56 protein-coding genes and 2 pseudogenes are annotated in these 56,225 nt (G+C 69.2%); 15 read left to right on the forward strand and 43 right to left on the reverse strand.

The window, feature by feature from the left end; genetic code table 11:
* Positions 1 to 197: 197 nt before the first annotated feature.
* The 5 genes and pseudogenes from CHB84_RS15730 to CHB84_RS15745 form a co-directional block, all read right to left on the reverse strand.
* A complete protein-coding gene (locus tag CHB84_RS15730; RefSeq protein WP_245818781.1) occupies positions 198 to 1,445 on the reverse strand; it encodes an IS256 family transposase in 1,248 nt (415 codons plus the stop codon).
* An 88-nt stretch (positions 1,446 to 1,533) separates the two neighbouring features.
* Positions 1,534 to 1,752: pseudogene (locus CHB84_RS15735) on the reverse strand (transposase); the annotation flags it as partial.
* 119 nt (positions 1,753 to 1,871) lie between these two features.
* Positions 1,872 to 2,146, reverse strand: a pseudogene (locus tag CHB84_RS23590) (leucine zipper domain-containing protein); the annotation flags it as partial.
* Between the two features lie 22 nt (positions 2,147 to 2,168).
* Positions 2,169 to 3,458 (reverse strand): ATP-grasp domain-containing protein, encoded by a 1,290-nt coding sequence (locus tag CHB84_RS15740; protein WP_089302383.1) that lies wholly within the window; start codon positions 3,456 to 3,458, stop codon positions 2,169 to 2,171.
* Positions 3,459 to 3,704: 246 nt separating this feature from the next.
* Positions 3,705 to 5,159 (reverse strand): PhoX family protein, encoded by a 1,455-nt coding sequence (locus CHB84_RS15745; protein WP_089302384.1) that lies wholly within the window; start codon positions 5,157 to 5,159, stop codon positions 3,705 to 3,707.
* A gap of 355 nt (positions 5,160 to 5,514) precedes the next feature.
* On the opposite strand from CHB84_RS15745, the gene CHB84_RS15750 reads away from it, so the two are divergent.
* On the forward strand, positions 5,515 to 6,624 hold the full coding sequence (locus CHB84_RS15750; RefSeq protein WP_176439988.1) for a sugar-binding transcriptional regulator: 1,110 nt from the start codon (positions 5,515 to 5,517) through the stop codon (positions 6,622 to 6,624).
* A 70-nt stretch (positions 6,625 to 6,694) separates the two neighbouring features.
* Here CHB84_RS15750 and CHB84_RS15755 read toward each other — a convergent pair whose 3' ends face one another.
* Together CHB84_RS15755 and CHB84_RS15760 are read right to left on the reverse strand one after the other, a co-directional pair.
* Positions 6,695 to 7,210, reverse strand: coding sequence for a VOC family protein (locus tag CHB84_RS15755; protein WP_089302470.1), 516 nt, complete (start codon positions 7,208 to 7,210; stop codon positions 6,695 to 6,697).
* Between the two features lie 113 nt (positions 7,211 to 7,323).
* On the reverse strand, positions 7,324 to 7,668 hold the full coding sequence (locus tag CHB84_RS15760) for a hypothetical protein (protein ID WP_089302386.1): 345 nt from the start codon (positions 7,666 to 7,668) through the stop codon (positions 7,324 to 7,326).
* 242 nt (positions 7,669 to 7,910) lie between these two features.
* Between CHB84_RS15760 and CHB84_RS15765 the strand changes: the two genes are divergently transcribed.
* Positions 7,911 to 9,899 (forward strand): Stk1 family PASTA domain-containing Ser/Thr kinase, encoded by a 1,989-nt coding sequence (locus CHB84_RS15765; RefSeq protein WP_089302387.1) that lies wholly within the window; start codon positions 7,911 to 7,913, stop codon positions 9,897 to 9,899.
* Positions 9,900 to 9,967: 68 nt separating this feature from the next.
* On the forward strand, positions 9,968 to 10,855 hold the full coding sequence (locus tag CHB84_RS15770; protein WP_217898581.1) for a lytic transglycosylase domain-containing protein: 888 nt from the start codon (positions 9,968 to 9,970) through the stop codon (positions 10,853 to 10,855).
* Positions 10,856 to 10,895: 40 nt separating this feature from the next.
* Here the strand turns inward: CHB84_RS15770 and CHB84_RS15775 are convergent, their stop codons facing one another.
* The 4 genes from CHB84_RS15775 to CHB84_RS15790 form a co-directional block, all read right to left on the reverse strand.
* Entirely contained in the window at positions 10,896 to 12,050 is a 1,155-nt protein-coding gene (locus tag CHB84_RS15775; protein WP_089302388.1) for a sulfotransferase family protein, read from the reverse strand.
* A gap of 21 nt (positions 12,051 to 12,071) precedes the next feature.
* Positions 12,072 to 12,848 (reverse strand): SDR family oxidoreductase, encoded by a 777-nt coding sequence (locus CHB84_RS15780; RefSeq protein ID WP_089302389.1) that lies wholly within the window; start codon positions 12,846 to 12,848, stop codon positions 12,072 to 12,074.
* A 6-nt stretch (positions 12,849 to 12,854) separates the two neighbouring features.
* On the reverse strand, positions 12,855 to 14,036 hold the full coding sequence (locus CHB84_RS15785) for a DUF1214 domain-containing protein (RefSeq protein ID WP_089302390.1): 1,182 nt from the start codon (positions 14,034 to 14,036) through the stop codon (positions 12,855 to 12,857).
* A 68-nt stretch (positions 14,037 to 14,104) separates the two neighbouring features.
* Positions 14,105 to 14,584, reverse strand: coding sequence for a nuclear transport factor 2 family protein (locus CHB84_RS15790; protein WP_089302391.1), 480 nt, complete (start codon positions 14,582 to 14,584; stop codon positions 14,105 to 14,107).
* A 137-nt stretch (positions 14,585 to 14,721) separates the two neighbouring features.
* On the opposite strand from CHB84_RS15790, the gene cysD reads away from it, so the two are divergent.
* The 3 genes from cysD to CHB84_RS15805 are packed head-to-tail and all read left to right on the forward strand — an operon-like array spanning position 14,722 to position 18,193.
* Positions 14,722 to 15,636, forward strand: coding sequence for a sulfate adenylyltransferase subunit CysD (cysD, locus tag CHB84_RS15795; RefSeq protein WP_217898583.1), 915 nt, complete (start codon positions 14,722 to 14,724; stop codon positions 15,634 to 15,636).
* Positions 15,636 to 17,459: an adenylyl-sulfate kinase gene (gene cysC / locus CHB84_RS15800; RefSeq protein WP_089302392.1), complete on the forward strand. Its 1,824-nt coding sequence runs from the start codon at positions 15,636 to 15,638 to the stop codon at positions 17,457 to 17,459. The genes cysD and cysC overlap by 1 nt, the downstream gene beginning before the upstream one ends.
* Positions 17,456 to 18,193 carry a 3'(2'),5'-bisphosphate nucleotidase CysQ gene (locus tag CHB84_RS15805; RefSeq protein ID WP_089302393.1) on the forward strand — a complete coding sequence of 246 codons (738 nt, stop codon included), beginning with the start codon at positions 17,456 to 17,458 and terminating at the stop codon, positions 18,191 to 18,193. Before cysC ends, CHB84_RS15805 begins: the two co-directional genes overlap by 4 nt.
* A gap of 52 nt (positions 18,194 to 18,245) precedes the next feature.
* On the opposite strand, the gene CHB84_RS15810 is transcribed toward CHB84_RS15805, so the two are convergent.
* Positions 18,246 to 18,743 (reverse strand): COG4315 family predicted lipoprotein, encoded by a 498-nt coding sequence (locus CHB84_RS15810; RefSeq protein ID WP_089302394.1) that lies wholly within the window; start codon positions 18,741 to 18,743, stop codon positions 18,246 to 18,248.
* 166 nt (positions 18,744 to 18,909) lie between these two features.
* Positions 18,910 to 21,651, reverse strand: a complete 2,742-nt coding sequence (gene aceE, locus CHB84_RS15815) for a pyruvate dehydrogenase (acetyl-transferring), homodimeric type (protein WP_245818775.1) — start codon at positions 21,649 to 21,651, stop codon at positions 18,910 to 18,912.
* A 155-nt stretch (positions 21,652 to 21,806) separates the two neighbouring features.
* Here aceE and CHB84_RS15820 point away from each other — a divergent pair, with 155 nt between their 5' ends.
* From CHB84_RS15820 to CHB84_RS15835, 6 genes are all read left to right on the forward strand, one after another.
* Positions 21,807 to 22,316, forward strand: coding sequence for a mycothiol transferase (locus CHB84_RS15820; protein ID WP_089302396.1), 510 nt, complete (start codon positions 21,807 to 21,809; stop codon positions 22,314 to 22,316).
* 78 nt (positions 22,317 to 22,394) lie between these two features.
* Positions 22,395 to 22,553, forward strand: a complete 159-nt coding sequence (locus CHB84_RS22990) for a hypothetical protein (RefSeq protein WP_176439989.1) — start codon at positions 22,395 to 22,397, stop codon at positions 22,551 to 22,553.
* Positions 22,554 to 22,663: 110 nt separating this feature from the next.
* On the forward strand, positions 22,664 to 22,837 hold the full coding sequence (locus CHB84_RS22995) for a hypothetical protein (RefSeq protein ID WP_176439990.1): 174 nt from the start codon (positions 22,664 to 22,666) through the stop codon (positions 22,835 to 22,837).
* A gap of 77 nt (positions 22,838 to 22,914) precedes the next feature.
* Positions 22,915 to 24,087 carry an NAD(P)/FAD-dependent oxidoreductase gene (locus tag CHB84_RS15825; protein WP_089302397.1) on the forward strand — a complete coding sequence of 391 codons (1,173 nt, stop codon included), beginning with the start codon at positions 22,915 to 22,917 and terminating at the stop codon, positions 24,085 to 24,087.
* Between the two features lie 123 nt (positions 24,088 to 24,210).
* Positions 24,211 to 24,645 carry a DUF6319 family protein gene (locus CHB84_RS15830; RefSeq protein WP_089302398.1) on the forward strand — a complete coding sequence of 145 codons (435 nt, stop codon included), beginning with the start codon at positions 24,211 to 24,213 and terminating at the stop codon, positions 24,643 to 24,645.
* A gap of 156 nt (positions 24,646 to 24,801) precedes the next feature.
* Positions 24,802 to 26,199: a mycothione reductase gene (locus tag CHB84_RS15835; protein ID WP_089302399.1), complete on the forward strand. Its 1,398-nt coding sequence runs from the start codon at positions 24,802 to 24,804 to the stop codon at positions 26,197 to 26,199.
* 42 nt (positions 26,200 to 26,241) lie between these two features.
* On the opposite strand, the gene map is transcribed toward CHB84_RS15835, so the two are convergent.
* The 8 genes from map to dxr form a co-directional block, all read right to left on the reverse strand.
* Positions 26,242 to 27,099, reverse strand: a complete 858-nt coding sequence (gene map / locus CHB84_RS15840; RefSeq protein WP_089302400.1) for a type I methionyl aminopeptidase — start codon at positions 27,097 to 27,099, stop codon at positions 26,242 to 26,244.
* A 66-nt stretch (positions 27,100 to 27,165) separates the two neighbouring features.
* Positions 27,166 to 28,980 carry a penicillin-binding transpeptidase domain-containing protein gene (locus tag CHB84_RS15845; RefSeq protein ID WP_089302401.1) on the reverse strand — a complete coding sequence of 605 codons (1,815 nt, stop codon included), beginning with the start codon at positions 28,978 to 28,980 and terminating at the stop codon, positions 27,166 to 27,168.
* A gap of 73 nt (positions 28,981 to 29,053) precedes the next feature.
* Positions 29,054 to 29,908 (reverse strand): GNAT family N-acetyltransferase, encoded by an 855-nt coding sequence (locus tag CHB84_RS15850; protein WP_176439991.1) that lies wholly within the window; start codon positions 29,906 to 29,908, stop codon positions 29,054 to 29,056.
* A gap of 113 nt (positions 29,909 to 30,021) precedes the next feature.
* A complete protein-coding gene (locus tag CHB84_RS15855) occupies positions 30,022 to 30,441 on the reverse strand; it encodes a VOC family protein (RefSeq protein WP_089302402.1) in 420 nt (139 codons plus the stop codon).
* Between the two features lie 2 nt (positions 30,442 to 30,443).
* Positions 30,444 to 31,280, reverse strand: a complete 837-nt coding sequence (locus CHB84_RS15860; protein WP_089302403.1) for an AraC family transcriptional regulator — start codon at positions 31,278 to 31,280, stop codon at positions 30,444 to 30,446.
* Between the two features lie 123 nt (positions 31,281 to 31,403).
* Entirely contained in the window at positions 31,404 to 32,558 is a 1,155-nt protein-coding gene (gene ispG / locus CHB84_RS15865; protein WP_089302404.1) for a flavodoxin-dependent (E)-4-hydroxy-3-methylbut-2-enyl-diphosphate synthase, read from the reverse strand.
* 200 nt (positions 32,559 to 32,758) lie between these two features.
* On the reverse strand, positions 32,759 to 33,997 hold the full coding sequence (locus tag CHB84_RS15870; RefSeq protein ID WP_089302405.1) for a M50 family metallopeptidase: 1,239 nt from the start codon (positions 33,995 to 33,997) through the stop codon (positions 32,759 to 32,761).
* Positions 33,998 to 33,999: 2 nt separating this feature from the next.
* Positions 34,000 to 35,238 carry a 1-deoxy-D-xylulose-5-phosphate reductoisomerase gene (dxr, locus tag CHB84_RS15875; protein WP_089302406.1) on the reverse strand — a complete coding sequence of 413 codons (1,239 nt, stop codon included), beginning with the start codon at positions 35,236 to 35,238 and terminating at the stop codon, positions 34,000 to 34,002.
* 109 nt (positions 35,239 to 35,347) lie between these two features.
* On the opposite strand from dxr, the gene CHB84_RS15880 reads away from it, so the two are divergent.
* A complete protein-coding gene (locus CHB84_RS15880; protein WP_245818776.1) occupies positions 35,348 to 35,617 on the forward strand; it encodes a DUF2631 domain-containing protein in 270 nt (89 codons plus the stop codon).
* Between the two features lie 58 nt (positions 35,618 to 35,675).
* Here the strand turns inward: CHB84_RS15880 and CHB84_RS23000 are convergent, their stop codons facing one another.
* From CHB84_RS23000 to rpsB, 7 genes are all read right to left on the reverse strand, one after another.
* On the reverse strand, positions 35,676 to 35,834 hold the full coding sequence (locus tag CHB84_RS23000) for a hypothetical protein (RefSeq protein WP_176439993.1): 159 nt from the start codon (positions 35,832 to 35,834) through the stop codon (positions 35,676 to 35,678).
* A 70-nt stretch (positions 35,835 to 35,904) separates the two neighbouring features.
* Complete coding sequence (rlmN, locus tag CHB84_RS15885) at positions 35,905 to 37,029, reverse strand: dual-specificity RNA methyltransferase RlmN (protein WP_089302474.1); 1,125 nt, start codon at positions 37,027 to 37,029, stop codon at positions 35,905 to 35,907.
* Between the two features lie 33 nt (positions 37,030 to 37,062).
* Complete coding sequence (locus CHB84_RS15890; RefSeq protein ID WP_245818777.1) at positions 37,063 to 37,902, reverse strand: phosphatidate cytidylyltransferase; 840 nt, start codon at positions 37,900 to 37,902, stop codon at positions 37,063 to 37,065.
* A 49-nt stretch (positions 37,903 to 37,951) separates the two neighbouring features.
* Positions 37,952 to 38,509, reverse strand: a complete 558-nt coding sequence (gene frr / locus CHB84_RS15895; protein ID WP_089302409.1) for a ribosome recycling factor — start codon at positions 38,507 to 38,509, stop codon at positions 37,952 to 37,954.
* 68 nt (positions 38,510 to 38,577) lie between these two features.
* The gene (gene pyrH / locus CHB84_RS15900; protein WP_089302410.1) at positions 38,578 to 39,324 is read right to left on the reverse strand and encodes a UMP kinase; all 747 of its coding nucleotides are present in this window, start codon (positions 39,322 to 39,324) and stop codon (positions 38,578 to 38,580) included.
* A 197-nt stretch (positions 39,325 to 39,521) separates the two neighbouring features.
* The gene (tsf, locus tag CHB84_RS15905) at positions 39,522 to 40,346 is read right to left on the reverse strand and encodes a translation elongation factor Ts (protein ID WP_089302411.1); all 825 of its coding nucleotides are present in this window, start codon (positions 40,344 to 40,346) and stop codon (positions 39,522 to 39,524) included.
* A 94-nt stretch (positions 40,347 to 40,440) separates the two neighbouring features.
* Complete coding sequence (rpsB, locus tag CHB84_RS15910; protein ID WP_089302412.1) at positions 40,441 to 41,322, reverse strand: 30S ribosomal protein S2; 882 nt, start codon at positions 41,320 to 41,322, stop codon at positions 40,441 to 40,443.
* Positions 41,323 to 41,823: 501 nt separating this feature from the next.
* Between rpsB and CHB84_RS15915 the strand changes: the two genes are divergently transcribed.
* Positions 41,824 to 42,486 carry a M23 family metallopeptidase gene (locus CHB84_RS15915; RefSeq protein ID WP_217898584.1) on the forward strand — a complete coding sequence of 221 codons (663 nt, stop codon included), beginning with the start codon at positions 41,824 to 41,826 and terminating at the stop codon, positions 42,484 to 42,486.
* Here CHB84_RS15915 and CHB84_RS15920 read toward each other — a convergent pair.
* From CHB84_RS15920 to CHB84_RS15935, 4 genes are all read right to left on the reverse strand, one after another.
* Positions 42,467 to 45,154, reverse strand: a complete 2,688-nt coding sequence (locus CHB84_RS15920) for a S8 family serine peptidase (protein ID WP_217898586.1) — start codon at positions 45,152 to 45,154, stop codon at positions 42,467 to 42,469. The genes CHB84_RS15915 and CHB84_RS15920 overlap by 20 nt on opposite strands.
* A 209-nt stretch (positions 45,155 to 45,363) precedes the next feature.
* Complete coding sequence (locus CHB84_RS15925) at positions 45,364 to 46,260, reverse strand: FliA/WhiG family RNA polymerase sigma factor (RefSeq protein ID WP_089302413.1); 897 nt, start codon at positions 46,258 to 46,260, stop codon at positions 45,364 to 45,366.
* Entirely contained in the window at positions 46,235 to 47,275 is a 1,041-nt protein-coding gene (locus CHB84_RS15930) for a tyrosine recombinase XerC (RefSeq protein WP_089302414.1), read from the reverse strand. The genes CHB84_RS15925 and CHB84_RS15930 overlap by 26 nt, the downstream gene beginning before the upstream one ends.
* A gap of 125 nt (positions 47,276 to 47,400) precedes the next feature.
* Positions 47,401 to 47,664, reverse strand: a complete 264-nt coding sequence (locus CHB84_RS15935; protein WP_089302415.1) for a hypothetical protein — start codon at positions 47,662 to 47,664, stop codon at positions 47,401 to 47,403.
* Between CHB84_RS15935 and CHB84_RS15940 the strand changes: the two genes are divergently transcribed.
* Positions 47,654 to 48,016, forward strand: coding sequence for a hypothetical protein (locus CHB84_RS15940; RefSeq protein ID WP_141134712.1), 363 nt, complete (start codon positions 47,654 to 47,656; stop codon positions 48,014 to 48,016). The two genes, CHB84_RS15935 and CHB84_RS15940, sit on opposite strands and share 11 nt — an antisense overlap.
* Positions 48,017 to 48,027: 11 nt before the next feature.
* Here CHB84_RS15940 and dprA read toward each other — a convergent pair whose 3' ends face one another.
* The 11 genes from dprA to rpsP form a co-directional block, all read right to left on the reverse strand.
* The gene (gene dprA, locus CHB84_RS15945; RefSeq protein ID WP_089302417.1) at positions 48,028 to 49,176 is read right to left on the reverse strand and encodes a DNA-processing protein DprA; all 1,149 of its coding nucleotides are present in this window, start codon (positions 49,174 to 49,176) and stop codon (positions 48,028 to 48,030) included.
* Complete coding sequence (locus CHB84_RS15950; protein WP_089302418.1) at positions 49,176 to 50,687, reverse strand: YifB family Mg chelatase-like AAA ATPase; 1,512 nt, start codon at positions 50,685 to 50,687, stop codon at positions 49,176 to 49,178. The genes dprA and CHB84_RS15950 overlap by 1 nt, the downstream gene beginning before the upstream one ends.
* Positions 50,688 to 51,044, reverse strand: coding sequence for a YraN family protein (locus tag CHB84_RS15955; RefSeq protein WP_089302419.1), 357 nt, complete (start codon positions 51,042 to 51,044; stop codon positions 50,688 to 50,690). It lies immediately after the preceding gene.
* A 173-nt stretch (positions 51,045 to 51,217) separates the two neighbouring features.
* Positions 51,218 to 51,541 carry a DUF2469 domain-containing protein gene (locus CHB84_RS15960; protein ID WP_089302420.1) on the reverse strand — a complete coding sequence of 108 codons (324 nt, stop codon included), beginning with the start codon at positions 51,539 to 51,541 and terminating at the stop codon, positions 51,218 to 51,220.
* A gap of 214 nt (positions 51,542 to 51,755) precedes the next feature.
* Positions 51,756 to 52,454, reverse strand: a complete 699-nt coding sequence (locus CHB84_RS15965) for a ribonuclease HII (RefSeq protein ID WP_245818778.1) — start codon at positions 52,452 to 52,454, stop codon at positions 51,756 to 51,758.
* Positions 52,455 to 52,466: 12 nt separating this feature from the next.
* Positions 52,467 to 53,258: a signal peptidase I gene (gene lepB, locus CHB84_RS15970; protein ID WP_089302477.1), complete on the reverse strand. Its 792-nt coding sequence runs from the start codon at positions 53,256 to 53,258 to the stop codon at positions 52,467 to 52,469.
* Between the two features lie 42 nt (positions 53,259 to 53,300).
* The gene (gene rplS / locus CHB84_RS15975) at positions 53,301 to 53,663 is read right to left on the reverse strand and encodes a 50S ribosomal protein L19 (RefSeq protein ID WP_089302421.1); all 363 of its coding nucleotides are present in this window, start codon (positions 53,661 to 53,663) and stop codon (positions 53,301 to 53,303) included.
* A 334-nt stretch (positions 53,664 to 53,997) separates the two neighbouring features.
* Positions 53,998 to 54,780, reverse strand: a complete 783-nt coding sequence (gene trmD / locus CHB84_RS15980) for a tRNA (guanosine(37)-N1)-methyltransferase TrmD (RefSeq protein ID WP_089302422.1) — start codon at positions 54,778 to 54,780, stop codon at positions 53,998 to 54,000.
* Positions 54,781 to 54,782: 2 nt separating this feature from the next.
* On the reverse strand, positions 54,783 to 55,298 hold the full coding sequence (rimM, locus tag CHB84_RS15985) for a ribosome maturation factor RimM (protein WP_089302423.1): 516 nt from the start codon (positions 55,296 to 55,298) through the stop codon (positions 54,783 to 54,785).
* 69 nt (positions 55,299 to 55,367) lie between these two features.
* Positions 55,368 to 55,607 carry an RNA-binding protein gene (locus CHB84_RS15990; protein WP_089302424.1) on the reverse strand — a complete coding sequence of 80 codons (240 nt, stop codon included), beginning with the start codon at positions 55,605 to 55,607 and terminating at the stop codon, positions 55,368 to 55,370.
* Positions 55,604 to 56,104, reverse strand: a complete 501-nt coding sequence (rpsP, locus tag CHB84_RS15995; protein ID WP_089302425.1) for a 30S ribosomal protein S16 — start codon at positions 56,102 to 56,104, stop codon at positions 55,604 to 55,606. The genes CHB84_RS15990 and rpsP overlap by 4 nt, the downstream gene beginning before the upstream one ends.
* Positions 56,105 to 56,225: the final 121 nt, after the last annotated feature.

Below are 56,225 nucleotides of genomic sequence, written 5' to 3' on the forward strand. Positions count from 1 at the left end.
CCGAACTCGAAACCGCGTACTACGCTCAACCAGCAAGCCCAGCCCACTGCTGAGCTGCCACACCGATGAGTCTCCGGACACCCCGGGGCGGTTCACTCGGCCGATTGACCCCATCGAGTACAAAACCCTCAAGAGCCAGGTCGCCACAACCGCGACCTTAGTGGGGACTGTCCGGTGAACGGTGTAAGTGATCGTTTCTAGTTGGTGTTGCTGGGGACGATGCGGCCCTCGAAGGTGGTGGCGAACGCGTTCAAGGGTGCCTTCCAGCGCATAGCCCAGCGTGCGCGGCCGCGCCCGGTGGGGTCAAGCGAGCGGGTCACCAGGTACAGGCATTTCAGTGCGGCCTGCTGGTTCGGGAAATGACCCCGGGCCCGGGTCGCGCGGCGATATCGCGAGTTCAACGATTCGATCGCATTGGTCGAGCAAATCACCTTCCTGATTTCGGCATCATAGTCCAAGAACGGAATAAATTCTTGCCATGAGTTGCGCCACAGGGTGATAATGGCCGGATACTTGACTCCCCATTTGGCGGTGAACTCGTCGAACCGCGCGGCCGCGGCGGACCCCGTGGGCGCGGTGTAGACCGGGCGGATGTCCTTGGCGATCGCGTCCCGATCGGCCTTGGAGGCGTAACGGAACGTGTTGCGTACCAGGTGAATGACGCAGGTCTGGACGGTGCACAGCGGCCACACGTTGACCACCGACTCGGCCATGCCCTTCAGCCCGTCGCAGACCAGGATGCAGCAGTCTTCGACACCGCGGTTTTTCAGTTCCGCGAATATCGCCATCCAAAACTTCGCGCCCTCGGAACCGTCACCAACCCAGAGGCCGAGAATGTCGCGTTCCCCATCGACGGTGACGCCGATCGCCACATACACCGGCTGGTTGGTGACCTGCCCGTCACGGATTTTCACCATAATAGCGTCCACGAAAATAACCGGATACACCCGATCCAGCGGACGGTTACACCATTCGGTCATCTCCTCGACCACAGTGTCGGTGATGCTGGAGACCGTGTCCTTGCTGATCTGGGCGCCGTAGGTCTCGGCGAAGTGCGCCGAGACCTCCCCGGTGGTCAACCCGCGGGCGGTCAGTGAGAGCACCATCTCGTTGACTCCCTGCAGCCGGCGTTGGCGCTTGCGCACGATCTGCGGGTCAAACGAGCCGTCCCGATCCCGCGGCACCTCGATCTCGACCGGGCCGATATCGGTGGTTACCGTCTTCGTGCGGGTCCCGTTCCGCGAGTTGCCACCGTTGCGCCCGGCCGGATCGTGCTTGTCGTAGCCGATATGCTCGGCCAGCTCCGTCTCCAGCGCGGTCTCCAGCACCTGCTTGGTCAGCCCACTCAGCAGCCCATTCGGCCCGGTCAGCTCGACACCCTCCTCGCGTGCCTTCGCCACCAGCTCAGCCGCAAGCTCCTGCTGCTCAGTCGTTAACGAGTCCATCGACTCGATCATCTCGGTCATCAGCGATCCTTCCCGCCAAGAACACTCGGCGTGTCAGGACCACTTACACCGTTCAACCGACAGACCCGCCCACGCGGGTGTCGAGGTCGCGGTGGCGGTAACCGTTGCGCTGGGCGACCCGCTCGGGACTGGGCCGACCGTACTCGGCGCCGGCGACCGCGTCAGCGTCCGCAGACAGCAGCTCGTTGATGATCGTCTGCAGCATGCTGCGCATCAGATCCGGGGACGCTTCGGCCAAGGCTTCACCGAGCAGACCATGAGGGTCGACAATATGAGCAGCGGCCATCGTGATGACTCCGTTCGAGGATTCTGTGGAAGGTTGACTCGAAGGATCACACGATGGCCGCTCCCTCGTCCGAGACGACCACACCAGCCACCGCACTACACCACTATGCGGGACTCAACTACCGTCGATGCGGGCATGCCGAGCCGGCCCGCGATCTGCACCGGCCCGAGCCGGTGCCGCCACCGCAGCCGCACGATCGTGCGCACCACCTTCGGCGGCGTCCGAGTCGAACTGCCGTGCGGACGTAAACTGCGGTCGGTCATCCCGGCAACGCCGTCGGCACGGCACGGTACCGCTCGGCGCACTTCGTGGCGGTGCGTGCCGAGATCATGAAGATCGTGGCCGCGGCCGCATAGGTCCAACCCCGGTCGGCAGTCAGCCGAGCCGGGCGCAACGCGAACCAACCTCCGTGAACATCACATCTCGGGCGCCACGTCGTCGATTTCGTACACCAATGCCGCGGCGACCTGATCGAACTTGGCGGTCAGGTCGGTCTCGTCGGCCGCGCCGATATAGACGCTGGCCACGTGGTAGCTGTAGCTGTCGCGATGTGGCTTCTCGGAGAGCACGTCGCCGGTGTGCGCGATGAGGTCGATGGTGATGCCGGGCACGATCCGCTCGATCGCCTGGATTTCCTCGCCCGTGGGGTGGCGACGGACATAGCCGTCGGTGAAGCGGCGCACGAAGCATTTCGCTGCCATCGGATACCGACCTTTGCGGTGCGGGAAATCGGGGTCGCGGCCGAGGGCCAGGCGCAGCATCACTTCGTGATTGGACATGCCGTCGACGTCGGCGAACAGTTCCGCGTGGGACTGGGAGTGCCGGGGGTTGATCTCGAGGAGGGTGATCGCGTCGGTGCCGGGATCCCAGAAGTATTCGATGTTGAAGGTCATGCCGTCGAGCCCAATGGCGGTGACCAGCCTGGTGGAGATGTCGTCCAGCCGGGCGGTGACCTGTTCGGGCAGCGTAGAGGGGTACTGAAACCGAAGGAAGCTGGGGCTGTTGTCGTAACGCACCGAGTCGATCACTCCGTAGAGCACGACCTCGCCCTGATAGCGGTATCCTTCCACGGTGAGCTGGCGACCGGCGATCGCTTCCTCGGCCAGACACATCTGGCCACCGACCGCGGCGATCTCAGGCGGTAGCTCGAGGTGTTCGAGGAGGGCGTCGAACGGTTCGCCGATGCGGCCGATGCCCTCGCGAATCGTGCCCAGCGCCTGGCGAAACGCATCCTGGTCAGCGACGCCGAAGGCGAGCACCGAGGAGAACGACTTCACCGGTTTGATCCACAGCGGGTAGCGCAGGTGTTGCGGTGGATTCTGGTCGTGCGCGGGATCGACCAGGCCGAAGGGCGGGTACTCGTCGAGGATTTCCCGTTGGATCAGGCGGCTCCAGTACTTGTGCTCGCACTTGATCAGTTCCTCCAGGCTCGCCGCAGGCAGGCCGTAGCGTCGGCGCAGCAGCGGCACCATCGCACTGACCGGGAAGTCCCAGAACCCGATGATCGCGTCGATCGGGCCGTCGAAAGAGTCGAGCACCCGTTGGGCGGCTTGCAGCGCGCCGTTGAACGAGATCTGCGGCCCGTAGATTTCCTCGTAGGTCAGCACAGGGTGGAAGCGGTACTGTGCGGCGTCGTTCACGCCCTCGAGAATCTGCCGGTTGTGCTCGTCGAGCCCGATCACGAACACGTTCTTACGTGCGCCCATACGCCGGTTTACCCAGATCGTGCGCCGCCTACACCAACGCGAGGCGACATTCCTGGAGCAGTCATGATCACCATTGGCGCTGAACCCACACTTGCCACACCTCGATGGTCGCCACCGGCGCCTACGGGTGATCACTCGTGGGCGCGCTCAGGGAGCAGACAGTCGCCCGGTTCACTGGACTGAAGCAGAAGATCGATGACGGCTTCACCGACATCTGCCGCGAGCCCGCCCGGCCGGTGTGCGTGCCTACAAGCCGCCGGAGCCCCACGGGCCCCAGATCGCGCAGGTCAGCCCGTTGGAGGACTGGATGTTGACGTACAGCGTCTGCTTATCCGGACTGAACGTGGTACCCGCGAACTCGTCGCCGGTCTGGCCCTCCATGTTGTTCTTCGCGAAGTCGAAGATCTCTCCGTCGGTGGTCAGGCCGCGCAGGTACTGCGTGTCGTTCACCCCGTCCTCGCACAGCACCAGCGTGTTCCTGCGGCTGGTGGTGACGTTGTCGGGCATGTCCAGGACCTCCTGCGACGGTGACTCGTAGACGAGCTGGAGGGTGGACGTCGGTGCGTGGTATGCCCAGATCTGGCCGCGACCGTTGCCGTAACCGGGTGGAGCCGGTGCGTCCGACGGCTGGTTGCCGCCTTGCGTGGAGCAGAAGTAGATCGTGTTCCGGTCCTCGACCGCGCCTTCGAGCCGGGCGAACAGCGCCGCCCCGCTCGCGCGACCCTGCTCGCCGACCGCGACGACGGCCTGGTCATTACTCGGGGTGCCCGTGAACGTGGGATCCGGGTCGTCGATGGTCACCCACTCGCAGTCGAAGACCGCGCCGACCCCGGGTGCCGGCTCGTCCACGCCCCCGAGATCGGCGTTCGCCCACCCGGTGACAGCAAGCATCTCCAGCCGGCCACCGTCGACCAGCCTTCCCGCGCTTCTCGGGTTGACCGGTGGAAGGTAGCGGTAGAAACCCGACGGGAAGCCGAAATTGTCCTCGGTGAGATAGACGGCGCCGTCGTGCGGGCAGTAGGCGGCGGCCTCGTGGGCGAACCGGCCCGCCGCACGGACCGGCTCCGCGGCCGACCGGCCGCCGGAGGGAACGTCGAAGACGTAGCCGTGCTTCTCCTCCAGCTTGGTGTTGTCCCCGCCGGTGAAGTCCGGCCCCACATCGGGACCGTTGACGGTCTCCTCGCAGGTGATCCAGCTTCCCCACGGCATGGGTCCGCCCGAACAGTTCATCTGCGTTCCGCTGATGCTCACGAAACTGTCCGCGACGTTGCCGAAGCCGTCCACGAGGATGGTCGTCGTGCCGCCTCCTGCCATCGCGTCGTACGCGTCTCCGGTGTCCCCGAACGCGCCGACCGGACCGTTGACCTCGTGGTTGCGGACGAGAGCGGTCAGTCCCCGCGACCCGCGGAAGGCCGCCATCCCGTCGTGGAAGCCGGGAATCGTCACGCCGTCACCGAGGCTGTCGCCGCTGGGATGAAACGAGCGGTAACGGAACCCGCGCGGTAGCAACAGCCGCTCCACACCGTCCCGCTCGTCGGGTGTGGACTCGAGCGGGCCGTAACCGAGCGGGTGGTTGCCGTTCCGCGCTCGCGAACCCTGGCTCGCGTGAGCGATGAAGCCGTGAAACGGACCACCGACGAGGAGGCTGCCTGCGCCGACCACAGCCGCGCGCCTCATGAAATCGCGACGATCAATAGCCATCGAACTCACCTTCTCCTGTACGTGTAGCTCGGTATCCGTCCCCGGCGAGGTGGCAACGGCCCTGGGGGTGCCCCCGGTACGCGGCCCGCAACCCGTTCCCCTGTATGTCCACAAACGACGTCGGTGATCAGGCAGGGCCCGGAGTTCGCAGGTTCGCCCATCCCATCCTCGGCGCGGCGCGCGAGCCCGCGCGGGCTCGACCCGGGCACGGCGCCATCGCCGAGGTCGGCTCGCCCCGGACACAGGCTGCTGCTCATGGCCGCAACCCTAAGCGTGCGACCGGCCTTCCGCGCCGGTGTTGCTCATGTGAGCAGCGTCGATTGTCGTAGCGATGGCTATCGGTGACACTGTTGTGATGCCGGGCACTGCTTACGACGAATCGCTGACCATACGGGCAGCCGAGCTCTACTACGGCAGTCATCTGACGCAGGGCCAGATCGCCGAGCGGCTGGAGGTCAGGAGGTTCAAGGTCGGCAGGCTCCTCCGGCGGGCACGCGAGACCGGGTTGGTCCGCATCGAGATCAGCCACCCGGCGGCCCGGGTCATCGATGTGGAGAACGACCTGCTCACATGGTTCGGGTTGCGTGCCGCGCATGTCGTGCACACCGAGTCCGACCCGGCAGCGACCCGCTGCCAGGTCGGCAGGACCGCCGCCGAGTTCGTCAGCTCGCTCCGGCCGCCACCTCGGCGTCTCGGTCTCTCCTGGGGAACCGCGATCGCGGCCTTCGCGCGTGCGCTTCCCGCCGACTGGTGCCGCGGGGTCGACGTGGTCCAGATCAAGGGAGGAGCCAGCCGCAGCATGACGCTCACCTGGTCGCACGAGATCCTGCTCCGCACGGCCCAGTCCACACACGGCACGGTCCACGAGCTCTCGGTCCCGGCGATCGTCGACCAGGAGGCGGTCCGGGACTCCCTCGAGCGGCTGCGCCCGGTCGCTGCGACGCTTGCCGCGGGGCGCCGCGCCGACGTCAAGCTCGTGACCATCGGCGCACTCCAGCGCCAGTGTTCACTGGCCCAGGTCGGCTACCTCGGTGAGGAGGAGATCGAGCGGCTACGGGATGCCGGTGCCGTCGATGACGTCAACAGCCGCTTCATCACCGCGGACGGCCGGCTCGCCGACCCTGCGCTGGACGCACGGACGTTGGGGCTGTCCCTCGACGACCTCAGCTCCGGCGGGAACACCGTCGGCGTCGTGACGGGGACAGCCAAAGCCACGGCGGTAGCCGCCGCCCTACGCAGCGGCGCCATCGACGTCCTCGTCACCGACGAGGCCACCGCCAGAGCCGTCCTCGACCAGGCACGGCCATCGGCCGACGACCCCGCAGGCGCCGCGCGGCTGCGTGACGGCGCTGCCGCCTGCGCCAAGCAGGCGGCGAGCAGACGGCGAGCACGGCGACAGTCAGGCTCGGCTAGCTTCCCGGCTTCATCGGTCGCCGGTCACCGATTGCGGCGGGGCACGCGTTGACGAGGCTCGTGAACCCGACCGCCTGCGGTATGGAACGACGCGAGGTCAGCGGTCCGGGAACGCGGGTGGGTCAGGTAAGCGGGTTGCCGTCGAAGACGCCGAGGTCTTCGCGATAGAACTCGAGGCCGACGCCGTTGGGGTCACGGATGTAGAGGCTGTCTTCGACGCCCCGGTCGGGACCGACGTAGTCGACGCCTGCTTCGTCGAGCTTCGCCTTCATGGCCGCGAAGTTCTCCGCGGATGTCGACAGCGCGATGTGCTGTACCGCGCCGATCGTCTCCCGGAACTCGGGATGATCATGTCCGGGGAAGTCGAAGAACCCGAGCAGGTTGCCGTTACCGACGTCGAAGAAGAAGTGGCTCGAGCCCGCGTAATCCCGATTCTCGACCAGCTCGACCAGCGGGAACCCCAGGAACTCCTGGTAGAACTCGATCGTGGTCGCCACGTCGCGGCAGATCAGCGCGACATGGTGGAACCCACCCACCGGGCTCGCCGCACGCCTGCCCTGCGGGTGAAGGTACTGTGCGCGCAGCTCCTCCCTGCGCGCGCGAACGGCGTCCAGCTCGGCACCTGCGGGTTGCGGCATGATGCGCTCCTCGGTCGGCGGCCTCCGCACTTCCTTCGCGGCTGGTACCCACGCTAGCCGCAGGACGCCCGCACGGCACGCCGGTCACGGCGACGGGCCAGCGCAGCGCGGCCTCAACCGCGAATCGCGCGGTTGATCAGGTCGCCGCTGCTGTCCAGGCACTCCGCGCACAGCACCGTTCCGCTATGCGGAAAGGTCACCCTCGCCAGCGAGCGCCGGCGGAAGCCGAGAAACGAGTCGCGCGAGTTGCGCTCGCACGAGTCGCATGCCGTGGTGTCGTTCCTGCCGAGGCGCACGGGCAACGCGTCGTCGGCCGCGGGATCGTGCGCACCGGACGAGACGGCGTGGAGGCCGGCCTCGATGCAGCTCGCGCAGATCGGTCCCGACGGGCCGGGTGCACGGTGCTGCCGCGCGCTCTCGGCGCGTGCGCAGAGCTGGCAAAGGGCAGGGGCATCCATGAAGCCCTGAGCATACCAGGAGCTACGTTCCCCGCACCCGGCCGAGCGCGGCGGGAAGCGCGCACAGATCAACGCCGATGACCGTCCCGCACCATCGGGTGGCACGACACGATCCGATCGGCGCGGAAGAGTGATGATCCCGGGGGCGCGCTCGTTTACCTGGTAAGGATGTCGGGAACAGGAGGTACGTGCCCATGACAGTGCCGTCGCTGGATTGGGCCCAGTGAGTCCGCGTGAGCGTCATGGACCGATTCTTCGAGCGCTACGAGCTGAGCCAGCACCTCGGCACCGGTAGCGTAACCGAGGCCTACCGCGGCCACGACACGCAGCTCGAACGCGATGTCGTGGTCAAGGCGCTGCGCTCGGATCTGGCAAGCGACCCGGACAAGCGCGAGTGGTTCCGGCAGCAGGCGCGTATCGCCGCGACCCTCGACCACCCCGCGATCGTTCCGGTGCGCGAGACCGGCGAACGCGACACCCCGGAAGGGCCCCGGCCCTACCTCGTGACCGACGACATCGACGGCAAGACGGTGCGCGAGGTGATCGCTGCCAACGGTCCCGTCGCCCAGGGGCAGGCCCTGAAGATCATCGCGGACGTCTGCGTCGCGCTGGACCACGCACACCGGCACGGCGTCGTACACGGCGCCGTCGACGACCGGTCCGTGATCCTCGGCAGGGGTGGCACGGTCATGGTGACGGATTTCGGCCTGACAGACACCGTGCCAGGCGATCACACGCGGACCCGGTCGACCGGTGAGGCGAGCGGCCCGACCGCGTACACCTCTCCCGAGCAGCTGCAGGGACGGCCTGCCGACGAACGCAGCGACGTCCACGCCGCAGGCGCGCTGCTCTTCCAGCTCCTCACCGGCACGGACCCCAGCGTGCTCGCCCCGCCGAACGGTCCGGCCGAGGGGCACGTCCAGCGGGATCGCAGGCGACCGTCCTCGGTCGATACCGCTGTGCCGCACACCCTCGACGCGGTGATCCTGACCGCGCTCGCCGAGCACCCCGACAGGCGGTACCAGTCCGCCCTGGCGCTGCGCGCGGACCTCGTGCGCGCGCTGTCGGGGCACGGGCCCGCAGCCACCGCCGGCTCGTCCGCCGCGGCCGAGGCCGGGGAGGACGAGCCCGAGCGGCGCAGCCGGCTGGTCCCGGTACTCGCGGCCGTGGCGATCGCGGCGGTCGCCTTCGCGATGTGGCTGGCAGGCCTGTTCGACTCGGGAGAGCACCACGCCGAGGTCCCGGTCGTGGTCGGCCAGCAGTACAGCTCGGCCGAGCGTAGCCTGCGCGACGCCGGCTTCCATGACCTGGACCGTCAGGCCGTACCGTGCTGGCCGGAAACCTACGGGGCCGAACCGCCCTGCGACGGCGACTCCGTCGGCAGGGTGATCGGCACCGACCCCGAGCACGGCACATCGCACCCGCTCAACACCCGGATCGTCGTCCACGTGGGTGCCCCGCCCGAGGTGTTCGTCATGCCCGACCTCACCGGGATGACCGTTGAGGAGGCGGAGCAGGAGATCGAGGACAGCGACCTGCTGCTGGACCCTGCCGAGGAGAAGGTGGACAACACCGACCCCGACCGCACAGGGAAGGTGGCCGAGCACACGCCCGAACCGGATTCGGTCACCGAGCAAGGCCAGGTCGTGACGCTCTCGATCTACGACGAACCCGAGATGGTCGAGGTCACCGACTACGTCGGCGAGAGCTACCGGGTCGCCCGCACCGGGCTGGAAGACGCGGGGTTCGAGGTCGTTCGCGAGGATGTGGACTCGGACGAGCCCGAGGACACCGTGGTGGGGCAGTCACCGCGCCGCGGCGAGGCCGTCGAGGGATCCGAGGTCACCCTGCGCGTCTCCCGGGGTGGCAACGAGCGCTTCGACATGCCCGATGTCGTCGGCCTGACCGAGGGCACGGCCCGCTCCACCCTCGACGACGCCGGGCACACCGGCACGGTCAAGACCCGCAGGCGGGCGGTCGGCGATGAAGCCGAGCACGGCAAGGTCACCTCCAGCATCCCGTCGGCAGACCGGTCCGTGCGCGCCGACCGCACCGTCACCCTCTACATCGGCCGCTACGAACGCGGGCTCGACACCGACGCCCCCGAGACCGGCGACGCGAGCGAGGACACGGATGACCCCGGCGACGGCGACCACCACACCACGAGCCCTCCGGCCGAGAGCTCCGAGCCGCCGCCCGGATCCGCTCCCGGGGATCCCGACGCGCGGTAGGCTCGCTCGACCACGCGCCCCGCCTTCGAGCTGTCCCGCACTCCTGCACAGTGGCTATGCTGCCCGCAGTGGCTCGACGTACGATCAACCCGATACTGCCGCTCGCGCTCGCGGCGGTGCTGTCCGGGTGCGATCCCACCCCTGGCAGCGACCCGACGCCGTCCCCGACCGCGCCGCAGCAGCAGACCGCGACCTCGCCGACCGAGTCGGACCCCTCGCCGGAGCCCCCGCGGCGGATCGCGCCGTTCGAAAGCCCCGGCGATCTCGCCGATGTCCTCGCCGACGCCGAGCAGGCCCTGGCCGATCCGGGCACTGCCGAAGCCGAGCGCACCCGGTGGGCACACGCACACCAACAGGCCTACCGCGACCTTGCTGCCAACCCGCAGTGGCGCGAGCCGGTCCGGAACGCCCTCCCGGAGGCCTTCCGGGAGACGTTCGACGCCACGTTCCGAGCCGTGCGGCAGCTACGGCAGCTGCACACCCCGGAGTCCGACGTGCCGTCCGGCTGGGAGATCCATCCCCCGCCGCCGCTGGACGAGCTGCGCGGCTACTACGAGGAGGCCGAACAGGCCTACGGCGTTCCCTGGTCCGTGCTGGCGGCCATCCACCTCGTCGAAACCCGGTTCGGCCGCATTCACGGCGACAGCAACGCCGGCGCCCAGGGGCCGATGCAGTTCCTGCCAGAGACGTGGCAGGCATACGGTGACGGCGACGTACACGACCCGCGGGACGCGATCATGGGCGCCGGACGCTACCTGGCAGCCAGCGGCGCCCCGGACAACCTCCGACAGGCCCTGTTCGCGTACAACCGCAGCGAGCACTACGTGGCGGCGATCCTGGCGCACGCCGAGGCCATGCGGCTCGCGGACCACTACGCGGACGCCTATCACCGGTGGCGCGTCTACTTCCGCACCGACGAGGGAGACGTCGTCCTGGAAGAGGGCTACGGAACCTGACACGGCCGCGCCCGCCCGGACGCCGGACGGCCTACCCGGCTCAGCCGAGGCCCGCTGTGTCGGCGAAGCGCGCGTCGACCTCCTCCTCCGTCAGCCCGAAATCGGCGAGCGCGTAGCGGTGTGCGGGTCTGCGCGCGCCCGAGGTGCTCTCCCGCTGCATCCGCAGCATCGCCTCGCGGGCCCGCCTGCTCATCTCCAGCCCGAAGTGGGCGTAGATTCCCTCCACGGTGCCGACAGGGTCGGCGACGAAGTCCTCGTAGGCGACGTCGTAGAACTGTGCCGGGTCGTGCTTGGCACGCTCCGCTGTGAACCGCCGCAACCCCCTGCTCCACAGCTCGAGCTGGTCGCGGCCGATCACCTCACCGGTGAACCGTTCCGACCACCCCTCGGTGGCGTGCGCGGCCAGGCTGCACACCGAAGCGATGGCGGTGCGCGGTGCGCGGTGGGTCTGTATCACGAGCGCGTCCGGATAGGTCGCCATCAACGCGTCCAGCGAGAACAGGTGGCTCGGGTTCTTCAACACCCACCTGCGATGCGCGTCGGGCAGCCCGATCAGCTGCAGGTTCCGCCGGTGCCGCTGGTAGGCAGGCGTCCAGTCCTGCTCGGCGAGCCACGCGGAGTAGGTCGGCACGTGCGCGAGGCACTCGTAGGACAGCGAGCGCAGCGACTGGCGCAACAGCTGCCAGCATTCCTCGACCATGTCCGCCGAGACGTAGTGCAGGCCCATGAACTCCGGATGGTCGATATGGTGCTGCTCGCATCCCGCCTGGATCTGCTGGAAGATCGGGTTGTCGTCCCAGGTTTCCCGCGGTGGCCGGGGCTGCGGCATCTCGGCAAGCCACAGCTCCAGCCCCTGGTTCGCCGGGTCGGCCGTGAGCAGCCGGTGCAGCGCGGTCGTTCCGGTGCGGGGCAGCCCGGTGACGAAGATCGGCCGCTCGATCCGGACGTCGGCGTGCTCCGGGTACTGCTTCCACGCCTGCTCGGCGAGCAGCCTCGCCACCAGCGCGCCGCGCAGGAACGATCGCTTGATCTTGTTGCCGCGCGGGGTCAGCCGCGCGTCGGCGGCATACGAGTCGAGCAGGACCCGCAGTCCGTCCGTGTAGTCGTCGGTGCCGAAGTCGTCGAGGCCGGTGAGCCTGGACGCCGACTCGTGCAGGTCCTCGACCGTACCGACGCTGTCTCGCACTGCTGTCATCGTTGACCGGTTCCTTTGTGGCTAGTGGTGGTACTCGCCGCCGTTGACATCCAGGCACTGCCCCGTGACCACCCGTGCCAGGGACGAGGCGAGAAACACCACGGTGTCGGCGATCTCCTCGGGCTCCGGGAGGGCACGCAGGTCGAGCGTTCCGGCTGTCTCGTCGTAGATGTCCTGCGGGGTGACCCCGCGTTTGCTGGCCAGGTAGTCGAAATACCACTTGAGGTTGTCGCCCCATATGTAGCCGGGCGCGACCGAGTTCACCCGGATGCCGCGTGGCCCGAGCTCGGCTGCCAGGCTCTGGGCCAGCGAGAGCAGCCCGGACTTGGCCAGCTTGTAGGCGCCGAACGTGCGCCGGGAGTGCCGCAGTACCGCGGAGTTGATCATGACGACGGAACCGGACCGCTCGGCGAGCGCGGGGGCGAACAGCCGCGTCAGGCGCAGCGCGGCCAGCACGTTGACGTCGAACGCGCTCCGTACGTCATCGAGGTCGACCGTGGCGAGGTCGCTCAGTGGCGGCATCGCGAAAGCGTTGTTGACGAGCGCGTCCACCCGGCCGAACTGGGCGAGGCCGGAGTCCAGCAGGTTCTGGCAGGCTGCGTCGTCCGTGATGTCGGTCGGCACGCTCAGCGCGCGGCGCCCGAGGTCGGCGACCTCCTCGGCCACGTCGGTCAGGCGCGACTCGGTGCGCGCGGCCAGCACGACGTCGGCCCCTGCCTTCGCGCACTGCACCGCGATGGCGCGGCCGAGCCCCGAACCGACCCCGGAGACCACGACGACCTTGCCGTCCAGCAGCATGCCAGCTCACCCCAGCATCCGTGCCGCGACATCCTGCTGCCGCTGCGCAATGCGTCCGGCCCACTCCTCGGCGGTCACCCGCTGACGCTCGTGGTACGGCAACCGTTGCGGCAGCTCGTCGAGCCCGAGCACCTCGACCTGGGGACCGTCGCCGGCCCCGAGCTCCCTGGCGAGCCGCTGCCAGCGGATCTGCAGGTAGCCGCGGCGGTGCCCGGTCCGCTCGATCCAGTTGGCGAGCCCGGGATCGCGCTCGCTGACCACGTAACGGATCATGCCGTCCGGGTCGACCCGGGCCTGGTCGGCTGTGAGGCTGGTCTGGTGGTTGATGTAGTCCAGGGAGATGTACCACATGCTGCCGAGCTGGAACCCCTGGTACGGAGCGTCCTCCTTGGGGGCCGCAGGGACGGTGATCACCATGACCTGGTCGTCGTCGAGCTCGAAGTGGCCCACCGAGGAGTACTGCGTCGTGAGGCCGCCGGGTGTCGGCCGCGGTTCGGTCATGATGTTGACCGGAAGGTGCAGGTAGTGCCATTCGGGGAAGGCGAGGAATGTCTTGAGGCGGTTCACCAGCATCTTCCCCGCGACCTCGTAGCGCTTGGCAGTCAGCCGCGTGCTGCTGGTCGGCTCAGGGGACGAACCGAGGGTGTCGGCGCGGTGAATGCGGATCCGCCCGCTGCGCTCGGTGCTCCAGTCGCTGTAGGCCTCCCGGACCACCAGCATGGCCGAGCCTGCGCCGAGGGTGACGTAGTTGCTCCTGCCCCTGCTCGGCTCCGGGCCGAACCGCACCTCGTAGCTGCCGTCCACGGCGATGTCGAGGTCACGGTCGTCGAACGCGGTGACGCTGTCCGGCGACTCCGCGGGGGTGTAGTCGCCTCCCAGCACCTGAAAGCTCAGATCGGCCGTGCTGCCGCGGGTACCGGTCACCACGTACTCGGCGTCGTCGCGCAGGTAGGCGTGGAAGTACAGGGTGTCCGGGTTGTCCAGGCCGAGCTTGGTGTGCGGGCCGGTCGAGGTGACGAAGAACGGGAAGTCACGCTCGTAGGCCCAGGCCATCTGTAGCGACGCCCGGATGCTGCCTGCGAGGTAGTCGTACCCCTCAGCCAGGTCCTGCTCGGTACGCACGTGCGGTGCGCCCTTGATGATCTCCTCGGCCTCGGCGACCGCATCCGCGAACGGCTTGGTGACCACGGGCAACTCCTCGGGCCGGACGGCATCGGCACGGACGCATCGAGACTAGAACGAGTTCTAGTGAGCGGTCAATGCGCGACCTCGGCCCACCGGTTCGCCGTGAAGCGCAGGCTCGGCATGTCGTCGAGCGAGTGGGTGAACTCGTAGATCCGCTCGTAGCCGGTCCCGGCGATCCGCCATACACCATCAGAGCAGCGCCGGTAGCTGTCCTCGTAGTACGCGGCTCCGCGGATGACCACGCGATACTCGGTGGCGATCACCGTGTCCTCGAACGCCCACAGACCCGTCGCGGTGTCCCCGTCCACGGTGATCTCGGGATGCTTGGCCGCGTGCACGGTGATGATGCCCGGCCCCAGGTTCTCCCGCATGAAGTTCACGATCGCGTCCCGCCCGTCGAGCTCGAGCGGTTCGCCGAGCGCCTGCGTGCCGTAGCGGGCGACGGCATCCTCGGTGAACGTGTCACCGAGCTCGTCCCATCGTTTCAGGTCGATACAACGCAGGTACCGGTATTTTAGACTACGGATCCGTTCCAGGGTCGCTACATCCATGACCCGAGCATCCCGCACGACTTGACCCAACACAAGAACAAGTTCTAGTTTCTGTTCATCCGGCGAGCTGCGCACAGCCCGATGCGGCAGTGGCTCCAGCGGCCCCGGAGGACACCCAGAGCGGCGAACGGAGCATCGTGACCGCGACAATCTACGAGCTCAGCCACCTGCACGCCCTCGAGGCCGAGGCGGTGCACGTCTTCCGCGAGGTCGCGGCCACCTTCGAGCGTCCGGGACTGCTGTTCTCCGGCGGCAAGGACTCGGTGGTCATGCTGCACCTCGCCACGAAGGCGTTCGCACCTGCCCCACTACCCTTCCCCGTGGTGCATGTGGACACCGGCCACAACTTCGACGAGGTCATCTCCTTCCGCGATCGCGTGGTCTCCGAGTTCGGGCTCCGGCTGATCGTCGGTTGCGTGCAGGACGACATCGACGCCGGCCGCGCCGTCGAGGAGTCCGGCAACCCCGCAGGCCGTAACCGGCTGCAGTCCACCACCCTGCTGCGGGTGATCACCGAGAACGGCCTCGGCGCGGTGTTCGGGGGCGCGCGCCGGGACGAGGAGAAGGCACGGGCGAAGGAACGCGTGTTCAGCTTCCGCGACGAGTTCGGCCAGTGGGATCCGCGCAACCAGCGGCCCGAGTTGTGGCGCCTCTACAACGGCAGGCACCGGCCGGGCGAGCACATCCGCGTGTTCCCGCTGTCCAACTGGACGGAGCTGGACGTCTGGTCCTACATCCTCGCCGAGGACATCGAGCTGCCATCGCTGTACTACGCCCATCAGCGCCCTGTGGTCCAGCGCGACGGCATGCTGCTGGCCCACACCCGGCACCTGACACTCCTGCCGGGCGAGGAACCGGCAACGGCCACGGTCCGCTTCCGCACCGTCGGCGACGCCACCTGCACCGGCTGCGTCGAGTCCACCGCCACCACCGCGCGGGAAGTGGTGGCCGAGGTCGCGGCTACCCGGGTCACCGAGCGGGGCGCCACGCGAGCCGACGACCGGATCTCCGAGGCAGGTATGGAGGACCGCAAGAAGGAAGGATACTTCTGATGTCCACCCAGCTGCTCCGGTTGGCGACCGCCGGAAGCGTCGACGACGGCAAGTCCACCCTGATCGGCAGGCTGCTGCACGACTCGAAAGCCGTCTTCACCGACCAGCTCGCCGCGGTGGCTCGCACCAGCGCCGAACGCGGCGCCGATCAACCCGACCTCGCGCTGCTGACCGACGGGTTGCGGGCAGAGCGCGAGCAGGGCATCACCATCGACGTCGCGTACCGCTACTTCGCTACACCCAAGCGCAAGTTCATCATCGCCGACACACCCGGGCACGTCCAGCACACCCGCAACATGGTCACCGGAGCGTCCACAGCGGACCTCGCGCTCGTGCTCGTCGACGCGCGCAACGGCGTGCTCGAGCAATCCAAGCGGCACGCCTCCATCGCCAGCCTGCTCGGCATACCGCACCTGGTGGTGTGCGTGAACAAGATGGACCTCGTCGGCTTCTCGGAGGAACGCTTCGCCGAGATCCGCGAGGACTTCCGCCGCTTCGCGATGAAGCTGGACGTCCACGACCTGAGCTTCGTGCCGATCTCGGCACTGCACGGGGACAACATCGTGCACCGCAGCACCGAGATGCCCTGGTACGAGGGAACGTCGCTGCTGCACCAGCTGGAGGAGGTGCACATCGCCTCCGACCGCAACCTGATCGACGCGCGGCTCCCCGTCCAGTACGTGATCCGCGCTGCGGACTTCCGCGGCTACGCCGGAACGATGGCGGGCGGCACTCTCCGCCCCGGCGACGAGGTCGCGGTTCTCCCGTCGGGCTTCACGTCCACGGTGCGGTCGGTTCGCGGCCCGGGCAACGTCGCACTCGACGAGGCGTTCGCCCCACAGGCCGTCACCGTCCAGCTCGACGACGACATCGACGTCAGCAGGGGCGACCTGATCTGCCGCCCGGGGAACCGGCCCCACGTCGCCTCGGACGTCGACGCCATGGTCTGCTGGCTGACCGAGCAGTCCGAGCTCACGCCGGGCAGCCGCTACGCCCTCCAGCACACCACCCGGTCCACGCGGGCCACCGTCGGGCAGCTCGACTACCGCCTCGACATCGACTCGCTGCATCGTGACAAGACCGCGGAAGGGCTGGCGCTCAACGAGATCGGCCGCATCCGGATGCGCACGCAGCACCCGCTGCTGTTCGACCCGTACCGCCGCAACCGCGACACCGGCAGCTTCATCCTCGTCGACGAGGCCACGGACAACACGGTCGCGGCAGGCATGATCACCGGCCCGGCCGTGACCGGCTCCGACGTGGTGTGGCACTCGCCCACCGTCACCCGCGAGCAGCGTGCCACCACAGGCATGACCGTGTGGCTGACGGGGCTGTCCGGCTCCGGCAAGTCCGCGGTGGCGGCGGAGCTGGAACGCAGGCTGGTCGCATCAGGGCGGCCCGCCTACGTACTGGACGGGGACAACCTGCGGCACGGGCTCAACGCGGGGCTGGGCTTCACCGCCGCCGACAGGGCCGAGAACGTCCGCAGGGCGGGCGAGGTCGCCCGGCTGTTCGCCGACGCGGGCGTCGTCGCCGTGGTCTCGCTGATCAGCCCCTACCGCGAGGATCGTGACCGGGTGCGTGCCGCGCACGTCGCCGACGGCCTGCCCTTCGTCGAGATCTTCGTGGACACCCCCTTGGAGACCTGTGCCGAGCGCGACCCGAAGGGGATGTACGCGAAGGCGCGCGCGGGCGAGATCACCGGTTTCACCGGGATCGACGACCCGTACGAGGCACCCCGCACCCCGGATCTCGTGCTACGCCCCGAGGACGGCGACGCGGCCACTCAGGCCGCCATCCTTCTCGAGTACCTGCAACGATGAACTCCGATATCGGACTGGCCGCCGACCTGGCCGAGCGCACCGGGACGCTGCTTCGCGAACTGCGCGAACGCACCGCCGGCGAACTCGGCGCGCGCGGGGACGCGAGCGCCAATGCCTTCCTGCTCGACCAGCTCGCACGGTCCCGCCCGGCCGACGCGGTGCTGTCCGAGGAGTCCGCAGACGACCCGGCACGTCTCGGGGCCGACAGGGTGTGGATCATCGACCCGCTCGACGGCACGAGAGAGTACGCCCAGCCGCACCGCACGGACTGGGCCGTGCACGTCGCGTTGTGGCAGCGCGGCCGGGAGATCACCGCAGCCGCTGTGGCCGTCCCCGCCCTCGACGTGGTGTACAGCAGCGGCGACAGCCTCCACAGGAGCACGGCAGCGTCCGGACCCGAATCGCCACGGATCGCGGTGAGCGCGTCCCGGCCACCTGCCTGTGCCGAGTCCCTTGCTGCCGACCTGGGCGCCACGCTCGTGCCGATGGGTTCGGCGGGCGCGAAGACGGCTGCCGTGCTGCGCGGCGACGTCGACGCGTTCGTACACGCAGGCGGCCAGTACGAATGGGACTCGGCGGCCCCTGCGGGTGTCGCCGCGCACGCCGGGCTACACGCTTCCCGGATCGACGGCGGCACGCTGCGCTACAACCGGCCCGACCCGTACTTGCCGGACGTGCTCATCTGCCGACCCGAGCTGGCCGGACCGATCCTGGCGAGTATCCGGCGCGGGTAACCGGCCTGCCGGTGCGCGGCCGCGACCGGTATCCCCGCCCTCGGCCGGGCCCTCAGTAGCCGGAGCCGCCCTCGGGCATCTGCTGGATGGCGTTGCCACCGGGGTCGACAACCCACCAGGCGTCGTTGACGCCCTGACCATTCAGGTCGCCGGACTCGGCGTCCTCCGCGTAGTAGTACAGCGGCCAGTCGTTGTAGGTCGCCTGCACCGTCCCGTCCGGGCGCTCGATCGTGTCGAGGAGTTCGGCATCGACACCATCGCCCGCCGCGGCCTCGCCCTCGAGGGTCGGCCACGCCTGCAGGCAGTCGTCCTCGCACGCGCTCGTGCCCGGCGAGTCCTCGGTGAACAGGTACAGCGTGTTGCCCTGGCCATCAGTAAGGATCGTGCCGACCTCGGAGTCGGATGTGGCGACGGTGGCTTCCGCCGACTCCGTGCCCTCCTGCTGGGGCCCCGGGTCGGTGCCGTTGCCGTCCTCACCACACGCGCCGAGTGCTGCGGTCAGTGCTGCCGCGGACAGCACACCCACGACGCCGTTCCTCCAGCGGTTCATGATCGTCCTCCATGCGATGCGGAGCATGCGGGTGGTTGGCGGAGACGGATGCCGTGCGCGAGTACCGGAGGTCGTGGGCGCACCCACCCGAACTCACCCAACGACGGTAGAACCGCGACGGGATCCGGGCAACTCGGACGAGCACGCAGCGATCGGACCGGCGCCGCTACCCGTCGCCGATCCCGTAACGCGCTGCCGCGCGAGCCCGCGCCCCGTGTTCGAGGTCCCCCGCCTGCTCCAGCATGCCGAGCACCGCCAGCGTGATCGACTCGGCGTCGATACGGAAGTGCCTGCGCAGCGCCCCTCGCGTGTCGGAGAGACCGTACCCGTCCGTGCCGAGAGAGGTATAGCTGTTCGGCACCCACGGAGCGATCTGGTCGGGTACGGCCCGCATGAAGTCGCTGACGGCGACCACCGGCCCCTGCTCGTCCCCCAGGGCGCTGGTGACGTACGGGACGCGCCGCTGGGCACTGCCGCTTCGATGGTTCCACTCCTCGCAGTCGACGGCGTCCCGGCGGAGCTCGTTCCAGGAGGTCACCGACCACACGTCGGCGGCGACGCCGCAGTCGTCCGCCAACAGCCGCTGCGCCCGCAACGCCACCGGCATCGCCACCCCGGAAGCCAGCACGTGTGCCCGCGGGCGTTCCCCGGAACCGTTGCCCTCACCCGGGTCCGCCTGCTGGTACCGGTACATCCCGCGCAGGATGCGACGCTCCAGCTGCCCGTCGTCACTCTCCGGTTCGGGCGGTTGCCGGTACGGTTCATTGTAGACGGTCAGGTAGTAGTAGATGTCCTCTCCGTGCGGATGGTTCTCCGTCGAGCCGTACATCCGGGACAGGCCGTCACGCACGATGCAGGAGAGCTCGTAGCCCCACGCGGGGTCGTAGTGCACGCACGCCGGGTGCGCGGCGGCAAGCAACGGTGAGTGCCCGTCCTGGTGCTGCAGGCCTTCACCGTTGAGCGTTGTGCGCCCCGCCGTGGCCCCGACCAGGAAACCACGCCCGAGCTGGTCACCCATCGCCCACATGAAGTCGCCCGTGCGCTGGAACCCGAACATCGAGTAGAAGATGTACACGGGAATCATCGGCTCACCGTGCGTGGCATACGACGTACCTGCCGCGATCGCCGAGCCCATCCCGCCTGCCTCGCTGATGCCCTCGTGCAGCACCTGCCCGCTGCCGGACTCCTGCCAGGACAACAGCATGTCGGCGTCGACGCCGTGGTAGGTCATACCCTGCGGCGAGTAGATCCCGCCTTTCGGGAACAGCGAGTCCATCCCGAAGGTGCGTGCCTCGTCGGGGATGATCGGCACGAACCGGTAGCCGATACCCTCGTCGTTCATCAGCTCCTGCAGCTGCCGCACGAACGCCATGGTGGTGGCCACGGCTCCGGTACCGGAACCGCTCCGGAGCTTCGCGTAGGCGTCATCGCCCGGCAGCGTCAGCGGCTTCGGCCGCACGACCCGCCTGGGAAGGTAGCCACCCAGCTCGTTGCGGCGTTGCCGCAGGTACTGCATCTCCTCGGAATCCTCGCCCGGGTGGTAGTACGGCGGCAGGTCCTGCTCCAGTGCCGCATCGGAGATCGGCAGGTACAGGCGGTCGCGGAAGGTCTTGAGCTCGTCCTCGGTGAGCTTTTTCATCTGGTGGGTGGCGTTGCGGGCCTCGAAGTCGGGGCCGAGCGTCCACCCCTTGATCGTGTGCGCCAGGATCACGGTTGGCTGGCCGGTGTGCTCGCGGGCCGCGTGGAACGCCGCGTACACCTTGCGGTAGTCGTGCCCGCCGCGTGACAGGCGCTGCAGCTGCTCGTCGGTGAGCCCCTCGGCCATCCGGCGCAACCGAGCGTCGTCGCCGAAGAAGTGCTCGCGGATGTAGGCGCCCGAGGCGATCGAGTACGTCTGGAACTGGCCGTCCGGCGTCGAGTTCATCCTGTCGACCAGCACGCCGTCGGAGTCCTGCGCCAGCAGGGCGTCCCACTCGCGGCCCCAGACCACCTTGATGACGCGCCAACCGGCACCGCGGAACAGCGACTCCAGCTCTTGGATGATCTTTCCGTTGCCCCGCACCGGACCGTCGAGCTGCTGCAGGTTGCAATTGACCACGAACGTCAGGTTGTCCAACCCTTCCCGGGCGGCCACCTCGATCTGCCCCGTGGACTCCGGCTCGGCCATCTCCCCGTCGCCGAGGAAAGCCCACACGTGCGAGCCGTCGGTATCCTTCACTCCGCGGTCGCGCAGGTAGCGGTTGAACCGCGCCTGGTAGATCGCGTTGAGCGGGCTCACCCCCATGGTCACGGTGGGAAACTCCCAGAAGTCCGGCATCAGCCGCGGGTGCGGGTACGACGGCAGCCCACCACCGGGCCGGGACAGCTCCTGGCGGAAGCCGTCGAGCCGTTCCTCGGTCAGGCGGCCCTCCAGGAACGCCCGCGCGTAGATGCCCGGTGAGGCATGCCCCTGCACGAAGACCTGGTCGCCTGGGCCATCGCCGTCCTTACCCCGGAAGAAGTGGTTGAAGCCGACCTCGTAGAGGCTGGCCGCCGAGGCGTAGGTGGCGATGTGACCACCGACTCCCACCTCGGGCCGGTTGGCGCGGGCGACCATGATCGCCGCGTTCCACCGGATGAAGGCCCGGATGCGGCGTTCGACGTGCTCGTCCCCGGGAAAGCTCGGTTCCGCGGCGGCCGGGATGGTGTTGACGTAGTCGGTGCGGCGCAGCTCGGGCACCCCGACCCGGTGCGTCCGCGCCCGCTCGAGGAGGGTCTGCATGATGTAGCGAGCGCGGGTACTGCCCTGCGACGCGACGACGCCGTCGAGGGCCTCCACCCACTCCCGCGTCTCCTCGGAGTCGGTATCCGGCAGGTGACCGGGCAACCCGTCGCTGGTTCTCCAGGATGCGTGCCGTCCGGGCGTCACGTGCGTACCTCCACTCGCCGAGGTCGGTCTCTCCCCGAGAACTACCCTGCACGTCACTCTGTTGAACGTCGCCGTGCGCCGATGGCCGCCACGCGTACGGGTTCGCGGCACAATCGGGGACGCAGCCCCCGTCGACGACACAGGTGGAGCCATCAATGACCAGCGCAGACCTGCTCACCGACGCGTTCGGCCGGATCCGGGAGGCCGTGCACGACGCCGTTGGTGACCTACCCGCCGGGACGCTGAACACGCGTATCGACAGCGAGGCCAACTCGATCACCTGGCTGGTGTGGCACCTGACCCGCGTGCAGGACGACCACATCGCCGACGCCGCCGGGACCGAGCAGGTGTGGACCGCGTACGGGTGGTCGCACCGGTTCGGCCTGGCGCTACCGGACGAGTCCATCGGCTACGGGCACACCAGCGAGGACGCGGCCGCCGTGCGGGTGGACTCGCCGGAGCTGCTCACCGACTACCACGACGCGGTGCACGATCAGACCGTCGCGTTCGTCGCCGGGCTCGGCGATGCCGACCTGGCGCAGGTCATCGACGAAGGCTGGGACCCCCCTGTCACGCTCGGGGTGCGGCTGATCAGCGTGATCGGCGACGACCTGCAGCACGCGGGCCAGGCCGCCTTCCTGAGGGGCCTGCTGTTACGGCGGTAGGCCCCGCGCGCCGCGGTGGTGTTGTGAGCCGATCGAGCGGGTAACCGGTACGTACGGACCGGTGAGGGAGGTACCGCCATGAGTCACGAGCCGAGGACCACCGGCGAATGGGCAGGTGAGGCCTCGATGCACGACGTCGAGGACGAGCGCACCGCCGACATCGGCGCAGACCTCGAGGAGTCCGGCTCCGGCGACACCGCCGAGGACGGGGAGCGCTACGTCGAACCTCCCGACTGAGCACCGGCAGGTAGGCGGCACGTACGTGACACGCGCTCCCGTCCTGTGCGGCGCGGAAGGGCGGTCGCGACGCGAGCCGGTTCGGCGCGGCCGGTGCAGCGAGGGCAGAGATGAGGACATACCAGAACCCGCGAGAACTCGACCAGAAAACACTCGCCGAGCGGGCACACGAGGTCGGCATCGACAACACCGCGCACCTCAACCCCCAGGAGCTCGCCGAGGCGGTTCGCCAGCAGGAGGTCGACGAGCAGGACGGCGCTGAGCGTCCGCTGAGCACGACCTGACCCGGTAGCCTGCCGGGGATGGCCGAGGCAACCACGGCACGTGAGGATCGTGTCCTACGACAGCTCAGGAACGCCCGATGCGCGTCGCGGTGATCGGCGCCGGAGTCGTCGGCGCGGCCGTTGCCAGGGGTCTGGCCGTGCGGGGCGCGACGGTGACCGTCCTCGAGCAGCGGCATCCGGGCGACGGGACGTCCGGCACGTCGTTCGCGTGGCTCAACTCACACGAGAAACACCCCGAGGTCTATCACCGGCTCAATGCCGAGGGGTGCCTCGAGCACGAACGGCTCGCTGCCGACGTCCCTGGCGGAGCACCGTGGTACTTCCCTACCGGCAACCTCGAGTGGGCGGGCGAGCCCGACGGCCGTGCCACACTCGAGCGGCGGGTCACACGGCTCGACCGGCTGGGTTACCCGTGTCGCTGGGTCGCTCCCGGCGAGGTGCACAGCCTCGAACCCGATGTGCGCGTGCCGGAGGAAGCCGAGCGGGTCGCCTACTTCCCCGGCGAGGGACACGTCTTGCCCGCGGTGCTGCTGGCCCACCTGCTCGGCCAGGCCCGCGAGCACGGTGCACGGTTGCTCTGTCCGGCCACGGTCACCGCAGTGGCACCGCACCAGCGGGGAGTCGATGTGCGTCTCGACGGCGGCGAGAGCCACCGCTTCGACAAGGTCATCAGCTGTGCGGGCCGCTGGACCGAGGCGCTTGCGGCCACCGCGAGCTGCACCGTGCCCATGGTCGATACCACCCAGCAGGGTGGGGCACATCTGGGGCTGCTCGCCTACACACGCCCCCTACCGGCGCGGCTGTCTCGCGTGCTGACCACCCCACGGCTCAACGTCCGCCCGGACGGCGGCGGACGCCTCGTCATGCAGGGACCCGACCTGGACGCCGGCGCCGAGCAGGCAACGTCAGGAAGCTCCACGGCCCGAGCCGCGGACAGCCTGATCCAGCGGCTCGGCGAGGTCCTCACCGGTGGCGAGTTCGCCACGATCGAAGCGCTCCGCGTAGGGCGGCGGGCGTTGCCCGCCGACGGGCTCACGGTCGCAGGCTTCGCCGACGGTCGGACACGGCGTTTCTACGTCATCGCCACCCACAGCGGAATCACACTGGCGCCGCTGCTGGCACGCCTGGCCGCGGGTGAGGTGCTCGACGAGCAGACATCACCGCTGCTCGCGAGTTTCCGGCCGGACCGCTTCGGCCAGGCCTCCGGCACGGGACCGGGGACACCCGCCCCACAGCCCGGCGAGCAGTAGGGCCGTCCGGCCGCCGCCCGCGCTGCGACCGGCCCGGCCCGTGCTCCTCCTGGACATACCGAACGGGTGTTCTATACTCTGGCGCGGCCAACGTACCCATCAGGCGAGGAGACGACACCCACTATGACCGTGGATCCCGACACCCAGCAGCAGGGCGACACCGCGTCCGAAGCGGCCGCCACCACCCCGGAGCCCGGCGCGTCCGGGGATGCGTCCGGCGAGGCAGGCGGCAACGGTGAGCAGGCGGCCCCCAAGCGCGGTCGCCAGAAGGGCACCACGGCGAAGAAGACCCGAACCGTGCAGCTCACCCTGACCGTCACGGGAACGGCGGACGGCACGTGGCAGGCCGAGCTCAAGCACGGCAGTACCTGGGTGGCCAGGGGCGTCGACGTGTCCGCGGCAGCAGTCTCGCGCGCGGCAAACGAGCTGCACGACGAGCTGTCCGGCCCGATCGACGAGGTGATCACCGCCGCCCGCGAGCAGCAGCAGGCGAAGGTGGCCGAGCTGGAAGCGGAGCTGGAGCAGGCCAAGAAGGCACTGGCCGAACTGGACACCTGAGCCGGTCCGGGCTGCCTCCCCGGCGGCACCCCGCCGCCGGGGTGATGACACCGGCGTACGGAACCGGTGGGTCCCGGCGCACGCGGCGGCCCGGCACCGTCGGGGCGCGTGCAGCACCGCAGGAATGCGCGACGCCCGCACGGAGTTGACGACACTGTGACGCATTACGACTTGATCATCATCGGGACCGGTTCGGCGAACTCGATCCTCGATGACCGCTTCTCCGACTGGCGAGTGGCCGTCGTCGAGAAAGGCGTGTTCGGTGGGACATGCCTCAATGTGGGGTGCATCCCCACCAAGATGTTCGTGCACACCGCCGACGTCGCGCGCACGACCGAGACCGGCGCCCGTCTCGGTGTCGACGCCGAGCTCCGCGCGGTGCACTGGGCCGATGTCCGCGACCGGATCTTCGGCCGGATCGACCCGATCGCCGTGAGCGGCAGGGAGTACCGCCACACGCACCCCGACAACGCGCACGTGACCGTCTACGAGGGTGCGGCGCGTTTCGTCGGCGAGCGGACGCTGCGCGTGCGCCCGAGCGACGGCACGGACGACGAGGTGATCACAGCGGACCGATTCGTGCTCGGCGCGGGCGGCAGGCCGATCGTGCCCGACGTGCCCGGCCTGTCCACGGTCGGCTACCACACATCGGACTCGGTCATGCGGATCGACAAGGTGCCGGACCGCGTGACGATCCTCGGAGGCGGCTTCATCGCAGCCGAGTTCGCCCATGTCCTCGCCTCGTTCGGTGCGGACGTGACCGTCATCGTGCGCTCCGGAGCCATGCTGCGCGCGCAGGACACCGATGTCAGCAGCCGGTTCACCGAGCTGGCCGCCCAGCGCTGGGACCTCCGGCTGCACCGCACGGTCCGGTCCGTGCGCCGCACCGACTCCGGCGCCGCCCTCGAGGTCGACGGGCCGGACGGCAGCGAGACCGTGGAAACCGACCTGTTGCTTGTCGCCACAGGCAGGCAGCCCAACTCGGACCTGCTCGACGTCGCCGCGACCGGCGTGGACACCACCGCAGGCGGCTACGTCGCGGTCGACGAGTTCCAGCGCACCTCCGTGCCGGGAATGTACGCGCTCGGCGACCTCAGCTCGCCGTACGAGCTCAAGCACGTCGCCAACCACGAGGCGCGCGTCGTGCAGCACAACCTTTTGAACCCGCACGAGCAAGAGCCCGCCGACCACCGCGTCATCCCGCACGCCGTGTTCAGCTCGCCACAGATCGCCTCCGTCGGAGTCACCGAGCAGCAGGCTCGCGAGCAAGGCCTGACGTACGTGGTGGCCCTCCAGGACTACGCCGGCATCGCCTACGGCTGGGCGATGGAGGACACGACCGGCTTCGCCAAGCTGCTGGCGGACCCGGACACCGGCGAGCTGCTCGGCGCCCACATCATCGGCCCGCAGGCACCGACGCTGATCCAACCCCTCGTCCAGGCCATGAGTTTCGGGCTGGACGCGTACTCGACGGCACGCGGCCAGTACTGGATCCACCCGGCCATGCCCGAGCTGATCGAGAACGCGCTGCTGAACCTGCCGCTGAACCGCTGAGGAGCACCGCTGCCGCGGCGCGGGCTCACTCCTGCCCGCACGTCAGGGCAGCGTCAGGATCTCCGCTCCCGACTCGGTAACCAGGATCGTGTGCTCGAACTGGGCGGTCCACCTCTTGTCCTTGGTGGTGACCGTCCAGTCGTCCTCCCAGATGTCGTAGTCGATCGTGCCGAGCGTGATCATCGGTTCGATCGTGAAGGTCATGCCCTCCTCGATCACCGTGGTCACGGACGGTTCCTCGTAGTGCAGCACGGTCGGGGCCGTGTGGAAAGCCGGTCCCACACCGTGGCCGGTGAAGTCACGGACGACGCCGTATTCGAATCGCTTCGCGTAGGACTCGATCACCCTGCCGATGACGTTGAGCTGCCTGCCGGGCCGCACCGCGTTGATCGCACGCATCGTCGCCTCGTGCGTACGTTCCACGAGCAGCCGAACCTCCTCGGAGACATCGCCTGCCAGGAACGTGCAGTTGGTGTCGCCGTGCACACCGCCGATGAACGCGGTGACGTCGATGTTGCAGATGTCGCCGTCCCGGATCACCGTCGAGTCCGGGATCCCGTGACAGATGACCTCGTTGAGGGAGGTACAGCACGACTTCGGGAAATGCCGGTACCCCAGGGTGGAGGGGTAGGCACCGTTGTCGATCAGGAACTCGTGCACCACCTTGTCCACGTCATCGGTGGTGTTTCCCGGCTTGACCGCCTTGCCCCCTTCCTCGAGCGCCTGAGCGGCGATGCGCGACGCCACGCGCATGGCCTCGATCACCTCGGGAGTACGCACGCCATTACCCGGCTCCGCACGCGGGGCGGGCTTGTCGACGTACTCGGGACGGACGATCGACTCCGGCACCGGACGGCGCGGAGTCTGCACTCCGGGCTTCAGGGGCTCACGCATCGGCATGCCACCACCCTACGATGCCCGTACCGGTTCGGTCGTGTGGCCGTTGGCTACGCAACACCGGGCACGTCACGGCCCTGCTGACGGCAGCCCCTCGAGGAAGTTCCGGGTCACCTCCACAGCCGGCTGGGAACTGCCGCCTCCGACGAGCAGCACCGCGAACGCGAGATCGTCCTGGTAACCGACGAACCAACCGTGCGCATCGGAACCGTCGCCGAACTGCGCCGTCCCCGTCTTGCCGTGCACCCCGTCCAGCGCCGCCAACTCACCGGCCGTGCCGTCGGTGACCACCGCACGCATGAGGTCGCGCACGGCACCGTTGACCTCGGTGTCCAGTGGGTCGCCGAGACCGGCGACCCCGGTGTCCCGCCCCTCGATCACCGACGGCGTCGGGGTGCTCCCGTTCGCCACGGCCGAGGCTGCCAGGGCCATACCGAACGGGCTCGCCAGCACCGTTCCCTGTCCGAACCCGTTCTCGGCGCGTTCGGCAACGTTCTCCGCCTCCGGCACCGAGCCGGTGAACACCTCGGTGCCGGGGATGTCGAACTCGGCTCCGATGCCGAGCGACGCCGCGGCGTCCGGCAACGCGTCATCGTCCAACTCGGCGGCCAGCTGCGCGAACGTGGTGTTGCACGACCGTGCGAACGCCGTGGTGAGGTCCGTTGTTCCCAGGTCGAAGTCGTCGTCGTTGGTCACCATCCTGCTGCCGACCGCCGTCGAGCCGGGGCAGTCGACGTCGCCGTCCGGGTGGACCTCTCCCGCGGACATCCCTGCCGCGGCTGTCACGATCTTGAACGTCGACCCCGGTGGATACTGCCCGGTCAGCGCGATCGGCCCGTGCTCGTCGGCGGCCGAGTTCTGCCCGACCGCCAAGAGGTCACCGCTGGAGGCGTCCATCGCGACAAGCGCACCCGGCGTGCTCGCCCCCTCCAACGCCTCCTTGGCAGCCGACTGCGCAGGCAACAGCACCGTACTGTCGACTGCCTCGACCGGCTCGGGAGGTTCCGAAGCCAATTCCCGTGCCTCGGCGCCCACCGCGTCGACCGTGATGACGCGCCAGCCGGACCGCTCGGCCGCGCGCTCCTCGACGATCCTGCGCAGCGGCGGCAGGATTGCCCTGCCGAAGTCGCGGTCCGGCGCGAGCAACCGCTCCTGCCAGGTGAACCGGACCCCGGGGATGTCGGCGACGGTTCCCTCGACGGCCTGGAAGTCGTCCTCACGCAGCGCAGCGACGACGTAGGGCTCGCCGTCCTCGGTATCCTCGGCACCGGACATGATGGACTCGGTGGTGATCTCGTCGTCGAACTGGGACAGCTCGTTCGCCAGGCTACTTGCCGCCTGCTCGAGATCACCGGGCTCATCGAGCTTGTCCGCCTCCAGCAGCACCGACGTCACTCGCTGCGCGGAAAGCAGCTCCCTGCCCTCCCTGTCCAGCACCGGCGCCAGCTCCGGTTGCGTGTCGAGCAGGGCGATGGTGTGTTCCGGGGCCAGATCGGGATGCACTACCGCCGGTGTCCAGCGCACCCGCCACCCGTCATCCGCGTCGACCAGCTCCGCCGATGCGCTGTAGCTCCACGTCCGCTGGTCGCCGAGGTGCCAGGTCAGCTCGTAGTCGACCGAGCTGGTCGCCGAGTCCGGGACGTCCTGCGACTCCTCGACGGACACCTCGATCGATTCCGGCTCCAGAGCCCCCAGCGCCTGGTCGAGCACCCGAGACGCACGTTCGGGAGCATCGGTCAGCCCGGCGGCACGGGACACGTCCCCGTCGGCGACGGCGAGGAAGAACTCCTCGGCCCTGTCGCCTGCGGGGTCGGAGAAGATCCCGCATCCGGCGGTCACACCGAGTACGGTCGCGACGGCCAGCACGCGTGTTGTCGATCGCACGGTGCTCCAGTATGCCCGTTGCGGTCGCTGTGCGGTGACATGTGGGGTGTACCGGGCACGCCGCGGGCGGATCTCAGAACAGCACGGTCGCGTACTCCCCCACCCGGCGGAACCCGATCTTGCGATACACCGAAAGGGCCGCGGAGTTGTACTCGTTGACGTACAAGCTGGCGATGCGGTTCAGCTCACGCACAAGGACCGCAGCGACGCCGGCGGTGCCCGCTGTGGCCAGTCCCTCTCCCCTGCGGTCCGGGGGCACCCACACACCCTGGATCTGACCGACCCGCGACGACAGCGCCCCGATCTCGGCCTTGAACACCACGCGACCGTGCTCGAACCGGGCGAACGCCCTGCCCTTCTGGATGAGCTCGGCCACGCGGGCGCGGTAGTTCATCCCGTTGTCGCCGTGCCGCGGGTCGACACCGACCTCCTCGATGAACATCGCCACCGCTGCCGGGAGGTAGCGGTCCAGCTCGTGCGGCTGCACACGCCGTACTCTCGGGTCGACCGCCGTCGCCGGGGCACGGTCCAGCGCGAGAAGCGGTTGGGGCGATCGCAGGTCACGTGGCGGCCCCCACTCCCCTTCCAGCTCCTCCCAGAGCCCCAGCACCTGCTCGGCGGGGCCGACAACGGATGAGCAGGTACGCGCGCGCCGGAGCGCGCGCTCGGCGAACGAGCGCAACGCGGCCGCGTTGCCGGACACCGGGATGAGGTTCGGCCCGGAGAAGCACAGGCCTTGCAGGCGTCCCGGCCACAGCGGCCGGGAGTCGGCCGCCCAGAGCTCCCCACCGAGCCGTAACGGGTCGAGGCCCGCGGACTCGACCCGCGCACTGACCATGCATGAGTTGACCGGGTCGGCCGATAACGCCGCATCCACAACTGAGTAGTCCCGGTCCTCGAGCAATCGTGTCCCTGCAAGCCGCAACACGGGTTAAGCCTGCCAGACAACCCGCGTGCACGGGTAGCGATCGCCCCGTTACCTCCGTGCTGAATGACGCTTTCACTCCACGAGATGGACTGAAAGCGTCATTCAGCCTTCCGTTATGACAACTCCGGCGCTTCAGCCCCGCGATAGGTACCGAAGGTCCAGAGGTTGCCTTCGGGGTCGCACGCGGTGAATGTGTGCGACCCGAAGTCGGTGTCGTGCAGCTCTGTCGCGATCTCGGCCCCGGAGGCCACGACGCGCTCGTGTACCGCGTCGACGTGGTCGGTCACCACGTACACCGTGGTGACCCCCGAGCGCATCTCGTCGTGTGCCGTCCCCCGCTCGTGCCGGGTCGTGCCGAACATGACAGCGCCCCCTTCCGGCCAGCTCAGCTCGGCATGGATGATGTCCCCGTCCTCCGCGGGGACGACGAGGCGCTCGGTGAATCCGAACACGTCCACCAGGAAGCGCAGCGCACCCGGTGCGTCGTCGTAGCGCAGGCACGGCCATACGGTGTTCTGTGGTCCATTCGTCATGGTCACCAGTGTGAGTCCGGTCCAGGGATGCTTTCTTGGAGAAACGGGAGCTCTTCTGCCATCCAGGTGCCCGGGGTGCAGCCGGCGAGCGCCCGCCACTCGTGCGTCAGGTGTGCCTGGTCGTAGTAGCCGCACTCCGCGGCGAGATCGGCGAGGGCGGTGCGCGGCCTGCGCCGCAACGCCGTGCTCGCGCGCTCGAACCGTACGACACGCGCGGCTTGCTTCGGTGCAAGGCCGATCTCCCTGCGGAAGCGTTCACCGAGATGGCGCGCGCTCCAGCCGACGTCGCAGGCCAGTGCTCGCACCGGGACACGGCCACCCGCACGCAGCAGGCGCGACCAGGCCCACTCGATCTCGGGGGCGGCCCGGACGGTCTCGACCAGCGCGCCGAGCAGCACCTCGTCGAGCACGGCGAAGCGCTGCCGCCAGCCGGTCACACTCGCCAGGCGATCCGGCAGCGTTGCCAACGCGGGCCGGTTCATGCGGCTGAGCTCGACAACGGCACCCGAGAGGTCGTCCGCGCCCACACCGAGCAGGCCGCGGGCGCCGAGCGGGTCGAGATCGAGCTGCAGGCCGTACTGGTGGTCGGTCTGTCCGATGAGCGCCGGGCCGGACTGCATCCCGCCGACCAGGCCCTGCAGCGTGGCCGAGGACCGCAGGCCATCGGGCGAGGAGATGACGTGAATGGGTTCCGCGAGGCTGATGATCACGACGACGTGGCGCGACGGCAGGCCGCGGTGCACAGCAGGAAGGGTCCCCTCCTGGCGGTAGCCGATGTAGCGCGACACGTACCCACGCAACCCGGGGTGTGGCCGGCCGACCACGAACTCGCCACTCACACACCCACTCTAAGCGCCACCCCAGGGCGTGTGCTGAATGACGCGTTCAGTCCGTCTGGCGCGCTGAATGACGCGTTCAGTCCGTCTCGTGGACTGAACGCGTCATTCAGCACATCGGCTGGGTCAGGAGGTGACGGTGACGGTGGGTTCGCCGTCACCGATGGACTCGCCGGACTCCTCGGCGATGCGCATGGCTTCCTCGATCAGCGTCTCGACGATCTGGTGCTCGGGCACGGTCCGGATCACCTCGCCCTTCACGAAGATCTGCCCCTTACCGTTGCCCGAGGCCACACCGAGGTCGGCCTCACGCGCCTCCCCCGGACCGTTGACCACACAGCCCATCACGGCGACCCGCAACGGGATCTCCATGCCCTCCAGGCCAGCGGTGACCTCGTCGGCCAGCTTGTACACGTCGACCTGCGCACGCCCGCACGACGGGCAGGACACGATCTCCAGCTTGCGCGGGCGCAGGTTCAGCGACTCCAGGATCTGCGTGCCGACCTTGACCTCTTCCACCGGCGGCGCCGACAGCGACACCCGGATCGTGTCGCCGATCCCCTGCCGCAGAAGCGCGCCGAAGGCCACCGAGGACTTGATCGTGCCCTGGAACGCCGGGCCTGCCTCGGTGACGCCAAGGTGCAGCGGGTAGTCGCACTGCTCGGCGAGGATCTCGTAGGCGCGCACCATCACGACCGGGTCGTTGTGCTTGACCGAGATCTTGATGTCGTGGAAGTCGTGCTCGGCGAACAGGCCCGCCTCCCACAGCGCGGACTCGGCCAGCGCCTCCGGGGTCGCCTTGCCGTGCTTCTGCAGCAGACGCTGGTCGAGCGAACCCGCGTTCACCCCGATGCGGATGGGCGTGCCGTGGTCCTTGGCGGCCTGCGCGATCTCGCCCACCCGGTCGTCGAACTTCTTGATATTGCCGGGGTTGACCCGCACACCCGCGCAGCCGGCCTCGATCGCGGCGAACACGTAACGCGGCTGGAAGTGGATATCGGCGATGACGGGAATCTTGGACTTCTGCGCGATCGCCGGCAGCGCCTCGGCGTCCTCCGGGCGCGGGCAGGCCACCCGGACGATGTCGCAACCGGCTGCGGTGAGCTCGGCGATCTGCTGCAGCGTGGCGTTGACGTCCGAGGTCTGGGTGGTCGTCATCGACTGCACCGACACGGGGTGCTCGCTGCCGACCCCGACGGGGCCGACCATCAGTTGCCTGGTCTTGCGGCGCTCCGCGAGTACGGGTGGCGGGCTGGTGGGCAAGCCAAGATCGACCGACATCGAATCCTCTGCATTCTGCGTCGCGCGTCCTGTGGTGACGAGGTGCTACCCGAACGATACCGTGCCCCCGCCATGGCAGGGCCTGCGCAGCGCACCCGAGATGTGAGCAACGCAACCCCACGGACCCCGGTGGGAGCCGAAGGTGACCGCGGTTCCTTAGAAGGAGCCCGATGTCACCTTCGGCTCCCACCCCGGGGCGGTTAGTCCGTGAGGCGGATGGGGTTGACGATGTCTGCGGTGACGGTGAGCAACACGAACCCGCCGCCGATGATGATCACGACCATGGTCACCGCGGAGAGCTTGGAGTAGTCCACCGGCCCGCCCGCGGCCTTGCCGCGTAGCTTGCGCAGCCAGTCCCGCGCTCGCTCGTACCAGGTCACCGCGATATGGCCACCGTCGAGTGGCAGCAGCGGCAGCAGGTTGAAGATCCCGACGAAGAAGTTCAGGCTTGCCAGCAGCAGGAGGAAGATCTCCCACATCCCGTGCTGCACCGTCTCGCCACCGAGCCTGCTGGCCCCGACCACGCTCACCGGCGTGTTCGGGTCGCGCTCGGCGCCGAAGATGGCCTCCACGACGAGCGGGATCCGCTCCGGCAGCCGCAGCAGCGCGTTCCAGGTGCGGTGGAACATGTCGCCGGTGAACAGCACCGTGGCCGGGGCGGCCTCGGCAGCACTGTACTGCAGGTACTGCGCGAACCCGACGCCGATCATGCCGACGGTCACCGTCTCCGGCGCCCCCTCCTCGACGGCCGCATCGTCCAGGTTCGGCCGCTGGATGCGCTCGACATCGACCACGGTCTCGACCGTGTTCCCGTCCCGCTCGACCGTGATCGGGGTCGGTCCCGCACGCTCCTGCACCAGCGAGGTGGTCTCGCCGATGTCGGCTACGGGCTCGCCGTCGACGGCGGTGATGACGTCCCCGGACCGCAGCCCGGCCTCCTTGGCGGGGGCCGGGTCACCCGGTCCGCACGCCTGCTCGTCGAACTCCGCGAGCTGCTCGCGGTCCTGGACGTCGCGTACGCACTCCGACACCGCCTGCACCTTGGGGTCCCCGTCGAGGTTCGGCAGGCCGAGCGAGCCTGCCATCACCAGCAGCACGAGGAAGCCGATGAGGAAGTGCATGCCGGAGCCCGCCGCGAGCACCACCGTGCGCTTCCATACCGGGTAGCGCCACATCGCGCGCTTGGCCTCTTCCGGTTTGACCTCGTCCAGGGCAGTCATGCCCGCGATATCGCAGAAGCCACCGAGCGGTACGGCCTTGACGCCGTACTCGGTCTCTCCCCTGCGGAAGGAGAACAGCGTGGGGCCGAACCCGACGAAGTACCGGCGCACCTGCATGCCGAACTTCTTCGCCGTCCACATGTGCCCGGCCTCGTGGAGTGCGATGGATACGCAGATGCCCAGCGCGAAGAGCACGACCCCGATGATGTAGGCGAGCACTCCTAGTCCCTTCCCTGACGGTTCAGCTCGGTGGCGCGCGCACGCGCCCATTCCTCGGCGGCGAGGATGTCGTCGATGTCACGCGGTCGACCGTGCCAGCCCTCCGCCGCGGAGACCACCTCGGACACAGTGTCCACGATCGAGGTGAAGCCGGTGTTCTGCCGCAGGAACGCCGCCACCATCTCCTCGTTCGCCGCGTTGAGCACCGCGGGCAGGCAGCCGCCGACCCGCGCGGCGTGCCTGGCGAGCTCGACCGCGGGGAAGGCCTCGCCGTCCAGCGGTTCGAAGGTCCATTCGGTCGCGCTGTCCCAGCGGCACGCGGGCGCGGCGCCGGGCACGCGGTGCGGCCAGTTCAGCGCCAGCGCGATGGGCAGGCGCATGTCCGGAGGGCTCGCCTGTGCCAGCGTGGAACCGTCGGTGAACGTCACCATCGAGTGCACGATCGACTGCGGGTGCACCACCACGTCGATGCGCTCGCCCGGCACATCGAACAGCAACTGTGCCTCGATGAGCTCGAGGCTCTTGTTCATCATCGTGGCCGAGTTGACGGTCACCACCGGCCCCATCTGCCAGGTGGGGTGCGCGAGCGCCTGCTCGACGGTGACCTCGGCCAGCTCGGCACGGCTGCGGCCCCGGAACGGGCCGCCGGATGCGGTCAGCACCAGCCGTTCGACCTCCTCGGCGCGGCCACCGCGCAGCGCCTGCGCCAGCGCCGAATGCTCCGAGTCCACCGGCACCAGCTGCCCCGGCCCTGCCGCGTCCAGCACCAGCGGGCCACCCGCGATCAGTGACTCCTTGTTGGCCAGCGCCACCGACGCCCCGGTGCCGAGCGCGCGCAGCGTGGGGGCCAGCCCCGCGGATCCGGGCATCCCGTTGAGCACGACGTCCACGGTCACCGCGTCGATCAGCTCGAGCACGGACTCGGCGCCCGCGAAGATACGGGGCATCCGGTACTGCCCTGTGGCGTATCCGCGGCGTTGCGCCTCGGTGTAGATGGCCAGCTGCACGTCCTCGACGGCTGTCGGCTTGACCACCGCGATCGCGTCGACCTGGTGGGCGATGGCCTGTGCGGCCAGGGCGGCCGGGTCACTGCCGCTCGCGGCGATCCCGGAGACCCGGAACAGGTCGGGGTTGCGCGTGGCGACATCCAGCGCCTGGGTTCCGATCGACCCGGTCGAACCGAGCACGAGAACGGTACGAACGCCGGCACGGGACGGGTCTGCGGGGTCGGAAGACGTCATCGTGCCCCATTGTCGCCGATGCCCGGAGCGGAGCCTCAGCCAGCCACCGATGAACGGTGTGGGATCATCGACCCCGAGAAGAGTGATATCCAGGCAGGAGGAGAACGTGGTGGCGAGTACGGAGCTCGAGCACCGGTCCGGGACGGGTGTGGCCCAGGTCGACCCCCGAGACGAACCCTCGGCTGAATGGGGCTGGCACGGCACGTTCCCGAAGGGCAGGCAGCTCGCGGGCTGGATCGTCGCGATCATCCTGCTCGGCATGCTCAACGGCCCGCACCAGAGCAACATCGAGAACTACATCCTCGTGCTCACCGCGCTGACCATCATGGCAGGCCTGGTGTGGGACCTGCGCAGGCAGCGCGCCTCCTGGCGCCGCTGAGCCTCGCCGCGTGCCCTGCCCGGGAACGATGCCCCGCCGAACCACGTGAGCCCGTGTCTCAGCCTGCCGGCTCCGGGTCCGGCAGCTTGGCCAGCAGCTCCTTGACCGACCGCTGCAGGTCCGCCTCGTCGTGACCGAAGTCGGCAAGGTACGACCGTAGAGCCGAGGTCAGCAGCGTGAGCTCCGCGTCGGTGACTTCAATCACATACCTGTCCATACCTCTACGGTAGCGCGACGAACAGCGCCGGGACAGCCGGAACGTGGGCCGGCACGGCGCTGCCGCTCGGCTACTGCTCGCTGCCCGCCAGCTGCCCGCAGGCCGCCGCGATCTCCTGGCCGCGCGTGTCGCGCACGGTGCAGGTGACCCCGCCTGCGTTGACCCGGCGGACGAACTCCTGCTCGACGGGTTTCGGGCTGGCGTCCCACTTGCTGCCGGGGGTCGGGTTGAGCGGGATGACGTTGACATGGGCCAGGTGGCCGAGATGCTCGCGCAGGGTGGACGCCAGCAGGTCCGCCCGCCACGGCTGGTCGTTCATGTCCCTGATCAGCGCGTACTCGACGGAGATCCGCCTGCCGGTGCGGTCCAGGTAGTAGCGCGCCGCAGCGAGGATCTCGTCGACCGGCCACCGGTTGTTCACCGGTACCAGCTCGTTGCGCAGCTCATCGTCCGGCGCGTGCAGCGACAGCGCCAGGCGCACCTGCATGCCCTCGTCGGCGAGCTTGCGCATGGCAGGTGCCAGTCCCACCGTCGACACGGTCACGGACCGCTGCCCGATACCGAGGCCCCGCGGCGCAGGCTCCGTGATGCGGCGCACGGCCTCCACCACGCGGTTGTAGTTGGCCAGCGGCTCGCCCATGCCCATGAACACGACGTTGGACAGCCGCCCCTCGCGCGGCTCACCCTCCGGCCCGGCCATCGTGCCGTCCCGCATGACCGCCGCGGCGGACCGCACCTGGTCGACGATCTCGGCCGTGGACATGTTCCGGTCCAGGCCCCCTTGGCCGGTCGCGCAGAACGGGCACGCCATCCCGCAACCGGCCTGGCTGGAGATGCACAGCGTCACCCGGCCCGGGTAGCGCATCAACACGCTCTCCAGCAACGTCCCGTCGTGTGCCCGCCACAACGTCTTGCGCGTGGCTCCCGCGTCACAGTCCAGTGCCCGGACCTCGGTCAGCAACCGCGGCATCAGGGCCTCGACCAGCTCGGCGCGCGAGCCTGCCGGGATGTCGGTCATCTCGGAGGCGTCCGTGGTCAGCCGGGAGAAGTAGTGGTGGGACAGCTGCTTCGCGCGGAACGGCTTCTCCCCCAGCTCGGCGACTGCCTCGGCACGTGCCGGCATGGTCAGGTCAGCGAGGTGGCGCGGCGGCATACCGCGGCGGGGGGCGTCGAAGACGAGCGGAAGCGAGGTCATCACCTCCAGCATCCCACTTCGCCCGATGCGGCGTTACGCCGGTATGAACAGGCCGAGCAGCAACCAGGACACCACGGCCGAGGGCAGCAACGAGTCGAGGCGGTCCATCAACCCACCGTGCCCCGGCAGCATCGTGCCCATGTCCTTGGTGCCGATATCGCGCTTGATCACCGACTCGACGAGGTCGCCGAGCGTCGCCGTGAGCACGATCGCCGCACCGAACACCACACCGTGCCAGATCCGGCCGTCCAGCAGGTGCGGCAGGGTCAGCGCGCCGACGGCCATCCCGGTGAGCAGCGAACCCGCGAACCCTTCCCAGCTCTTCTTCGGGCTGATCGACGGGGCCATGGGGTGCCTGCCGCTGAGCACGCCTGCCGCGTAGCCACCGACATCCGACGCGATCACGCCGAGCATGAAGGCGATGACCCTGCCGACGCCGTCGGCAGGCAGCACGAGCATGGCGGCGAACGCCCCGAACAGGGGGACGTATGCGGCAACGAGCACCGATGCCGCGGAGTCCTTGACGTAGCCTTCCGCGCCGCGCGCCAGCCCCCACAGCAGGCAGATCAGCACGGTCGCCGCGAACGCGACCAGCACGCCCTCGGTGCCGAACGGCCAGCTCAGCCAGATCATCGCCTGGCCACCGCCGAGTACGGGCACCAGCTGGATGCGGATGGTCGCCGCCTCGCGCAACGCGCGCGCGAGCTCGACCGTGCCGATCAGCAGCGCGGCGGAGACCACGACGATGAAGAAGTGACGCTGCACGAGCAGTGACGCGAGGATCGCCGCACCGAGCACGACACCGACGGCGATCGCCGCCGGCAGGTTCCGTCCCGCGCGGGACGCCTTGCGTTCCTGATCCTGCACCGTCACGACCGCCTCACCCACCGACTAGCTGCGATTGCGCAACACTCCCACGCGCTCAGACCTCGAGCAGTTCGGATTCCTTGTGCTTGACCAGCTCGTCCACCTGGTGCACGTAGGTGTCGGTCAGGTTCTGCAGCTCCTTCTCGGCACGCATCACCTCGTCCTCACCCGCTTCGCCGTCCTTGCCGATCCGGTCGAGCTCGTCCTTGGCCTTGCGGCGGACACCCCGGATGGAGATCTTTGCGTCCTCACCCTTGGACTTGGCGAGCTTGACCATCTCCTTGCGGCGTTCCTCGGTCAGCTGCGGGATCACCACGCGAATGATGGTGCCGTCGTTGGTCGGGTTCACTCCGAGGTCGGAGTCCCTGATGGCCCGTTCGATCTCACCGAGCTGGCTGGCGTCGTACGGTTTGATCACCGCCATCCGGGCTTCCGGGATGTTGATGCTGGCGAGCTGGTTCAGCGGGGTCTGCGCGCCGTAGTAGTCGATGTGGATCCGCGCGAACATGGCGGGCGTGGCACGGCCGGTGCGCACCGTGGACATGTCTTCCTTCGCGACGGACACCGCTTTTTCCATCTTTTCCTCGGCGTCGAGGAGGGTCTCGTCGATCACGGCAACTCCTTGAGGTCTGTGCCAACACGCGCTCTGGCTTGATCGTGCTTGTGCAGATCCCAGCAGGTCTAGGGCACTGCCTGTGCAGCGGGGGTGGCGACGAGCGTGCCGATCGACTCCCCCCGTACGGCGCGGGCGATATTCCCGTCGACAAGCAGGTTGAACACGATGATCGGCATGTTGTTGTCCATGCACAAGCTGAACGCCGTCGTGTCGGCCACCTTGAGCCCTTTCTCGAGTGCTTCGCGGTGGCTGATGGCACCGTAGAACTCGGCGTCCGGGTCGACCTTCGGGTCCGCCGAGTACACGCCGTCCACGGCCTTCGCCATGAGCACGACCTCGCAGCCGATCTCGAGCGCGCGCTGGGCGGCGGCGGTATCGGTAGAGAAGTACGGCATGCCGACGCCTGCGGCGAAGATGACGCAACGCCCCTTGTCCAGGTGGCGTTCCGCCCGACGCGGGACGTAAGGCTCCGCGACCTGCCCCATCGTGACAGCGCTCTGCACACGCGTCTGCACATCCAGCTTCTCGAGGAAGTCCTGCAGCGCGAGACAGTTCATGACGGTACCGAGCATCGCCATGTAGTCCGCGCGGTCACGATCCATGCCTCGCTGGCTCAGCTCGGCCCCACGGAAGAAGTTCCCGCCGCCGATCACCACCGCGATCTGTGTCCCGCTCCGCACCACCTCGGCGATCTGGCGCGCCACGTCGTGTACGACGTCCGGGTCGACGCCGAGCGAGCCGCCTCCGAACATCTCACCGCCGAGCTTGAGCAGCACTCGCCGGTAACCGTGCACGGGTCGGTCTGTCGTCATGCCGTCTCCACTGCAGCCGGTGCGGGTGAGGTCCGGGGCGGATCGTGCTGTGCCCCGGCCCAGCGGGGCGGAGCACAGCACGATTATCCCTCAACACGATCCGTGATCGCGGCCAGCCCGGCACTGGTCATCTCAGTCGGGTCGTCGACCGCTGTCCCAGTACCGGGCATGGTGCATCACCAGTAACCAGGCGCGGGTCAGGACTGGCCGACCTCGAAGCGCGCGAAACGTGTCAGCGTGACGCCCGCCTCGTCGAGCAGCTGCTGCACCGTCTTCTTGTTGTCGGTGACGGACGGCTGCTCGAGCAGCACGTTGTCCTTGTAGAACGCGTTGACCTTCCCCTCGATGATCTTGGAGATGGCCTGCTCGGGCTTACCTTCCTCGCGGGCGTTCTGCTCGGCGATGTTGCGCTCGCCCTGCACGACATCCTCCGGCACCTCGTCCCGGGAGAGATAATGCGGCTTGAGCGCAGCCACCTGCATCGCCGCACCGCGCGCCGCGGCGGCGGCCTCCTCGCCCTCGCCGGTGTACTCGACGAGGACGCCGACCGCAGGCGGCAGGTCGGCACCCCTGCGGTGCAGGTAGGTCTCGACGTTCCCGTCGAAGGAGGCGACCCGGCGCAGCTGCAGCTTCTCCCCGATCTTGGCGGCGAGCGACTGCACGGCGTCGTCGACGGTACCGCCGTCGAGCGGGGCGTCCTTCAACTGCTGCACGTCATCGCTGCGCAGGTTCTTGGCCACCTCGATGATCCGTGCGGCCAGCGCCTGGAACTCGTCGTTCTTCGCGACGAAGTCCGTCTCCGAGTTCATCTCGATCAAGGCGCCGCCGTCGCCGGCGATCAGGCCCTCGGCCGTCGCGCGCTCGGCACGCTTACCGACGTCCTTGGCACCCTTGATGCGCAGGAACTCGACAGCCTTGTCGAAGTCGCCTTCGCTGTCCTCGAGGGCCTTCTTGCAGTCCATCATGCCGGAGCCGGTCAGCTCGCGCAGGCGTTTGACGTCTGCTGCGGTGTAGTTCGTCATCGTGGGTAATCCGTTCCTTCACGAATGATGAGGTCGGGTTGTCGGGAAAGCAGCGCGCCCCGCGCGCCGCGGCGGGGCGCGGGGCGCGCCGGGATCAGGAGGTGGGCTGCTCGGTCTCCTCGCCGACCTTGCCGGACTCTGCCTGCTCGGCCTGCTCACCCTCGGCCTCGGCGCCCTCGGCCGCTTCACCGCTGAGCAGCTCCTTCTCCCACTCCGCGAGCGGCTCGTCGCCTGCCACACCGGGTTCGGGCTTGTCCTCTCCCTCGCTCGCGGTGCCGTTGCGCCCTGCCGAGCGGGCGAGCAGCCCCGCGGCGGCGCCCTCTGCCACGACCTTGGTCAGCATCGCCGCGGAACGGATCGCGTCGTCGTTGCCCGGGATGGGGTAGTCGACCTCGTCCGGGTCGCAGTTGGTGTCCAGGATCGCGATCACCGGGATGTTGAGCTTGCGCGCCTCACCGACGGCGATGTGCTCCTTCTTGGTGTCCACGATCCAGACGGCACTCGGCACCTTCGCCATGTCGCGGATGCCGCCGAGTGTCTTCTCCAGCTTGTCCTTCTCACGGGTGAGGGTGAGGATCTCGCGCTTGGTCAGCCCCTGGAAGCCCCCGGTCTGCTCCATGGCTTCGAGCTCCTTGAGCCGCTGAAGGCGCCTGTGCACCGTCTGGAAGTTCGTCAGCATGCCGCCCAGCCAGCGCTGGTTGACGAACGGCATCCCGACGCGCTGCGCCTCGCGGGCGATCGCTTCCTGGGCCTGCTTCTTCGTGCCGACGAACATGATCGTGCCGCCGTGCGCCACCGTCTCCTTGATGAAGTCGTAGGCACGATCGATGTAGTTCAGCGTCTTCTGCAGGTCGATGATGTAGATGCCGTTGCGCTCGGTGAAGATGTAGCGCTTCATCTTGGGATTCCAGCGCCGGGTCTGATGCCCGAAGTGCACGCCGGAGTCGAGCAGCTGCTTCATGGTGACGACGGCCATAGCCTTGTTCGCACCTCTATCTGTCTCGGCGTACCGCTGGTATCGCGGTACGCACGCGGTCGGTTTGCCGCGGCCGAGCGCGCTCGACCGCCCTGGTGCGCTGCCGGCTACCCGACCCCTGGCCATACCGGAGGGGAACCGCGGGTGGCCGTCGGCGGTCATGCTCCGAATAGCGTCGCACCAGGCGGAGGCCGCGCCCCTCAGCGCGGACTCGCCACGGTGCCGCGGCGCCCGGAAAACGCACCGCCGTGCACGCGCACGCGAAGTCAACCCACCTGTGGCGGGCTGCGGGAGTCAGTGTACGCGCCGCCGGGATCGTGCGGTGTGCGGGCTCCGTAGCGCGTTCCCGGTCACAGGCTCGAGTCACAGGCTCGAGGTACGGACTCGAGCCGCGGGTTCGGGTCACGGGCTCGCGGAGCGAGTTGTACACAGCACCGGCGGCGCTCCACGGATCCGGCGCCGAGTACGCACCACCGTCGCCGGGTGCGCCACGATAACCGCGTGCGTCCCGTTCTCACCCTGGTCCTGGCGGTCTGTGTGGCGGCACCGCTGCTGGCTGTGCCCGCAGCGCGGTCGGTGACCGCCCCCGAACCGCCGGTGCCGGAGCACGCGCCGTCCGAGGCCGGCACCGGGTTCGGCTGGCCACTGCGCCCGCGGCCGCGCGTTGTCCGGCCGTTCGAGCGACCCGAGTGCCGTTACTGCCCGGGTCATCGCGGGGTCGATCTGGAAGGCGGGCACGGGCAGCCGGTACGCGCCGCGCGGGACGGCACTGTCGTCTACGCGGACCGGCTCGCCGGGCGAGGCGTCGTTTCGGTCGACCACGGGCAGCTGCGCACGACGTACGAGCCGGTCACACCACGGGTGGCCGAGGGCGACCGGGTGCGCGCCGGCCAGCGCATCGCCACCGTCGTCGCCGGGCATCCCGGGTGCGTGGTGCCGAGCTGCCTGCACTGGGGCCTGCGCCGCGGCGAGGAGTACCTGGACCCGCTGGCCGCGCTCGGGGTGGGGCCGCTGCGCCTGAAGCCGGTGCCGCCCGCCGCCACACCGGGAGCCCCGGACGGGCCCGGTCCCCGGACACGCCCACGGCCGTGGTCGCGCACGGTCCGTCCGCGCGCGACCACGGCCGCCGAGCGGGGAGCGCTCCTCAGCCGCGGTCCAGCGTGATCACCGGGGACGTCCACGTCTCCCAGTGCTCGTCGTTCCACCGGTCACCGAGTGCCTGCAGCGCCCGGACCTCGATGCGGTAGTCGCCGTCCGGCACCGGCCACGACCAGCCGAACATGCCGCTCACCGTGCCGTCCCACGGGTACGTGAAGTAGGACGTGCTCGACGCGTTCCGCTCGACGTGTTCGAGATCCACGGCCTTGTCTGCGATCGGGTACACCGGCGTGCCCGTGTCGGCGTCGCGCACCACCATCTCGAGCTTCTCCACCTGGTGGCGGAAGTGCACCAGTATGTACGGGATGTCGGGCAACCCGTCCACCGTCTCCATGGAGTACGTCGCGCCGTCCGGCTGGTTCTCGAACTCGCCGCCCTCCACGCACTCGTGACCGATGAAGACCTCGCACTCGGTGACCGTGGTCAGCCACGGAACGTCGTGCTCGACCACCTCGCCGTCCTCGTCGACCTCCTCGAGCGGGGGCATCACCTCGATCGCCTGGTAGTCACCGGCATAACCGGCATAGGGCACCCTGGTGGTCCCCGCACCGTCCTGCCCGCCGGCGGCGGTCACCTCGATGTAGCCGCCGTACTGCAGGTTCTCGACCTCGTCCCCGGGAGGGGTGATGCGCAGCAGCGCGTTGACCGACCGGCCCGGCGGGACGGTAACGGTGTCCCGCCGGAACGACACCTCCGCGAAGGCGTCGTTGAACGACGGCTCGACCGTGCTGCCGTGTGTACCCAGCGCAGGCGTGTGATCCAGCTCGTAGGTCACCGGCTCGCTGCCGCTGTTGGTGATGCGCAGCTTCTGCCGCTGCGCACCGGGACCGCTCTCACCGAGCGAGAGCTTGCCAGGAGTCACCGTGGTCGTCGCCTGCACCGCTCCAGGAACGTCGAGCATGCCCGCGCCCTGCCGGTGCACGTTGTCCAGCAGCCCCAGGTCGGGGTTGCCCCACCACGGCGCCGGATCGGCGTTGTTCTGCAACAGGCCACGCACCTCGGAGGCTGCGAGCGAGGGCTCGGACTCGAGTAGCAGCGCGACACCACCGGCCACGTGCGGCGAGGACATCGACGTGCCGCTCACCGTCGCGTACTGGCCACGGTCCATCGGGTAGGTCGAGCGGATCAGCCCACCCGGCGCCCCGATGTCCGGTTTGAGGTCCAGGTCGGGTGACAACCCGTACGAGCTGAACGAGCTGATCAGCCCGCCGTTCGGGTTGGGAACCTCGGTCTGCTCATCGCTCCAGGTCAGCGTCACCGGCTCGGCACCGGCCAGCAGCTCACGCAGGTGCGCTCCACCGGTGTCGGGGATACCGATCGCGAACCCGCCACGGTCGCTGATACCGCCGCCTGCGAACATCCCGCTGACGTTGTTGTAGATCACCACGCCCTCGGCGTCCGCCGCCATCGCGGCGGCGTACTTCTCGTCGAAGGTGCACGCGCCGCGCTCGATCAGCGCGACCTTGCCCTCGGGATCGCTGTCGAGCTCGTCGCCTTCGGAGTCGACGCAGGCCCTCCCCACGTCGGTGAGCTCCGCCGACGTGCCCTCCGTCGGCGGCTCGGGCGCCTCGGACATCGGCATGTACGGCACCGGCTCCCCACCGGGGTTGGCATCGAACGTGTTCACCGTGATGCGCACGTTTTCGTAGGCGGCCACGCCGATGACGTCGGCGCCGAGGCCGGGCGCGCTCGCCGAGTACACGCCGTTGGCGCCGCTGTTGCCGATCGAGGAAACCACGACCATGCCCTCGTCGACGAGGGCGTCGGCTGCTTGCGCCGTGGGGTACTGCGGCCACGAGAAGGCCGAGCCGATACTCATGTTCAGCACGTCCATGTCGTCGTCGAGCGCGCGCTCCATCGCGGCGATCATGACGTCCGCCGTCGTGCTTCCCTCGCAGCCGAACACCTTGTATGCACCGAACTCGACGCCCGGGGCCACCCCGGTAACCTCGCCGTCGGCGCCGACGATCCCGGAGACGTGCGTGCCGTGCCCGTGGCAGTCCATGGGGTCGGGGTCGGGCTCGGGCTCCAGCGTATCGGGGTGGTTGGCGTCGAACTCGTCGCCGACGAAGTCCCATCCGGCCACGACCCGTTCGGTCGGGAGGGAGCCGGGACCACCCAGGTCGGGATGGGTGTAGTCGACACCGGTGTCCATCACGGCGACCCGTAGCCCGTCCCCGGTAAGACCGAGCTCGGACTGCGCGATGTCGGCGCCGGTCATGCCGAGCGCGGCCGACATCTCCGGGTCGGCGTCGGCCGTCTCCGGGATGGCTACGCGCTCCACAGGGTAGAGCGCCTCGACACCGGGTACCTCTCGCATCTTGGCCAGCTCGCCGGCGTCGAGCTCCACCGACAACCCGTTCCACAGCGAGTCGAACTGCATCCGCTCGTGGAACCTCACGTCGTGCTCGCGAGCGTTGTCACGGAACCGCGCTCGCTCGCTGCTGAGCTGGGACCGCGCCGTCCCTTCCGCACGTGGCGCGCTTTCCAGCTCGACGAACCACAGCCCCTGCGCCTCATGCGTCAAGGCACCGTCGTCCTCCGCAGCGGGCGCCGGGTGGACCGGCGCGATGTCCGCGCTGTCACTGGCGCCCGCCGGAACAGCGATCGTGCCGAACGCCATGGCAAGGGCCGCAAGGGCCGCCGGCCTCCTACGGTGCGATAACACCGTCACAACATCACGTCCCTTCCACCGAAGCTCGCGCGCCGGGACGCGGTTGTCGACACACTTCGCCCCCAGTAGCGGTTCTCACACATCCGGGACGTTTCTACACCAGTAGCGTCATCCGGGTCGTCGGCGCGGGTCGCCCGTGATCTTCGATCAGAGCCCGTGGGATGGCAATACGCCGACCAGCCGATTCGTCACCCGAACAGCTGACAACCTTAGGCGTTAGCTTGCTCGGTGAGCTTCGCGCGCAGCCGCAGCACGGCGCGCGTGTGCAGCTGGCTCACGCGTGACTCGGTCACGCCGAGCACGCGACCGATCTCGGCAAGGGTCAGGCTCTCGAAGTAGTACAGGCTGACGATGATGCGGTCCCGTTCGGCCAGCTGCGCGATCGCATCGGCGAGCTGCTTGCGGTTGTCCCGGTCCACAAGCACCGAAACCGGGTCGATCGCGTCGTCGTCCGCGATCGTCTCGGCGATCGGGCCGTCGCCCCTGTTGCCCCCGACCAACCCTTCCAGCGCCACCACGCTGGTCAGCTGCAGCTGCCCGTAGAGATCGCGCAACTCGGCGACCGAGATCTCCAGCTCGTGCGCCAGCTCGGCGTCGGTCGGGGTGCGATGGAGGCGGGCCCCGAGACGTTCGAGCGCGCGCTCCACCGCCCGTGCCCTGCTCCTGACCGCGCGTGGAACCCAGTCCTGCGAGCGCAGATCGTCCAGGATCGCGCCGCGGATCCGCTGCATCGCGTACGTCTCGAACTTCAGCCCCTTGTCGGGGTCGAACTTCTCGATGGCGTCGACCAGCCCGAATATCCCCGACTGCACGAGATCACCGACATCGACATGGGTGGGCAGCCCGGTGCCTACACGCCCGGCGACGTACTTGACCAGCGGGGCGTAGTGCAGCACGAGACGCTCGCGCACGCTCTGGCACGGTGCGCGCGCGAACTCGCGCCACAGCGCGTCGACACCGTCGGGGCCGTGGTGATCGTCCTGCGCCGCCGTGGTCCGGTCCGACTCGGTCCCGCTCGCAGGCTCGGAGTTACGGTCCGAACTCGCGACCGAGCTCACCACACTGCCCCCGGTGTCCCTGTCAGGCTCTGGGGTGCGTTCGATCATGGATCGCCTTCAACCGCTCGACTGTGACATGAGTGTAGAGCTGTGTGGTCGCTAGCGTAGCGTGACCGAGTAACTCCTGAACGCTACGAAGGTCGGCACCGCCTTCGAGCAGGTGGGTCGCCGCGGAGTGGCGCAGGCCGTGCGGTCCCATGTCCACGGCTCCCTCGACCGGCGCGACGGCCTCGTGCACCACGCGGCGTGCCGTGCGCGGGTTGAGCCTGCCGCCCCGCGCACCGAGGAAGAGCGCCTGTTGCCGGTCACCCTCACCCGCGGGCGCCAACGCGGGGCGTCCCCTGGACAGCCACTCGCGAAGGGCACGCGCTGCCGGGCGGCCGAACGGCACCATGCGTTCCTTGCGCCCCTTGCCGAACACCCGGACCAGCTGGTCGGTCACGTTCACGTCACCGAGATCGATGGCGCACAGCTCGGATACCCGCACCCCGGTCGCGTAGAGCAGCTCGACGACGGCGCGGTCACGCAGCGTCAGCGCGTCGGCCCCCTCGCCGGTAACCCCGTCGCCGTGCCCACCGCCGTCGGTGCCCCGCGAGTCGCCTGCCCGCATGGCCGCGCTCGCCTGCGCCGGACTGAGCACTCCCGGAAGTGTGCGGTGAACCTGGGGGGAAGCCAACCGCAGTCCCGGGTCGGAGGGGAGGTAGCCGCTGCGATACGCCCACGCGGTGAACGTGCGCGCCGCGGCGGCCCGCCTGGCCAGGGTCGTCCGACCGGCCCCGGCCGCATGCTGCCACGCGAGCCAGCCGCGCAGCTCGGTGATATCGAGGCCGGCCAGGTCGGCGTCCTCGGCGGGGCCACCCTCGGGTGGAGCGGACTGATCGACGCCGTGCAGGTGCGCGATCAGCGAGATCACGTCCCCAGTGTAGGCCCGCACGGTGTGCTCGGACAGCCCGCGCTCGCCGCGAAGATGGCGTTCGAAGCCGTCCACGACTCGCGCGCACGTACCCGGCAACGCCGCGCGGAGCGCGCGCGTGGACACCCGGTCGGACGATGAGGCTCGCATGATGGCAAACGCTGCGCGAGCGAGAGCCGCGGGTCAAGGATCGCCACACCGTCACAGCCGACTCGCGCCCGAGCGGGCCGCGACGCGGACCATGGGTCGCGGTGCTCGCCCTTGTCTGCTGCCTGCTACTGATCGGGTTGCTCGCTCTCCGTGCTGCCACCGGACCGGACCGCCTTGCCGGCGATGCGGTCCCCGCGACGACGCTGCCGACCTCCCCTGCCGCGACGGACCCGCCCGCCTCCCCCGGCGATACCGACGAGCGCCCGGACGAGCCGGGTGAGCTGCTGCCGGACACCGTGGTGGCCAGCGACGGCTCGAGCCAGGTCCGGGTTCGGGTACTGGACCGAGGTTCCGGACGAGTTGCGGGACGCGGAGGCGGTGATCGCCATCGGCGAGCCCCTCGTCAGTGCCTCGGTGGAGGTGTTCACCTACCCGCAGGAGGACTACACGGGCTTCGACGACTACGTTTCGCTGACCGAGGACTGGTTGCGCAGCGACGAGTTCGGCGAGTCCACGATCGACGACGTCAGCGACGTGACCGCCGACGACCTGCCCGCCGTCCGTTTCGAGGTCACCGCAAGCAGCGGAGGCGTCAACCAGGTCATGTGGTGGGTCCTCGTGCACGGCGAGCACGCCTACTACGACGTCGTCGGCTGGACGGTCCCCTCGGAGCGTGAGCAGACGGAACCGGTGATCGCCGAGGTCATGGCATCCTTCGAGGAACTCGAGGACGAGATCTGACGCTGCGGCTGTCAGCGCACGGACCGGCCGCGCAGCCACCCGTCCTCGCACCGCAGGCTGAGCCCGTCCAGCTCGAGCTCGCAGAGCACCGCACGCGTCGTGCCGACAGGGAGTCCGGCCTCCGTAGCGAGCTGCTCGGCCGATCGGCCGCTGCGGGCGTCCAGCGCGTCGTAGACCCGCCCGGCTGTGCGGGACAAGCCGTCGAGCTCGCGCCCCTGTTCGGCAGGGCGCTGCTCGAGGTCCACCCCGAACGTGCCGACCTCCTCGGCCACCTCCGCTGCCGAGGCGACAAGCGTGGCACCTGCGGAGCGAACCAGCTCGTGACAGCCGCGCGACATGCGCGACGTGACCGGCCCCGGTACGGCCATCACGGACTTGCCGAGCGAGGTCGCCGTGCTCGCGGTGTTGCGGGCGCCGCTGCGCAGGTCGGCCTCCACCACCACGGTGCCTGCGGTCAGCGCCGCGAGCAGCCGGTTGCGTACCAGGAAGCGGTGGCGTGCAGGGCGCGTTCCCGGTGGGTACTCGCTGAGCACGAGCCCACGCTCGGCGATCCGGCGCAGCATCGCGTCGTGACCGGCCGGATAGCCGGCGTCGACCCCGCACCCCAGCACCGCGACCGTGGCGCCCGTACTCGCCAGTGCGCCGCGATGCGCTGCGGCATCGACGCCGTACGCGGCGCCGGAGACGATCGTGACACCCCGCGCGGCGAGCGTGTACGCCCAGTCCGCGGCGGTGTGCTCGCCGTACCCGGTGGCGGCGCGCGCACCCACGATCGTGACGGCCTGCCGGACGGTCCGCTCCAGCGAGGCCTGCCCGCACGCCCACAGACCGAGCGGGCTGAGCATCCCCGCTACACCGCGGCCCGCGGCCACCTCGAGGCTCAGTAACGGCCACGCCGGCCACTCCTCGTCCTCCGGCACGATCAGCCGCATTCCCGCTTCCCGCGCCCGATCCAGCTCGGCGGGGCTCACGGTCCGGTGCGCGCGTGCTCGCGTCAGCTCGGCGACCTCGCCAGGGACGTCGCCCCGCTGCACACGCTCGGCCGCGGCGACGGCTCCCTGCTCGGTCACCAGGCGCGTCAACGCAGGCGCGGGAGGCTCGGCGACCCCCAGCAGGTACGCGCGCGCCGCCCGCACCCGGTCATCGGCCGCGCCGCCCATCACACCGCCCTCCTGTCCCGAAACTCCAGTGCCGCGGCGACGTCCTCTGGTTCGGGGCGATCCCGCGCGGCCAGGTCGGCGAGCGTCCACGCCAACCGCAGGCACCTGTCCGCCCCCCGCGCCGTCACCGCGCTGCGCTCCAGAGCACGATCGAGCACCGCGGTCACCGTCGCCGGTAGCGCGAACTCCTGCCGCAACGCCGGTCCGGGTACCTCGGCGTTGGTCCGCCAGCCTTGCTCCGACCATCGCCGCAACGCCCGCTCGCGCGCCCGCAGTACGCGCCCGCGCACCACCTCGGTACTGTCCACGGTCGACCCCGCGTGTGCATCCATCGCCGTGACCGGGCGCATACGGACCTGGATATCCACCCTGTCGAGCAGCGGCCCGGAGAGCTTGCCGAGATAGCTCCTGCGCACCGCGGGCGAGCACGAGCATTCCGACTCGCGAGCCGGGGCACACGGGCACGGATTGGTCGCCAGCACGAGCTGGAAGCGGGCCGGGTAGGTCACCGCGCCGCGTGAGCGAGCCAACCGCACCTCCCCCTCCTCCAGCGCGGTACGCAACGACTCGAGACGCTCCGCCCCGTACTCGCAAGCCTCGTCGAGCAGCAGTACCCCTCGGTGTGCCCTGCTGATGGCCCCCGGCGCCGCGATGCCACTACCTCCACCGATCAGCGCGGCCACCGAGGTCGAGTGATGCGGCGCCACCAGGGGCGGCACACGGATCAGCGGGGCTCCGGGCGGCAACGAGCCGTCCACCGAGCGCACCGCGGTGGCCTCGAGCGCCTCGTCGTCGTCCAGCAGCGGCAGCAGCCCTGGTAAGCGGTGCGCGAGCATGCTCTTGCCGACACCGGGCGGGCCGATCAGCAGCAGGTGGTGCCCGCCGGCAGCGGCGACCTCCAGCGCGTAACGCGCCTCGGGCTGGCCGACCACATCGGCGAGGTCCCCGACATCGTCCGGAGCCTGCGCCGCAGCCTCGGGGGCCGTGTGAAGCTCGCGGTCCGCGCGTAGCCAGTCGAGCACCTCGGTCAACTCTGCGGCCCCGTGCACCTGCATTCCGGGGACGAGCCCGCCTTCGGCGAGTGACTCCACAGGCACGACGGCTCGGGTCATCCCGGCTTCCCGCGCAGCGAGCAGGCTCGGCAGCACCCCGCGCACATGCCGGATCCGCCCGTCGAGGGCCAGCTCGCCGAGCAGCGTGGTCCCGGCCAGCCCGGAGCCGGGTACCACGCCCGCGGCCACCAGCGTGGCGACGGCGATCGCCAGGTCGTAGGCCGACCCGACCTTCGGCAGGTTGGCCGGGGACAGGCCGAGTGTGACCTGCTTGTCCGGCCAGGAGTTTCCGGAGTTGCGCACCGCGGCACGCACGCGGTCCTTCGCCTCACGCAAGCCCGGGTCCGGTAGACCGAGCAGCTTCGTCCCCGGCAGGCCCGCGCCGATGTCCGCCTCGACCTCCACGACCGTGCCGCGCAGGCCGAGCAGCGCGATCGACCAGGCGCGACCGAGGGGCATCTAGAACGCCCCCTCGATGTGCCGGATGCCCGGGCTGTCGCCCGCACGCCAGACGATCGCGAGTACGTCGAACCGGACCGGCACCCACCGCACGCGGTAGATGGACAGCCAGCGGTACGCCAGCCTGCGGATACGTGCGACCTTCGCGGCGCTCACCGCCTCGGCCGGCTGGCCGTACCCGGTCCCCGACCGTGTCTTGACCTCGCAGACGATCAGGCTCACGCCATCCGTCGCGATGATGTCCAGCTCGCCCTCACGGCATCGCCAGTTGCGTTCGAGCACGACGATGCCGCACGACTCCAGGTACTGCTGGGCCAGCTCCTCACCGTCACGTCCCAGCTCGTTCCGGCCGCCCACCGTTGCCGCCCCCTCGAGTCCCGCACGACCAGTTCCGGGACGACACTGCCGTGCGCCTCGGGTGGGGCACCAGTACGTTCCGTGGCGGCTGTGGACAAACCCACACCGGTGGACAACTCGATACGGAAGGCTGAATGACGCTTTCAGTCCACAAGACGGACTGAAAGCGTCATTCAGCCTGCGAAGGGACCGTCGTCAGGCAGCTTGAGGTCGGGCTTGTCCAGCTCCTCGACGTTGACGTCCTTGAAGGTGATGACCCGAACGTTCTTGACGAACCGTGCCGGCCGGTACATGTCCCATACCCACGCGTCGGACATCGCCACTTCGAAGTAGACCTCGCCGCCCGCGTCGCGCACCTGGACATCCACCGCGTTGGCCAGGTAGAAGCGCCGCTCGGTCTCCACGACGTAAGCGAACTGGCCGACGATGTCGCGGTACTCGCGGTACAGCGACAGCTCCATCTCCGTCTCGTACTTCTCGAGGTCTTCCGCGCTCATCCGGGTGGCGTCCCTCCTCGGCTGTCCAGCTGCGTCACGCCTGTCCGCGCAGTTCGCGTCACCGCTCACCGGCGAATGCTCGTAGGGTACTCGTGACGGCCGCGTCACCAATACTCATGTCCATTCTTCACCACACCGCCACCACTCGAACAGGGCGAGGGTCGTATGCCCCCGGATGCCCGGCCACGCCGGCGATGGACACGGACCGTGCCCACTACCCTGCCCCGGGGCGCGCGGCCGCCGCGACGTTGGCGTAGGACCACCTGTGCACCTCGCTCGGCCCGTACTCGGTCAGCGTTCTGGCGTGTTCGGCCGTGCTGTACCCCTTGTGGGTGGCGAACCCGTACATCGGATACCTCGTGTGCAGCTCCACCATTATCCGATCCCTGGTCACCTTGGCCAGCACGGACGCGGCCGCCACGCAGGCCGCTGCCTGATCTCCCTTGATCACCGGAACGCTCGGCGCGGCGAGGCCGTCGACCCGGAACCCGTCGGTCAGCACATAGCCGGGATGTGGCTCGAGCCGTGCGGCCGCCCTGCGCATGCCGCTGATGTTCGCGGCGTGCACACCGTCGGCGTCGATCTCGTCCGGGCCGATCACCACCACGGCATACGCCGCGGCCACCGCGATGATCTCGTCGTACAGGCGTTCCCGCGCGGCCTCGCTCAGGCGCTTGGAGTCGGTCAGCTCATCCAGTCCCGGTTCCGGCCGTGCAGGCAGCGCGCACGCCGCGATGACCAGCGGACCCGCACATGCCCCGCGCCCGGCCTCGTCCACGCCGGCGACGGGGCCGAAGCCGCGTCGCGCGAGCGCTCGCTGTACACCCCAGGTACCCGAGTCCCGCCGGATCGGCACGCGGCCGGGCCGCAGCGTGTCCCGGTACGGCCTGCCGCTCGATGTGGTGCCCTTCACCACAGCGGGCTCCTAGTCGTGCTGCGGGTTGAAGTCGCTGACACTACCCCAACGACCGGGGGGTAGGACGATCACACGCGCCTTGCCGACGACATGATCCTCCGGAACGGCACCCTGCTCACCACCACCGCCCTGGATCCGCGAGTCGCTGGAGTTGTTGCGGTTGTCACCCATCATCCACAGCGAGTCCTCCGGCACGTCGACCGGGCCGAAGGACCGCTGCTCACGTTCCCGGCCCGGTTCCCAGTGCAGGTACGGCTCGTCGAGCGGCTCCCCGTCGACCAGAACGCGGTTCTGCTCGTCGCAGCACTCCACCGTCTGACCACCCTCGGCGATGATGCGCTTGACGAAGTCCCGCTCGTCCGGTGGCGCCATGCCCACGACGGCGCCGAGCTGCTGCAGGAACCCTGCCACCGGGTTCGCGGGCTCCGCAACCGGAGCATCGGTCTCGGTCCAGGCCCGTGGCCCGTGGAACACCACCACATCACCCGGCTCCGGGTCGGTGAAGTTGTACACGAGCTTGTCGACCAGCACACGGTCCGGCGTACAGCCGGGACACCCGTGCAACGTCGTCTGCATCGAGCCGGACGGGATCATGTACACCCGCGCCACGAAATGCTGGATGGTGAACGTCAGGACGAGAGCGACGAGGATGAGAATGGGCAGCTCTTTCCAGAAGGAACGCTGCTTCTCCGGCTTACGTTTGCGGTGCGCGCCGCCCCTACGCGGCGCCTGCCCGGAGGCTGACTCCCCGTCGAACCGTCCCCGGTGCTCGGGACTGTCGCCGGATCCACTCGCAGGCACGGGCTTGACCACGGGGCCAGAACCGGTTCTCGACCAGGCGCGTCAGGAACGCGCGACGGCCGACTCCCGACGCTCCGGGATACGCGCCTTCTTACCGCGAAGGTTGCGCAGGTAGTAGAGCTTGGCGCGCCGGACCACCCCGCGCTTGGCCACCTCGATCTTGGCGATGTTCGGTGAGTGCAGCGGGAACGTCCGCTCCACGCCGACACCGAACGACACCTTGCGCACGGTGAACGTCTCGCGGACGCCGCCACCCTGGCGGCGGATCACCACACCCTGGAAGACCTGGTTCCGCTCCCGGGTGCCCTCAATGACGCGGACGTGAACCTTCAACGTGTCGCCTGCCCGGAAGTACGGGATGTCGGAACGCAGCGACTCGGCGTCAAGAGCGTCCAGGGTGTTCATCGTCTTGGTCCGTCCTCGTTCATCGTATGGCTTGCCTACATCCAGGCGCGTGGGACGCGGTGTCCGACGCGGGGCCTCGGCATGCGGTCGAGCCGTACTCGCTCGCTGCCGCCGTGAAGACCGCCCCACCCCCGCTCTACGGCGTGAGTCACCGTGCAGCGTGACGCTGGGCGACTCCTGCCAGCTGGGTCGTGACAACTCACCCGGCCTGGAGAATTACCGCGACATGTCGCGCGCACCGCGCGATCACGCCGACGGTGCCAGTATTACAGATCCCACTCCCACCGGCGCACCCGGGGGAGGTCACCGTCGCCGCGTGCCGCGGACCGGCACCTCACCGGTCCGCCCGCAGCGACTCGAGCAGTGCTCGGTCCCGCTCGTCGAGCGCATCCTCCGGCAGGCGGTCCACCAGGTCCGGACGGCGGTGGAAGGTTCGAACCAACGCCTGGTCCCTGCGCCACCGGTCCACGAGTGCGTGGTTACCGGACAGCAGCACCTCCGGAACGGAGAGGTCGCGCCATACCTCGGGCCGGGTATAGCTCGGGCCTTCGAGCAAACCGTCCAGGGCCGTGGAGAACGAGTCCTGCGCGGCCGAGGTCGGGTTACCGAGCACCCCGGGCAGCAGCCGCGCGAACGCCTCCACGATCACCAGCACGGCGGCCTCGCCGCCCACCAGCACGTAGTCCCCGACGGAGACCTCGTCAACCGGCATCCTGCGCGCGGCATCGTCGATGACGCGCTGGTCGATGCCTTCGTAGCGGCCACACGCGAAAATCAGGTGTTCCTCCGCCGCGTACTCCTGCGCGCATCGCTGGGTGAACGGGCGCCCGGCCGGGGTCGGCACCACGAGACGAGGGCGGGGCTTCGTCCCTGGCTCGTCACCCTCCGCCTGCGGTGCGACGGCATCCAGTGCCTCACCCCACACCTGCGGCTTCATCACCATGCCCGGGCCGCCGCCGTAGGGCGCGTCGTCCACTGCGCGGTGCACATCGTGCGTCCAGTCCCGCAGGTCGTGCACGCCGAGGTTGATCAGACCCCGCTCGACGGCCTTCCCGAGCAGCGCGGCACGCAACGGCTGGAGGTACTCCGGGAAGATCGTGATGACGTCGATGCGCATCGTTACGGGTTACTCCAGAAGGCCTTCCGGGGGTCCAGCACCAGCCTGCCCCCCTCGACGTCCACCGTCGGCACGATCGCGCGTACGAACGGGACGAGCACCTCGTGGCCATCCACGTCGAGCACGAGCAGATCACCGGCCGGACCGTGCGCCACGTCCCGAACGGGACCGACGGGCGTGCCGTCGACGCGTTCGGCACGCAGGCCGATCAGCTCGTGATCGTAGAACTCTTCCGGGTCCTCGGCAGGCGGCAGCTCGGCGGTGTCGACGACGAGCAGGCAGCCACGCAGCGCCTCGGCGTCCTCCCGCGTACTGACCTGGTCGAATCGGACCAGCAGCCGGTTACCGTGCCACCGGCTGCTCCGCACGGTCAGCGCGGTGGACGGTTCGTCCTTGCCTCGCGCGGTGAGCCCGGCCTCGTCCGCGAACCGTTCGTCCGGCGCGTCGGTACGCACATCGACAACGAGCTCGCCGCGGATGCCGTGTGCCTTGGCCACCCGCCCGACGACGACGTCCACGCCTCACCTTCCTGGGGCTGCGCCCGCTCCCCCGCAGCTACGCGACGGGATGGGTACCCGGACGCGGGGTCACCGATCCGTGTCGATCACGTCCACGCGCACGCCGCGACCACCGACCCCGCCCATCACGGTCCGCAACGCCGTAGCCGTGCGCCCGCCACGACCGATGACCTTGCCAAGGTCATCGGGATGCACGTGCACTTCCAGCGTACGTCCGCGCCGGTTCGTGACCAGCTCGACCCGCACCTCATCGGGATGTTCGACGATGCCGCGAACGAGGTGCTCGAGGGAGTCCGCGAGAAAGCTCACGCCCCGTCCTCGGTAGCGGCGTCCTGACCGGTCGCTCCGTCGCCTGCGGCCGCGTTATCGGCCGTGGCGGAAGCGCCGCCCTCGGACTCCTCCGACTTGGCGGACTTCTTGCCGCCCTTCTTCTTCGACGTGCCCGCCTCCGCGGTGGGCTCGCCATCGGCCTCGGCGAGCGCCTTGTTGAACAGCTCTTCCTTGCTCGGCTTGGGCTCGGCGGCCTTCAGCCTACCTTCGGCACCGGGCAGGCCCTTGAACTTCTGCCAGTCACCGGTGACGCGGAGCAGACGCTGGACCGGCTCCGTCGGCTGCGCGCCGACGCCGAGCCAGTACTGCGCGCGCTCGGAGTCGACCTCGATCAGGCTCGGCTCGTCCTTCGGGTGATACTTCCCGATCGTTTCGATGGCCCTGCCATCCCTGCGAGTGCGGGCGTCGGCCACGATGACCCGGTAGTAGGGCGCACGGATCTTGCCGAGACGCTGCAGTTTGATCTTGACGGCCACGGGTGTGGAACTCCTTGTGTGTTAACCGAAGTCGAGTCATTCACGACTGGGCAGGGCGGGGACGCGTACGGTTCCCGCTGGACTCAGTGACAGCGGGTCGGCAGCACCACCCGCCTGTTCG

It is taken from the genome of Haloechinothrix alba (assembly GCF_900188115.1).
GTDB classification, from domain to species: domain Bacteria; phylum Actinomycetota; class Actinomycetes; order Mycobacteriales; family Pseudonocardiaceae; genus Haloechinothrix; species Haloechinothrix alba.

Excerpts from the sequence above, each read along its gene's own strand:
- CHB84_RS15765 (WP_089302387.1), top strand. The coding sequence starts at position 7,911 with ATGGACCGATTCTTCGAGCGCTACGAGCTGAGCCAGCACCTCGGCACC.
- CHB84_RS22990 (WP_176439989.1), top strand. The coding sequence starts at position 22,395 with ATGAGTCACGAGCCGAGGACCACCGGCGAATGGGCAGGTGAGGCCTCG.
- CHB84_RS15930 (WP_089302414.1), bottom strand. The coding sequence starts at position 47,275 with ATGCGAGCCTCATCGTCCGACCGGGTGTCCACGCGCGCGCTCCGCGCG.
- CHB84_RS15935 (WP_089302415.1), bottom strand. The coding sequence starts at position 47,664 with ATGGCGATCACCGCCTCCGCGTCCCGCAACTCGTCCGGAACCTCGGTC.
- map (WP_089302400.1), bottom strand. The coding sequence starts at position 27,099 with ATGCCGATGCGTGAGCCCCTGAAGCCCGGAGTGCAGACTCCGCGCCGT.
- CHB84_RS22995 (WP_176439990.1), top strand. The coding sequence starts at position 22,664 with ATGAGGACATACCAGAACCCGCGAGAACTCGACCAGAAAACACTCGCC.
- CHB84_RS15925 (WP_089302413.1), bottom strand. The coding sequence starts at position 46,260 with ATGATCGAACGCACCCCAGAGCCTGACAGGGACACCGGGGGCAGTGTG.
- pyrH (WP_089302410.1), bottom strand. The coding sequence starts at position 39,324 with ATGACGACAGACCGACCCGTGCACGGTTACCGGCGAGTGCTGCTCAAG.
- CHB84_RS15805 (WP_089302393.1), top strand. The coding sequence starts at position 17,456 with ATGAACTCCGATATCGGACTGGCCGCCGACCTGGCCGAGCGCACCGGG.
- CHB84_RS23000 (WP_176439993.1), bottom strand. The coding sequence starts at position 35,834 with ATGGACAGGTATGTGATTGAAGTCACCGACGCGGAGCTCACGCTGCTG.
- CHB84_RS15950 (WP_089302418.1), bottom strand. The coding sequence starts at position 50,687 with ATGCCCCTCGGTCGCGCCTGGTCGATCGCGCTGCTCGGCCTGCGCGGC.
- CHB84_RS15740 (WP_089302383.1), bottom strand. The coding sequence starts at position 3,458 with ATGGGCGCACGTAAGAACGTGTTCGTGATCGGGCTCGACGAGCACAAC.
- CHB84_RS15780 (WP_089302389.1), bottom strand. The coding sequence starts at position 12,848 with ATGCTGCTGGACGGCAAGGTCGTCGTGGTCTCCGGGGTCGGTTCGGGG.
- tsf (WP_089302411.1), bottom strand. The coding sequence starts at position 40,346 with ATGACGAACTACACCGCAGCAGACGTCAAACGCCTGCGCGAGCTGACC.
- CHB84_RS15775 (WP_089302388.1), bottom strand. The coding sequence starts at position 12,050 with ATGACAGCAGTGCGAGACAGCGTCGGTACGGTCGAGGACCTGCACGAG.
- CHB84_RS15790 (WP_089302391.1), bottom strand. The coding sequence starts at position 14,584 with ATGGATGTAGCGACCCTGGAACGGATCCGTAGTCTAAAATACCGGTAC.
- CHB84_RS15830 (WP_089302398.1), top strand. The coding sequence starts at position 24,211 with ATGACCGTGGATCCCGACACCCAGCAGCAGGGCGACACCGCGTCCGAA.
- rpsB (WP_089302412.1), bottom strand. The coding sequence starts at position 41,322 with ATGGCCGTCGTCACCATGAAGCAGCTGCTCGACTCCGGCGTGCACTTC.
- CHB84_RS15750 (WP_176439988.1), top strand. The coding sequence starts at position 5,515 with ATGCCGGGCACTGCTTACGACGAATCGCTGACCATACGGGCAGCCGAG.
- CHB84_RS15820 (WP_089302396.1), top strand. The coding sequence starts at position 21,807 with ATGACCAGCGCAGACCTGCTCACCGACGCGTTCGGCCGGATCCGGGAG.
- rlmN (WP_089302474.1), bottom strand. The coding sequence starts at position 37,029 with ATGACCTCGCTTCCGCTCGTCTTCGACGCCCCCCGCCGCGGTATGCCG.
- CHB84_RS15760 (WP_089302386.1), bottom strand. The coding sequence starts at position 7,668 with ATGGATGCCCCTGCCCTTTGCCAGCTCTGCGCACGCGCCGAGAGCGCG.
- ispG (WP_089302404.1), bottom strand. The coding sequence starts at position 32,558 with ATGTCGGTCGATCTTGGCTTGCCCACCAGCCCGCCACCCGTACTCGCG.
- CHB84_RS15855 (WP_089302402.1), bottom strand. The coding sequence starts at position 30,441 with ATGACGAATGGACCACAGAACACCGTATGGCCGTGCCTGCGCTACGAC.
- CHB84_RS15730 (WP_245818781.1), bottom strand. The coding sequence starts at position 1,445 with ATGGACTCGTTAACGACTGAGCAGCAGGAGCTTGCGGCTGAGCTGGTG.
- CHB84_RS15755 (WP_089302470.1), bottom strand. The coding sequence starts at position 7,210 with ATGCCGCAACCCGCAGGTGCCGAGCTGGACGCCGTTCGCGCGCGCAGG.
- CHB84_RS15960 (WP_089302420.1), bottom strand. The coding sequence starts at position 51,541 with ATGAGCGCGGAAGACCTCGAGAAGTACGAGACGGAGATGGAGCTGTCG.
- CHB84_RS15745 (WP_089302384.1), bottom strand. The coding sequence starts at position 5,159 with ATGGCTATTGATCGTCGCGATTTCATGAGGCGCGCGGCTGTGGTCGGC.
- trmD (WP_089302422.1), bottom strand. The coding sequence starts at position 54,780 with ATGCGCATCGACGTCATCACGATCTTCCCGGAGTACCTCCAGCCGTTG.
- dxr (WP_089302406.1), bottom strand. The coding sequence starts at position 35,238 with ATGACGTCTTCCGACCCCGCAGACCCGTCCCGTGCCGGCGTTCGTACC.
- dprA (WP_089302417.1), bottom strand. The coding sequence starts at position 49,176 with ATGGGCGGCGCGGCCGATGACCGGGTGCGGGCGGCGCGCGCGTACCTG.
- CHB84_RS15810 (WP_089302394.1), bottom strand. The coding sequence starts at position 18,743 with ATGAACCGCTGGAGGAACGGCGTCGTGGGTGTGCTGTCCGCGGCAGCA.
- cysC (WP_089302392.1), top strand. The coding sequence starts at position 15,636 with ATGTCCACCCAGCTGCTCCGGTTGGCGACCGCCGGAAGCGTCGACGAC.
- rplS (WP_089302421.1), bottom strand. The coding sequence starts at position 53,663 with ATGAACACCCTGGACGCTCTTGACGCCGAGTCGCTGCGTTCCGACATC.
- CHB84_RS15825 (WP_089302397.1), top strand. The coding sequence starts at position 22,915 with ATGCGCGTCGCGGTGATCGGCGCCGGAGTCGTCGGCGCGGCCGTTGCC.